Origin of the sequence: Tardibacter chloracetimidivorans (genome assembly GCF_001890385.1) — a bacterium.
GTDB classification, from domain to species: Bacteria; Pseudomonadota; Alphaproteobacteria; order Sphingomonadales; family Sphingomonadaceae; genus Tardibacter; species Tardibacter chloracetimidivorans.
In genome coordinates this window covers 607501-665171 of the sequence record NZ_CP018221.1, presented here as the reverse complement: position 1 = coordinate 665171, position 57671 = coordinate 607501, and the positions used below count along the sequence as shown (strand labels likewise).

The following is a 57671-nucleotide window of genomic DNA, read 5'->3' as shown; positions in this document are numbered from 1 at the left end:
GAGTTCCTGCAGGTCGACACCACCAACATCCTGTTCATCTGCGGCGGCGCGTTCGCCGGGCTGGACAAGATCATCGGCGACCGGCTGCAGGGCAAGTCGATCGGATTCGGCGCGCATGTCGCCGCTCCCGACGAGCGCCGCACGGGTGAGGTGCTGAGGAAGTGCGAGCCTGAGGATCTGCTCAAGTTCGGCCTCATTCCGGAGTTCATCGGCCGTCTGCCGGTAATCGCGACCCTGGAAGACCTTGACGAGCCGGCGCTCATCAAGATCCTCACGGAGCCGAAGAACGCGCTGATCAAGCAGTATCAGAAGCTGTTTGACATGGAGGGCGTGAAGCTGAGCTTTGCCCAGGATGCGCTTTCGGCGATCGCGCGGCGCGCGATCGAGCGCAAGACGGGCGCGCGCGGGCTTCGTTCCATACTGGAAGGCATATTGCTGGACACCATGTTCGACCTGCCGTCGTTCGACGGCGTCGATGAAGTGATGATCGACAAGGATGTGGTCGAAGGGCGCAAGGAGCCTGTCCGCGTCTTTGCAAAGAAGGAGAAGGAAGGCGCGGCCTGAGCAATCAGCGGCGTGTGTTGCATCAATCCGGCGTTAAGGCCGGGTATCGGCGGTTGCTGGGCCGCCGGACCTGGATGGACCGGAAGCTGTGGCGGGGATGCGGTACGGGGCATGGTTGCTCGGGGACTGACGACTGATGTTGTACAATGCATATGAGTTGCAGCGCCTGTGGTTCGCAGGTGCAAGCGCATGGGCCGATGCTTCGGCCGAATGGCTGAATAATCCCAGCAATCCGCTGTCGTACAGCGCCATGGGTCCATTGGTGGCGTCTGCGCTGGATGTGTTCGCACATGCGTCCGCGCCCAGAGGCAAGCCCGCTTTCGGTTTCACCAGCGTGATGGTCGACGGCGAGGTCTGTCCCGTCGAGGAGGAAGTGATCCTCCGCAAGCCCTTCGGCCAGTTGAAGCACTTCCGCCGTGTCGGCGCTCCGGGCGGCGCACCGAAAGTGCTGATCGTGGCCCCGATGTCGGGCCATTTCGCCACGCTGCTGCGGGGCACGGTCGAGCGGATGCTGCCGGGCCACGACGTCTACATCACCGACTGGCGTGACGCCAAGCTGGTGCCGGTGGAAGAGGGCCATTTCGACCTCGACGACTATATCGATTATCTGATCGAATTTCTGGACGTGATCGGCCCTGGCGCGCACATGCTTGCGGTGTGCCAGCCATCGGTGCCGGCGCTTGCGGCCGTTGCGCTGATGTCGGCCGAAAAACATCCGATGCTGCCTGCCTCGCTCACCATGATGGGCGGCCCGGTCGATACGCGCGAAGCGCCGACGGTGGTCAATGAGCTGGCGACCACCCGGCCTCATGCCTGGTTCGAGCAGAATGTGATCGCCACCGTGCCCTATCTCTATCCGGGATCGCGGCGGAAGGTTTATCCCGGCTTTCTCCAGCTTGCGGGGTTCATGACGATGAACCTTGGCAGCCATCTCGAGAGCCACTGGTCGATGTTCAGACACCTTGTCGAGGGCGATGGCGAAAGCGCCGACGCAACGAAGGCGTTTTACGAGGAATATCGCTCCGTGTGCGATATGACGGCGGAGTTCTATCTCCAGACGATCGACACGGTTTTCCAGCGGCACCTGTTGCCGAAGGGCGAGATGCGGCACCGCGGCCGCCATGTCGATCTCGCAGCGATAACCGATGTCGCCCTGCTTGCCGTGGAGGGTGAGCGGGATGATATTTCGGGTCTTGGCCAGACCAAGGCGGCGCTCAAGCACACGGTCAACCTGCCGGAGAGCAATAAGAAATATCTGATGGCTCGCCGCGTGGGCCATTACGGCATTTTCAACGGCCGGCGCTGGCGCGAGGAGATTGCGCCCGTGGTGGAAAAGTTCATCAAGACCCACCATCGGGGCTGAAGCCGGTCAGATTCTGCGGGGTTCCTCGATCTCGATCCGGGTCGTGGCGAGCTGGTCGACTTCCCGTTCGTCATGGGTGACATAAAGAATCGGCAGGCGCAGATCGTCGCGGACGCCGCGGATCACTTCCATGATCTCGCGGCGGCGGGGGGCGTCAAGCGACGACAGCGGCTCGTCCATCAACAGAAAGCGCGGACCCGCCAGCAGCGCCCGCCCAATTGCGACCCGTTGCGCTTCACCGCCTGACAATGTCGCGGGCCAGCGGTCGAGCAGATGCGCGATTCCAAGGAAATCCAGTACCTGATCGAGGCCGAACCTGCGTTCGGGTGACGGGGTGAGCGCTTCTCCATAGGTGAGATTGGCCCGCACCCTCAGATGCGGGAACAGCCTGCCATCCTGAAAGATATAGCCGCAGCGGCGCGTCTCGGGGGCAAGGTTGACCGCGCCCGCGCTGTCGAACAGCATCTGCCCGCCCACCGAAATCCGGCCCTCGTCGGGACGAAGCAGGCCGGCGACCATGTTGAGCAGGCTTGACTTGCCCGAGCCGGATGGGCCGATCAACGCGGTGAGACCGGGCCCCGCGGCGATGTCGAACGCCAGCGAGACATTGCCCAGCCGCCGCTTTACCGCAATGTCGAACGCCAGATCGGCTTCAGAGGACATGAGAGCGTCCACCCGTCATGCGCCGGGCCAACCATTCCGACACGATCAGAGCCCCGATGGAAAGCAGCACCGACAGAACCGCAAGCCGCACCACGCTCGCCTCTGCCCCAGGCACCTGAAGCGCGGAGTAGACCGCCACCGAAAGCGTCCGGGTTTCGCCGGGGATGTTCGAGACAAAGGTGATGGTCGCGCCAAATTCGCCGACGGACTTGGCGAACCCCAGCACCGCTCCCGCGATCACGCCGGGAAAGCTGAGCGGAAGGGTGATGGTTGCAAAGGTCCTGAGCGGCGACGCCCCCAGCGTGCGGGCAGCGCCTTCCAGCCGTCCATCCACCGCCTCGATCGACAGGCGGATCGCCCGGACGACGAGGGGAAGGGCCATGATGCCCGCCGCGATCGCGGCTCCGGTCCAGCGGAACATGACCGTGAGGCCGAACCAGCTGTCGAGCCAGGCACCGACAGGACCGTTGCGCCCGAACAGCAGCAGCAGCAGATATCCGGTGACGACTGGAGGGATGACCAGCGGCAGGTGAACCAGCGCATCCAGCAGCATGCGCCCCGGAAAGCGCTTGCGCGCCAGGACATAGGCGAGCGCAAAGGCGATCGGCAGTATTGCGGCGGTGGCGGCCAGCGACACCTTCAGGCTGAGGCGCAGCGTCTCGATTTCTTCAGGAGTCAGAGGCCAGATGGTCACTTCGCGCCGAATCCATATCGCGCGAAAACGGCCTTGCCCTGAGGCGACAGAAGAAAGGCCCTGAATCGTTCCGCGTCCGGGTGGCTGACGGTGCGGAGGATCGCGAGCGGATAGCTGATCCTGGAATGGTTTGCGGCGGGGAACATGCCCGCCACCGCGACGCCCTTCGTCGCCCGCGCATCGGTTGCGTAGACGATGCCGGCCCGAGCCTCCGCCCGTTGCACCAGGGCAAGCGCCGCGCGCACATTTTCGGCGCGTACGACCTTGGGTGCGACCTGCGGCCAGACGCCGAGGCTGGAAAGCGCCTGCCTGCCATATCTGCCGGCGGGCACGGCGTCGGGATCGGCCATTGCAAGCCTTCCCGCGCCAAGGCGGCGCGCCAGTGGAAAGCCGCGACGGATGGCGATGTCGAGCGGCGCGCCCGCAGGGACGATCAGGACCAGCCGGTTGGAGAGAAAGGATGCGCGCGTGCCCCGGCGGATCAGGCCCTTGCGCGCGAGTTCGTCCATCCAGGCCTCGTCGGCGGAAATGAACATGTCCGCTGGCGCGCCCGCTTCGATCTGCCGCGCCAGCGCCGATGATCCGGCGAAGGAAAGGACGGGACGTTCATGGCCCTTTGCAGCCCACGCATCGGCGGCGGCGTTCAGGCTCTCCTGCAGGCTGGCGGCCGCCAGCACAAGCGGCCCCGCCGCCAAAGCCGGAAGCGGTAGCATCAGGAGCAGGAAAGCTGCGAGCGCCCGGGTGTGAAGGGTCAGGCGAATGCGCCGTTCACCCTATCAGGCGGGCAGGGTGGTGGTGTAGCGGCCGTCGATATAGACGAGCGGGTCCACCTCGCCATGCTGGAAGATCTGGAGCACCTTGCCGATGAAGATGCCGTGGGTGCCATAGGACACGGACACTTCATTCTTGCAGACGATGCTGGCTTGAGAATTGGCCAGCACCGGGACGCCGTCGACGCCCTCCAGCCATTCGCCAAGCGCGAACCGTTCCTCGCCTTTCAGCTTGCCGCCACAGGCGCGGGATATCTCCTCCTGCTGCCGCGAAAGGACGTTGATGCAGAAATTGGCCCCGGCAGACAGCGGCGCATGCAGCGAAGCTGACCGGTTGACCGAAACGATCATCGACGGCGGGTCCATGGAAAGCGCGTCGGCGGCGGTCGCAGCCATGGCATAGCGCACGCCTTCGTGCATACAGGTAATGACATTCACCGATTTCGCCATGCGGCGGAGCGCCAGCTTTGCCTGCTCCGCCAAGTCCACAGTCGGCGGAGTCATGGAGGAACCCAAGGCAGCATTATTCATGGCAAATGTCCTGTTCGATGGCTGTCAGACCGTTCGGTGCCGTTGTTACAGGTCCGCAGGAACGTGAACAACCATCTATAAAGTTTCTCGTGCGAATATGGAGCCTGGCATATCCACAGGCAAGAAGGTGACGCGGATGATGAGGCTGTTGGTAGCCATGGTGGTTCTGCTGTTTGTGCTGGGCCTGATCTTCGCTCCGTCAGCGTCGCAGGAAAGCTCGTCGGCCGAGCCGGAACCGCGGACCCTTGCCGTCAGCGCCACGCCCGTCGCCGAGGAGGCCGGGCAGGTCGGCAACGGCATCGCTAAGGTGGTCATACCGCGGTCGGAAGACGGGCATTTTTACGCCGACGCCCAGGTTGGCGCTGCGACTGTGCGTTTCCTGATAGACACCGGGGCGACAGCGGTCGCCTTGTCCCGCGCGGACGCTCAGCGCGCGGGCATTTCCCCGCGTGCCGGCGAGTTTACCGGAACGGCGCGGACGGCGAATGGCACAGTGCCGCTGAAGCCGGTGACGATCGATCGCATCCGCATCGGCCCGCTCGAGGCGCGAAACGTCGCCGGAGCGGTGATCGACGGCGATCTCGGCGTATCCCTGCTCGGTCAGAGCTGGCTGCGGCAGGTGGGGACCGTCACCATCGCTGATGACAGGTTGATCCTCAACTAACTCTCTATCCGGAAATCGCGCGCGCAAAAGGCGCAATCGACGGTGATGAGGCCGTCTTCTCCGCGCATCTCGATGCGTTCGGATTCCGGAAAGCGGGCCAGCACGTCGCGGATATGTTCGATCGTGCAGCGGCAGCCGCGCGACAAGGGCTGAGTTTCCGTCACCCTGACTTCGTCTTCGTTGAACAGCCGCCAGAGCAGGTTTTCAAGCGGCAGCGTTGTGTCCGTCAGTTCATCGTCCGTCACCGTCTCGGCCAGCAGGCGGACATGCTCCCAATCCGGATGATCCTGCCGCACATGCAGCCGCTCGCGCCCGATCTCGCCCTCGGCAAGATGCTGGAGAAGCAGCCCGCCGGCGACATGTCCCGCATCGCCCATGTCCGCCATCGCCAGCCGCACGAGCGACGGTATCTGCTCGGACTGGCTGAAATAATGCTGGGCCGCATCCGCAAGGCTTTCGCCCTCCAGCGGGACGATGCCCTGATAGCGCTCGCCGGTGAGCGCCTGATCGAAGGTGAGGGCGAGATAACCCTCGCCGAACATGTCGCGAAGGCCCGACTTCTCGTTCAGCACCGAGAGCCGGTCCGGGTCGTGGCGTATATAGCCGCGCAGCGCCCCTGCCTGATAATCGCACACCAGCAGGTCGATCGTGCCACCCTGCGCCTGCGCCTGAAGTGTGAGCTGCCCTCCGGCTTCCTTCAGCATCGATCCGAGAAGCGCGGTCAGCGTCAGCGCCTCCGCAAGAAGGCCGGTCAGCAGGGGCGGGTAATTGTGGTTCGACAGAATGGCGTCGAGCACCGGCCCCAGCCGCACGATCCGTCCCCGCGCGTTGCGGCCCGGTATCGAAAAGGGGATACAGCGATCCGCGTCGCTCAGCGCATAATGGCCTTCCGGATAGCCGGTCGCGTTCACCCCAGTTTTCCCAGAGCCCACAGCAGGACGGATTTTTGCGCGTGGAGCCGGTTTTCGGCCTCGTCCCACACTGCCGATTGGGGGCCATCGATCACCGCGTCCACCACTTCCTCGCCGCGATGGGCGGGCAGGCAGTGCAGGAACAGCGCGTCGGCGGCAGCAGCGGCCATGATCGCGGGCGTCACTTGATAGGGCTCCAGCGTGCGCAGCTTCTCCTCGGCGTGCGACTGACCCATGGAAATCCAGGTGTCGGTGACGACGACATCGGCACCAGCGACGGCCTTTGCGGGATCACGGATGATGTCGACGGCGGCACCCAGCTTGCGGGCGGCTTCGACCACCTCAATCGACGGATCATATCCGGCCGGGCACCCCACGCTGACGCTGAAATCCATCAGGCTCGCCGCCTCGATGATGGAATGGAGGACATTGTTTCCGTCGCCCAGCCACGCCCAGCGGGTTCCCGCCAAACCGCCCCGGCGTTCCATCACCGTCAGCAGGTCCGCCATGATCTGGCAGGGGTGCGAGTCGTCGGTCAGGCCGTTTATCACCGGCACGGTGGCGTATCTGGCCAGATCGACGATCTTCTGGTGATCGTCGGTGCGGATCATGATCGCATCGACAAAGCGCGAGAGAACCCGTGCGGTGTCGGCGATGGTCTCCCCGCGCCCAAGCTGGGTGGAGCCTGACTCCATCACGATAGTGCCGCCGCCAAGCTGACGCATCGCCATGTCGAACGAAACGCGGGTGCGGGTCGAGTTCTTCTCGAAGATCATCGCCAGCGTGTGCCCCGCAAGCGGCGCATCCGCGTCGGCAGCGCCCTTGGGCATTTGAAGGCGCTGCTGCTTGCGGCGAAGCGCGTCGTCCAGCATCGCCCTGACCGCATCGCCGCCCGCGTCCGACAGGTTGAGGAAGTGCCGGGTCATGCCGCATCGCTCACTTCATAATTCCGCGCCGCCTCCGACAGCTTGTCCACAAACTCACGGATGTGTGAATCCTCGATGACGAGTGGGGGCAGGACGCGGACGACATTGTCGCCGGCCGCCACTGCGAGGAGGCCGTGCGTGCGCATATGGGCGACAAAGGCGCGGCTGTCGCTCTTGAGCTTGATGCCCAGCATCAGCCCCATGCCGCGAACGCTCTCGAAAAGCTGGTCGTGATTCGGGATCATCTGCTCCAGCGCCTGACGCAGCCTTTCACCCGTCGCCCTGACCTGCGGCAGGAATGCGGGGTCCAGCACCACGTCCAGAATCGCCTCGCCCGCCGCCATGGCGAGCGGATTGCCGCCATAGGTGGAGCCATGGGTGCCGAACGTCATGCCCTGCGCCGCCTTTTCGGTGGCAAGACATGCGCCCAGCGGGAAGCCGCCGCCGATGCCCTTGGCGACGGCCATGATGTCGGGCGTCACGCCATATTGCTCATGGGCGAAGAAGGTGCCGGTGCGGCCATAGCCGCACTGGACCTCATCCAGTATCAGCAGCAGGCCGTGCTTGTCGCACAGCGCGCGCAAGCCGGAGAGAAACTCCTGCGTCGCCGGGCGGATGCCGCCTTCGCCCTGCACGGGCTCCAGCATGAAGCCTGCCGTTTCATCGGTGATGGCGGCTTCGGCGGCTGCGAGATCGTTGAAATCGACAACGGTGAAACCCGGCAGCAGCGGCTCGAACCCGCCCCGCATCTTCTCCTGATTGGTCGCGCTGATCGTGCCGAGCGTGCGGCCATGGAAGGCGTTCGAAAAGCAGATCAGCGCATGGCGCTGCGGATTGCCGGTCGCGAAGTGATAGCGGCGCGCGGTCTTGATTGCGCATTCCACCGCTTCCGCGCCGGAATTGGTGAAGAATACAGTATCGGCAAAGGTTGAATCGACCAGCCGCTGCGCGAAATGTTCCTGCTGCGGCGAACCATAGAGGTTCGACACATGCATCAGTGTCGCCGCCTGCCTCTGGATCGCGCCGATCAGATGGGGGTGGCTGTGGCCCAGGATGTTGACCGCAATGCCGCTTGCGAAATCCAGAAAACGCTTGCCGCTCTCGTCGATCAGATAGCAACCGTCGCCGCGCACGGGACGTACGTCGCACCGGGGATAGACGGGCATAAGCGGCGAGATCGTCATCATGTCCCTCCTGAACGAGGCTGGATTCCAGAAACGCAAAAAGGCGGCCCGTTCCGGCCGCCTGGCTGAGCGGGGCTTTTACAGCCGGCCGGTCCGGCGTTCAAGCCTTGAGCTTCCACCCGCTGCGCAGGATGGCGTAGCACAGCGCGCCCAGCCCCAGATTGATCGCAAGCAATACCGTCGCCCCGATCAGAACCGGCGAATCGGCGACGCCGAGAAAGGCGTAGCGAAAGCCGGAAATGGCGTAGAAGAACGGGTTCAGGTGGCTGATGAGCCTGAACGTGCCATGCAGATTGTCGATCGAATAGAAGGTACCCGAAAGCAGCGACAGCGGCGCGATGACGAAATTGGTGACGGCGGCGGCGTGATCGAACTTTTCAGCCCAGACGGAGGTCAGCAGGCCAAGAAGGGTGAGCAGCACCGCACCCATCAGGCCGAACCAGATCAGCGCCCAGAAATGCCGGACGCCGACATGCACGTCCGGCCACAGCAGCATCGCCAGCCAGACCGCCACCCCGACCAGAATGGCGCGGGTGACGGCCGCCGCCGTCAGCGCCGTCAGCAATTCGCCGGTGGAGAGCGGCGGCATCAGATAATCGACGATCGTTCCCTGCACCTTGCCCACGAGCAGTCCGAAGCTGGAATTGGCGAAGGCGTTCTGCATCATTCCCATGATGATGAGTCCCGGCGCAATGAAATCGGCGAATGGCACGCCCATTACCGTCCGCCCGGCGCGGCCCAGCGCAACCGTGAAGATGACCAGAAAGAGAAGGGTTGTAAGCGCCGGACCCCAGATCGTTTGAAGCTGGACCTTGAAGAAACGCCGCACCTCCTTCAGATAGAGCGTCCAAAGTCCTGTCCAATTGATCATCGGGATTACCGGAGTGCCGGGCTCGTTCATCGTCCGGCGATCTGTCTGGTCGTTCATGGAATGACCGACTAATGGTTGCCGGGAGTCGCCGCAAGCGATCGCTTGCGCTAGGACGGCCGAAAAGTTTTGAAGGAAGTTGAATGTCCTGGACCGACGAACGGATCGACAAACTGAAAAGGCTCTGGGAACAGGGCATGACCGCCAGCCAGATCGCCGATGCGCTTGGCGAAGGCGTGAGCCGCAATGCCGTGATCGGCAAGGCGCACCGGCTCGGGTTGCAGTCGCGGCCGTCTCCGGTGAAGGCGACGGACGCCCCGAGCGAAGCGGCTCCGGCCGCTGCCGCCGCGCCCGCCCAGCCTCCAGCGCCGCCGCCCGCTCCGCCCAAGGTCGAACAGCCTGAACCCGAGCCGGCCGTCCAGGCGTCGCAGCCTTCCCGCATGCTGCGGCCGGGAACGCCGACCGGGCCGGTGCCGCCTTCCGGTCCGCCCGCGCCGCCGCGCCGTTCCATTCCGGCCAAGCCGAGCAAGGAGATCGAGGGCAAGACCACGCTTCTCGACCTCAGCGACAAGATCTGCAAATGGCCGATCGGCCATCCGGGCGAGCCTGATTTCCACTTCTGCGGGCAGCCCTCCAATCCCGGCTTTCCTTATTGCGTGGAGCATTGCGCAGTCGCCTATCAGGCGCAGCTTCCCCGCCGCGACAGGCGTCCGCCGCCGCCGCCCTATGGCGCGCCCAGGATACGCTGACCGCGCTGCGGCCCGAGTGACTCGAACCCGGATAAGGATAAAGGAGAGACTTTGGTGAGTGCCGAGACGGTGATTCCAGTTCCGGCCGAATGGGCCGCGCGTGCGAAGGTGGATACGGCGCGTTATGCCGAAATGTATCGGCAGTCGCTTGGCGCTCCCGACGCCTTCTGGCTGGAACACGGCCGGCGGATCGACTGGATCAAGCCATTCACCAAGGTATCGAACTGGTCCTTCGACGAGGCGGACTTCGGCATAAAATGGTTCGAGGACGGGGTGCTGAACGTCAGCGCCAACTGCCTTGACCGGCATCTGGAAAGCCGGGGCGACGACATTGCCATCATCTGGGAGCCGGATGACCCCAAGGCGGAACCGCGGCGGATCAGCTATCGCGAGCTTCACGCCGAGGTCTGTCGCTTCGCCAATGTGCTGAAGGCGGCCGGGGCGAAGAAGGGCGACCGGATCACCATCTATCTGCCGATGATCCCAGAGGCGGCGTTCGCCATGCTCGCCTGCACGCGGATCGGCGCGATCCATTCCGTCGTGTTCGGCGGGTTTTCACCCGACAGCATCGCCGGGCGCGTGCAGGACTGCGATTCCAACATCATCATCACCGCCGATGAAGGCCTGCGGGGCGGCCGCAAGGTTGCGCTCAAGGCCAATGTCGATGTCGCTGTCGAAAGCTGCCCCTCGGTCAAAAAGGTGGTCGTGGTGCGCCACACCGGCGGCGAGGTGGCCATGACGGCCGGGCGCGATTTCTGGTATCATGAGGCGGCAGCCGGGGTCAGCGCCGATTGCCCGCCGGAGCCGATGGGCGCGGAAGACCCGCTGTTCATCCTTTATACGTCCGGCTCCACCGGCAAGCCCAAGGGCGTTCTCCATACAACCGGCGGCTATCTCGTCTGGGCGTCGCTGACGCACGAACTGCTGTTCGATTACCGGCGGGGCGAAATCTATTGGTGCGCGGCCGATGTCGGCTGGGTCACGGGGCACAGCTACATCGTCTATGGGCCGCTCGCCAATGGCGCGACCACGCTGATGTACGAGGGCGTGCCGAACTGGCCGACACCCTCGCGCATCTGGGAAGTGGTCGACCGCCACCAGGTGAACATCCTCTACACCGCGCCCACGGTGCTGCGCTCGCTGATGCGGGAAGGGGACGGACCCGTCACCTCCACCAGCCGCAAGTCGCTGAGGCTTCTCGGCACGGTCGGAGAACCGATCAATCCCGAAGCGTGGCTCTGGTATCATCGCGTGCCGGGCGAGGGCCGTTGCCCGATCATCGACACCTGGTGGCAGACCGAGACGGGCGCGGCCATGATCGCGCCGTTCCCCGGTGCGACCGACCTGAAGCCCGGCTCTGCGACCAAGCCCTTCTTCGGAGTGGCGCTCGAAATTGTCGATGCCGATGGCAAGGTGCTGGAAGGCGCGACTGAGGGCAATCTGGTTGTAACCCGCTCATGGCCGGGGCAAATGCGGACTGTCTGGGGCGATCACGCGCGGTTCTTCCAGACCTATTTCTCGACCTACAAGGGCAAGTATTTCACCGGCGACGGCTGCCGCCGCGATGCGGACGGCTATTTCTGGATCACCGGGCGCGTCGACGATGTTATCAACGTGTCCGGTCACCGCATGGGCACGGCGGAAGTCGAATCGGCGCTGGTCGCTCACGCGAAGGTTGCCGAGGCGGCTGTCGTCGGTTTCCCGCACGACATCAAGGGGCAGGGCATCTACGCCTATGTCACGCTCAACGCGGGTGAGGAGCCGTCCGACGACCTGCGATCGGAACTGGTGAAATGGGTGCGAACGGAGATCGGGCCGATCGCGACGCCCGATACGATCCAGTTCTCGCCGGGCCTGCCCAAGACCCGCTCCGGCAAGATCATGCGGCGAATCCTCCGGAAAATAGCGGAAGGCGACACCAGCAATTTGGGTGACACCACCACGCTGGCCGACCCGTCGGTCGTCGACAGCCTGGTTGCGAATCGCGCCCGGTAGACCCGCGCCGTTCCACCAGGCCCCCGTCCGATTATTTTATTGCGGCGCAACATGATTGGCGTCATCATTCCGTAATGGAGCGAGGCCCGTGGATGGTTAAGCACCCATCAAGGCTTTGTGTCCTAATGTTCCTTCGGGACTATGGAGACGCGGGGATATGGGCAGCATTCACAGACGCAATGACGGCGCGGCGACCCTGAAGGAAATGCAGGAGTTCGCAGGCTTTCCGGCGGCCACGCAGCGCTATGTCCGGCGCTCGCTCGACATCGGATTGCATCGCGCGGACGCAATCCAGCTCTGGTCCCGCGATATGGTGGAAGCGGCCGCCATTCGCGCACAGGCTGCGGTCTACGACCTGCTCGACGAAATCCGGCCGATCATTCCGGACGGCCCCGACCTGGGCGACCTGATGCCCTTTTACGGCCCGTTGATCGCGCTCAGCGGCTTTGACCTGGGGCAGGGGCGGTTGCCGAGCTTTTCCTCCTATCGCTTTCTCTACGAACGGCTGCTCGGCGCGCGGGTCAGGCCGTGGCTGCCCGGCGCGTTCGCTTCGGCGGCGATGTTGCCGTCGCTTGATCCGACGCGGCGCAAGGCTCTGCTCGAAACCATTCCGGAGGCGGTTGCAACCGCGCCGGGTTGGTCTATCCGCGAGCCGGTGTTCTACCCTGAATGGGTGGAGAAGTGCGAACCGGCGTGAACGCCTGACAGTCTCCCGCCCTTTTCAGGGCGGGATACCTCCGGCGCTCTCGGCGTTGTGCCTGTGGGATGCGAGGAGGGGCGAAATGGCTGTCGTGAAACTCATCACCAAAAGGGTGGAAAAGCCCTGGGGCCGCCGGACCTTGTGGCCCGCTTTCGATGACGTGATGAACTGCGGCGAGCCGGTTGGGGAAATCTGGTTTCAGATGCCCGACGGAAGCGAGCCGGAACTGCTCGTCAAATATCTGTTCACCAGCGAAAATCTGTCCATTCAGGTTCATCCCGACGATGAGGGCGCTAAGGCGCGGGGCTATCCGCGCGGCAAGGACGAGGCATGGGTCGTGCTGGAGGCCGATCCGGGCGCGACCATCGCCATCGGTACGCGCCGCGTGATGACCCGTGAGGAATTGCGGGAGGCCGCCCTCAACGGCACGATAGAGGATGTGATGTTCTGGAAATCGGTCAAGGCCGGTGACGTGTTCTACTCACCCGCCGGGACCGTCCATGCCATTGGTGAAGGGCTTACCCTTGTCGAGATACAGCAGAATGTAGACCTCACCTACCGGCTTTGGGACTATGGCCGCCCCCGCGAACTTCATCTCGACGACGGCATCGCCGTGTCCGATCCGGTGCCCTATGTCACGCCGCATGTGCCGCGGGAGATCGGGGACGGAAGAACGATCCTGTGCGATGGTCCCAAGTTCGTGCTGGAACGCTGGAAGATGGAAGGCGCGGGCGAACTGCAACCGCCGCCCGACAAGCCCGTGTGGGTCGTGCCGCTCGTCGGCGGCGGTTCCCTGGCAGGTCAGCCCATCAAGGCCGGAGAGGCGTGGGTCGTCGATGAGAAGGCGGAAATCTCTCTGAAGCCGGGCTCGGATGTTCTGGTCGCCTATCCGGGCGAGGATGTTTTTCCCGGCGTCTGGACGAGGCGCTAAGCGCCAGCTGCTACTCCCGCTCGGCGCTGTCGAGCGGTTCGCGGGTGAGGGGATATCCCTGATCGTCGGGTATGACGAGCCAGCGCCGGCCTTCCGCTTCTTCGGTTCGTGGCTGGATGGTCCTGACAGTGATCGAGCGGGCATGCGCCTCCAGCGCTGCATAGTCGGCATGCACTGCAAGCCGTTCCAGATTTCGTCGGGTCGGAAAGATGATCTGCGCCGCGCCCTGGCCGGCGGACTCAAGCATATCCTGCGGTCGGGTCCAGAAGATGCGGGTCGTCTCCCTGCCATCAGGAAGGAAGGGCATGGGCGCATCCTCTGGCGCCCTGGCAATGTAGAATCGGGTGTCGAAAATCCGGCTCAGCCTTCTGGACGGCGGCAGCCAGCGGGCGAACGGCGTCAGGCTGCCCAGGTTCAGGCGCAACCCTTCGGCCATCAGCATTTCTGAAAACGGCTTTCCGGAATGCAGCGCAGCCCTCCAGTCCGCCCAGCGATGCAGTGGCAGCCCGTCGACACCTATGGCAATGCCAGTTTCTTCCAGGCTTTCCCTCATCGCCGCGATACGGGCGGCTGCGTCGAGCCTCTCCAGGCCGGCCGAGGCTTCGCCGATCGGGGCCGAGGCGGCTATCAGGTGATCGTCCTCGTCTATGCGGCCGCCGGGGAAGACTGCTGCGCCGCCGGCGAACGCCAGCTGGGCATGCCGTTCCACCATCAGCACTTCATAGCCGTTGGGCTGGTCGCGAACGATGATTACGGTTGCCGCAGGTATCGGGTCGGTCATGGCGTTTCGTTGCAGCAAAGCGGTGGCGCACACAAGTGCCCCGTACCTGCCCGATGCGTCGGAGCAACCGGATTAGCCCCAATGCCAGGCTTTACGTCCATGCGCGCGCGTGGATTGTGAATTTGGCAACCAATCGTGACCGGAACCATCCGTGGCGCTTCAGCAGGCCGCAGCAGAGAAGATCATGCACCTTGACGCAAGCCAGCTTGCGGCAGGCCGGCTGGGCGCGCTTTTTCGCGAGGGCGCCATCGGGGTCGTGATCAAAGGCGACCCGCGCATCCAGAAGGCCTGGGAAATGTTGCTGCCCCGCATGAGGGCGGCAAATGCGGGGGAAGAGCGGCTGCCGTGGGAAGCGCCGGTGGTCGACATGGCGCGGAATCTTTATTCCGATGGCGGGCTGAACTGCACGGGCGATGTCATGCACTTCTCGCCGGGGCGGATCGGCTATATCGGCCGCAAGCTGGAACTGGAGCCGGACCCCGCGACCGGCGGTCTGCGCTGCTTTCCTCCCGTGCTCGGCCAGGGCGCCGCTTCCTTTACGCCGGACCCGGCCGCGCTCGATATCTGCTGGCGGATCGTGACCGATCTGTTTTCAGGCCTGGTCGCGCCGGGCAAGGTGCCGACACCCTTCAAGGCGGTCGTCCAGCGCCTCAAATATCAGCATTCCTTTAGCGATATAGGCCGGCTTTGCGATCTGGTGGAAAGTGCGTCGGGGCGCTGGTCGCAGCTCGGCTACCGGCTTGACCGCTACCGGGAGATGGCGCGCGGACCGTTTGCGGCGCAAGGCCTTGCCGACATCTTCGCGCTTTTATGCCTATCGCCCTGGCTGAGGCCCGCCGTCATGAAGCTGAACGGCCTTTTCCACAAGGCGGATCGCAAGCATGCGGTGGCCGAAGGGGAAAGCATCATCGGCAAGCCGCATTATGACGGCCGCTATTTCAGCGCGCTGAGCGGTGAGCGCGACACGATTCTGACCCAGCTGTTCGACGGCCGCTGGTGGCATGGCGTGGAGTTGAACTCCGGCGAGCTTCTGGTGATACCCGGACTGGCCGCCCGCCAATTCGGTTTGCGCCCGACGCTTCACCGCGTGCTTCACGCCGGCGGGGAGGGCAGCGGGTATAATGCGTCCAACATCACACTCCTGCTGGGGGCGAAATAATCAGGCCATCTCCAACTGGTGATAAGCCTTGAACCAGTCGACGAAGCGCGGAATGCCCGCTTCGATCGACGTCGTCGGAGCAAAGCCGAGATCGCTGCTGATCGCGTCGATATTGGCGTAGGTTTCGGGGACGTCGCCCGCCTGTAACGGCTGAAAATCCCGAACGGCCTTTTTGCCCACGGCCTCCTCGAGCACGTCGATCATGTGCATCAGTTCTTCGGGCCGGTTGTTGCCGATGTTGTAGACCCGGTGGGGAGAAACCGACCCGCCCGCCTTCACGGCTCCGTCATCCGGGGACGGGTTGTCCAGGCAGGCGACCACGCCGGACACGATGTCGTCGATGAAGGTGAAATCGCGCCGCATGTTGCCGTGGTTGAACACCTTGATCGGCTGGTTTTTCAATATGGCGTCGGTGAACAGCCACATCGCCATGTCCGGACGCCCCCACGGCCCGTAAACGGTGAAAAAGCGAAGGCCCGTGAGCGGCAGCCGGTAAAGATGGGCGTAGGTCTCGCTCATCAGTTCGTCCGCCTTTTTCGTGGCGGCGTAGAGCGAGATGGGATGATCGACCCGGTCCTCCACCGAAAACGGCATCTGCTTGTTGGAGCCGTAGACGGACGAGGAGGAGGCATAGACCATATGGGCGCACCGGTCTGAATGCCGGGCGAACTCCAGCATGTTCACATGGCCGACCAGGTTGGATTGCACATAGGCATGGGGGTTCTCGATCGAATAGCGCACGCCCGCCTGCGCGCCCAGATGCACGATCCGGTCGATCGGGCGGCCCTTGAGCGTTTCCGTCAGCGCGGCCATGTCGGCGAAATCCAGATGGATAAACTCGAACGCGCCCGGATGGCGGCGCTCGATCTCGGCAAGGCGGGCCTGCTTCAGCGACACGGGGTAATAGGCGTTGAGGTTATCGATCCCGATCACCTCTTCGCCCCGTTCCAGCAGTCTCAGCGACGTATGGAAGCCGATGAACCCTGCGGCTCCGGTAACAAGCACGGCCATTCAAGCAATTCCCTTTTCTGCGGTTGGATCAAAGCTGCCAACGGCGGAGATCGGGCGGCAACTCGACGTCCCGCCATATCCCCTTGATATCGGCAACCAACCCGCCGCTTTCCACTATGCGCGCGATGTCCTCGCCGTTCCACCCGCGATAGCGGGCGTGCGGCACGGCTGCAATCACCGCGTCATATCGCCTGTCGAGCGCCGCAGCGTCGACGTGAAGGCCATATTCATGCGCCGCCTCTTGCGGATCGGCCAGCGGATCGTGGATCGTCACTTCATGGCCGATCCACTTCAGCCGTTCTATGACGTTCACAACCTTGGAGTTCCGCAGGTCGGGCACGTCCTCCTTGAAGGTGAGGCCCAGCATCAGCACGCGGCCGGCCTTGCCCAGGCGGGAGTGAACCTCGTCCGCCAGATAGTTGGACATGCCGTCGTTGATCGATCGTCCCGCCAGCACCACGCGCGGCAACATGCCGAGCTGCTGCGCCTTGTAGCTCAGATAATAGGGATCGACGCCGATGCAGTGCCCGCCGACCAGGCCCGGCGCAAAGCGCAGGAAATTCCACTTCGTGTTGGCCGCGTCCAGCACGTCATGCACCGACAGGCCGATCTTGCCGAAGATCTGCGCGATCTCGTTCATGAAGGCGATGTTGATGTCGCGCTGCGCATTCTCGATCACCTTGGCGGCCTCCGCCGTCTTGATCGATGCGGCCCGGAAAACGCCGCCACTGGTGACCGCGCCATAGATGGTGGCGAGCCTCTCGGTGACTTCTGCGTTTTCCCCCGCGATCACCTTTGTGATCCGGTCCACCGTATGCTCGCGGTCGCCGGGGTTTATCCGCTCCGGCGAATAGCCCAGGAAGAAATCGACGCCGCGCTTCAGCCCGGAAAGCCGCTCAAGTTCAGGCCCGCACACATCCTCGGTGACGCCCGGATAGACGGTGCTTTCATAGACCAGGATCGTCCCGGCGTTTCGTTTCAGGATAGCGGCGATGGCGCGGGTCGCCCCCAGCACCGGCCGCAGGTCCGGCTGGTTCGCGCTGTCGACGGGCGTCGGAACGGTGACGATGAAGATGTCCGTGTCCTGGGCGTCCTCAATGCATTCGCTGAGGCGGAGGCCGCTGTCGGCCAGCGTGTCCGGCGTCACTTCCCTTGTGCGGTCGTGTCCCGCCTTCAGTTCGGCGATCCGGTTGCTGTCGATGTCGATGCCGATGCAGTCGAACCGCCGGGCGAGCGCAACGGCAAGCGGCAGGCCGACATAGCCCAGGCCGATGACGGCGATGCGTTCTCCGCCGGGCGGACTGGATAGGGGCGTCGTCATTCTGCGGCCGTGAGCGAGAGCTGTGACGGCTGTTTGTGCGGCATGTTGAGGGTTACTTCGATGATGGGGGTCGGGCGTTGCTTCGATTGCATGAAGATGCGGCCCAGATATTCGCCCAGCACGCCCATGAAGAGCGCGTTCATGGAGATCGACATCAAGAGCAGCAGCGTTGTGGTCGCAAAACCGGCGGGCCAGTCCTGGCCGAAGATCAGCCGTCCCGCGAGATAGACGAACATCAGGACGAAGGTGAAGCTGCCGACGAGCAGGCCCACCGCCGATGCGATCCTGAGCGGGACCAGCGAGTGGTTGAGCACGCCGTCGACCGCCAGCCCCAGCATCGCCTCGAAGGGGAATTTGCTCTTGCCCGCCACCCGTGCCCGGCGATCATATTCGAAGCCGATCTGCGAAAAGCCCATCGAGCTGATGAGGCCGCGCATATAGGGGGAGGTGTCGTTCACCGTCCGAAGCTGGGCGAGGATGCACGCATCCACCAGGCGGAACTCACCCGCATTCAATGGAAGATCGTCCTCGCTCATCGACGCGATCAGCCGGTAGAAGGCGCGCCTGCTCCAGCTCGTCACCGCGCCTTCGTCGGTGGAACGGCGGATGCCATAGACGACCTGATGGCCCTGCCGCCAGAGATCGAGCATCTGCGGGATAAGCTCCGGCGGGTCCTGCAGGTCGCAATCGAGCTGGATCGAGCAATCGCCCGTCGCCGCCTTGTAGGCGGTGAGCAGCGAGCGCTGATAGCCGCAGTTGCGCGAAAAGCGGATGACATGCACCTTCGGGTCCCGCGCCGCCATGTCCCTCAGCAGCGCGAAGGTGCGGTCGGTCGAATGATTGTCGGTGAAGATGATCTCGTAATCATAGTCGGGAAGGGTGCGGAACACGCCGGTGACGGCGGCATAGACGCTCCCGACATTCGCCTCTTCGTTGAAGCAGGGAATGAGGATCGAGACCTTGGTCCGATCATTGTCGACGCCATGTCTCATGCTGCGATCCGATCATGGCTGCGCATCGCCGACACGGTCTTTTCGATCCCGTCGGCCAGGTTGAGGGCTGCCTTCCAGCCGACCAGCGACTGCGCGAGATCGGGCGCAGCGCGCAGTTCGGACGGGGTACGGCCGGGTTGTGTATCGGAAAGCGTCACGAGCGCGGGATCGGCGCCCGTGGCCGCGAGGACCAGTTTCGCCGCCTCGCGCATGCTGGGGGCCACGCCGGTGGCAAGGTTGACGACGGTGTGTCCCATCAGCTTCGCCTCTGAAAGCTGCATCAGCCCCTCCACTGCATCGTCGATGTGGAGCAGGTCGCGCCGGTCGTCGGGATGGCGGACGGTGAGGGGCTGGCCTTCAAGGCAGCGGCGGATCATCGCCGGTATCAGGAAGTCCTCGGACTGTCCCGGCCCATAGACGAGCGCCAGCCGCACCGTGACGACGGGGAAGGTCAGCATGGACGCCAATCTGCGGAGCTGTTCCGTGCCGATCACATGGGCGACGGCATAGGGCGTCTCCGGCTCCTCATGCTGGTCTTCGCGATAGGGAAGCGGCCCCGTGCCATATTCCGCGATCGAGCCTGTCCGGACGACCACACTTGGCGGCCGGTCCTGTTCGGCCAGCAATTGCAGCAGGAGCAGCAGGTTCCGCGCATCCGCCAGAGTGTCGGCCGCGTCCGCGCCACGGGTCCGCGCGGCAAGGTGGAAGACGCGATCGGGCGCGATCCGGGCGAGCAACGCCCGCAACCGGGGCTCGTCGCCAAGATCGGCCGTGTGGACGGTCAGGCGGTCGATCTCGCCGGCCAGCCGGTGAAGCGAGGACGACGGACGCACGATCAGATGCACGTCCAGCCCCTCGGCCACGCAGCGCCGCGCAAGATGGGACCCGATGAAACCCGCGCCACCTGTGATGACTACACGCTCGGCCATGTGCTTGATGAGTCCTGACCCTAACGCCCTGTCGGACTGCCTCAGTTCACCAGCGTCGGCTGGGGCAAGGGCACCAGAAACTGCCCGCCCGCCGCCAGGAAATCCGCCTGCTGGTCCTTGATCTCGTCGAAGAAGTTCCAGGCGAGCACGAGAAGCACATCAGGCTTTTCAGAAGTGATCGCGTCGGTTCCGCGCACCGGGATTTTCATGCCCGGCGAATAGAGATCGTGCTTCAGCGGGTTACGGTCGACCAGGAAATCAAGCTCGCTGGGACCGATGCCGAAATAGTTGAGCAGGGTGTTGCCCTTGGCCGGCGCGCCATAACCCGCGATCTTCAGCCCCTTCGCCTTCATCTCCTTCAGCATCTGGCGCAATTCCGTGCCGACATCGTCCACCCGCCGGGTGAAGGCGTCATAGCTTTCCTTGTCCAGCATGCCGGACGCCAGTTCCTCGTCCAGCATTTCCTGGACGACAGGCGCGGGCGTGTCGTTCATCGCCTTGCGGCGCAGGAATATCCGCATCGATCCGCCATGCACGCCAAGCCGCGTGACATCGACGACGTGCATGTCGAAGAAGGCCCCGAGCCTTGCAAGCGACAGCAGGCTGAACTCCGACAGATGCTCCTGATAGACAGTGTCGAACTCGTTCTTTTCGATCAGGTCCTTGGCCCAGGGCAGTTCGAGTATGAAGGTGCCGTCATCGGCAAGCAGAATGTCCACGCCCTTCATGAAATCATGCAGGTCGCCGATATGGTTGAAGGTGTTGGTCGAGCAGATTACCTTCGGCGCTTCGTGCTTTTCCAGCACTTCGGCGGCGGTCGCTGGGTTGAAATAGGCGACGTGCACATCGACTCCGCGCTCGTTCGCGATCTCGACGATGTTAGCGGCGGGGTCGATCCCCAGCGTCCGCGCGCCCATGCCGTTCGCCGCCATCAGCATCAGCCCGTCATTGCAGCCGATGTCGATGACCAGACCGCCGTTCGCCTTTTCGGTCACCACCTCTGCCAGCCCCCGGAAATGGGTGTGCATGGTGGCGGCGCCCGAGGGCACATAGAGATAGTGACGGAAATAATCGGCGGGGATCTGGTCGGCGACCTGGATCAGTCCGCATTCAAGGCAGACCTGCGTGTTGAGCGGGAAGGCCGGCTGATCCTTGGCGACGTCGCCAGACCGGATGAATGCCTGCGCCGGCGGGTGATCGCCCATCGGCAGAAACAGATAGGGATCGGGCGCGAGGCAGGCGCGGCACTGAGAGAGTGTGGTCATCGGTTGGGCTTTCCCGTTCTGGCTGGGCATGTTCAGGCGACTGCTGCTCGCGATGTCGCCATGCTCGCGACGAAATCCTCGAAGGTCTGGTGCATGAAATCGATCTGCGCGTCGTCGAGGCCGTGGTGGCAGGCCAGCAAGATGCCGCCCCGCATCACCGCATCGGCCACCGGATAGCCGCCTTCCGCCGTGCGCGAAGGCACGCTCTTCATGGCCGGCTGGCGCAGGATGTTGCCCGTGAAGACGGGTCGCGTCTGAACATCGCGCTCCTCGAACCAGATCTGCATCTGCGTGCGCGTGAACGGCGCATCGGGGCGGATCGTCAGCGGAAAGGCGAGCCAGCCAGTGCGCGATTCCGGCATCTGCCGAGGCAGGATGAACCACTCCTCATAGCGTGAGAAGAAATCGAGCTGACGCTTGAAGTTATGCTCCCGCGCGGCGATGTTCCGGTCGAGCTTGTCGAGCTGGACAAGGCCGAAGGCGGCCCCGATCTCGGACGGTTCCAGATTGTAGCCGAGTTCTTCGAACAGGAACTTGGCGTCATAGGGGATGCCGTCCAGCTCCACGTTGAAGCGTGTCTCGATGCTTTCGGACTGCACGAAGAGCGAAGAGGTGCGGCCCCAGGAGCGGAGCAGCAGCGCGCGGCGGCCAAGCTCGTCATCGTTGATGCAGATCATGCCACCGTTGCCCGCGGCGTTGATGACGTGCGATCCGTAGAAGCTGGTGGTGCTGATGTGCGACCGGGTGCCGGTGCTTGTGCCGCGAAGCGTCGCGCCAAGCGTGTCGGCGCTGTCTTCCACCACCAGCAGCCCGTGCTTGTCGGCGATGGCGCGGATACGGTCCCAATCGGGCAGGTTCCCGATCAGCGACGGGATCATCATCGCGCGGGTTGCGGGCGTGATCATCGCCTCGATCTGATCGACGTCGATGTTGTAGGTGCCTTCGGCCGCATCGACGAAGGCGGGGACCAGCTTCTGGCGCGCGATCGGAGCGACGGTCGTCGCAAAGGTGAGGGCGGGGGTTATCACCTCGCTGCCTGCCGGCAGGTTCAGAAGTTCAACGGCCAGGTAATTGGCCGACGAACCCGAATTGACCATCACGCCATATTTCTTGTCGAAAAGGGCCGCGACGTGCGATTCCATTTTCCGGACGCGGGCGCCCATCTGTGTGGAGGTGCGCAGCACGTCCACAACGGCGGCGATTTCTTCCTCGCCATGGACAGTCTGGCCATAATTCACGCGCATATCTTGAGCTCCGGTTCAGCAAGGGGCGCGCCGCCTGAATAGGCATCGATCTGAGCCAGGCTCAGCGCGCGAAGATTGGTGTCGCCATTCGCATGGGCGCGATACCATTGGGCGGTCAGCCGTATCGCCTCATCCGAAGACAGTCGCGGACGCCAGCCCAGCGCGGCGTGCGCCTTGCTGCTGTCGAGCGTCAGCATGCCCGCCTCGTGCGGACCGCCTCCCACGCCCAGCCGCAGCGGCGGCGCACCTGCGCCCCAGGCGTCGCAAAGCGTGCGCGCCAGCGTTTCCACGTTCAGAAAGGCTTGCGGCTCCGGCCCGAAGTTCCAGGCGTCGGCAAAGGACGCGCCATTGTCTCCAAGCAGGCGGGCGGCAAGTGTCAAATAGCCCGACAGTGGTTCCAGCACATGCTGCCACGGCCTGACGCTGCCCGGGTTGCGGATGTCGACGGGCGTCCCGGCCATGATCGCCCGGACGATGTCCGGCACAAGCCGGTCCACCGCCCAGTCGCCCCCGCCGAACACATTGCCCGCCCTGGCTGTCGCCAGCAGCGGCGCACCGGGCGCGTTGAAATAGGAGCGCCGGAACGAATTCGCGACGATTTCCGTGCAGCCTTTGGACGCGCTGTAGGGATCTGCGCCGCCCAATGCGTCGGTCTCGCGATAGGGCCACGGCCATTCGTGATTTTCATAGCATTTGTCGCTCGTGACGACGACGATCGCCTTCAGCGACGGCATGCGGCGGGCGGCGTCCAGCACGACGGCAGTGCCGGTGACATTGGTCAGGAAGGTGTCGACCGGCTCCTCATAGGAGGGGCGAACGAGCGACTGCGCCGCCATATGGATGAGCAGCTCCGGCTCTACCCCCTTTACGGCGCTTGCAAAGGAGTCCGGGGAGCGGATGTCGCCGATGCGATGATCGACCGACTGGGCGACCCCGGTGGATTCAAAGATGGACGGGCCGGGCGGCGGCGGAAGCGCGACTCCTGTGACATGCGCCCCAAGCCGCTGAAGCCACAGCGACAGCCAACCGCCCTTGAAGCCGGTATGGCCGGTGACCAGCACCCGCCTGCCTGCAAAGGCATTGCCGAAATCCACGGATTCCCGTCGATCAGACATGGAGCATGGCCGGCGATTCCGCCTTGAGGAGCCGCGGTTCGCGCGAAAACTCCATCCAGGGCGGGGTGCCCTCGCTCGCCAGCCGGTCAAGGTGGTCCCGGTCGCGGACGGTGTCCATCGGGTGCCAGAAACCGTTGTGCTTGTAGGCAAAAAGTTCGCCGTCCCGCGCAAGGTTGATCAGCGGGGATTGCTCAAGCGGTTCGGAATCGCCCGGCAGATAATCCAGCACGCCCGGCTCGAACACGAAGAAGCCGCCGTTGATCCAGGTTTCCTGCTTCTGCACCTTTTCGGTGAACTCGACGACCTGGTCGCCCTCAAGCTCCAGATTGCCGAACCGCGCGGGAGGCTGAACCGCCGTTACGGTGGCAAGCTTTCCGTGCGCGCGGTGGAAATCCAGCAGCGCATCGATGTCTATGTTGCCGACGCCGTCCGAATAGGTGACCATGAAGGTCTCATTGTCCAGCCAGTCGCGCAGCCTCAGCAGGCGGCCGCCGGTCATGGTCGTCTGGCCGGTATCCACGACCGACACGTTCCAATCGATCTTGCCTGTCGGGCGCAGCGTCATGCCGCCGCTTTTCAGGGCCACCGTGAAATCATTGTTCATCAGGTGGAGGTCTTGAAAAAAGCTTTTTATGAGCAGGCATTTATAGCCGCACGCCACGATGAAATCATGGTGGCCCCAATGGCTGTAGATATCCATGACGTGCATCATGATGGGGCGGCCCGCCACCTCCACCATGGGCTTTGGAATACGGACCGTTTCCTCGGCCAGTCTGGAACCAAGGCCGCCTGCAAGAAGCACTGTTTTCATATACGGCTCCCCCATTGACGCAACGTCATCGAAAGCTGTCTCCGGTTATACATCCGGGCCGTCGAAACGGCGGAGCGCAGGAGAGGTAAGCGCGGTGGGCAATTTGGCGCGCCATGCCCATCGGTGACGGCGGGACGCAAAAGAGTGTTAGCCAGAACGGCGAGTTGACACGGCGACATCACTTCTTCCCCGAATCTGGCCGGACAAGGACGCTGAGTTCGCCCGACCGGTCGAGAGGCACCGGCCGATAACCATTGGCGATGGCGTAATCGCGAAGCTCCCCGTCGGAGCGGCCGTTGTTTTTCACGATGATCGCTTGCGGAGGATCCGCGTCGAGGAAGGCGGGAAGCCGGGAGGCGGAGGTCGTCCGGAAGTGACGCCGGTCGGCCGCCGGTATGTGGTCCGCGATACGATAGACGAACGGCCCGGCGGCGAATTCGGGATAGATCGTCCCGCCGCCTTCCAGCGCATATATCGGCCAGAGCGTCGCCACCCTGGGCGCAGCCGTGCCGCCGATTTGACCCAACGCCGCGCGCGCGTTGTCGTGCACGACTATGCCGGTCCACTTGTGCGGCATGAAGAAGGCGGGAATGCCCGGAACCAGGCGGGAGGCGCCCGCCACCATCGACAGTGCGACAACGGCCGCCATCAACGGCAAGGCGAGGCGGCGTTCGCGCTCGTCGAGCCCCGCATGGGTGACGATGACGAGGACGATCACAAAGGCGACAGGCGGCGTGAAATATTGCGAAAAGGCGGGTGTCGGAATGAAGGACACGGCCGCGCCAAGCGCGATGAGGCCGATCGTAAGCCAGAACAGCCAGCCCGCCGCCACATGCCCCTCAGGCCTTTCCCGCGACGAGAGCGGCACGAAGAACTGGTAGAGTGCGAGGCATGCGGCGAGCAGCGTCGCGCCGCCCAGCCACATCTGTTCGGCGATCTGCAACTTGCCCGCCATGCCCATGACCTTCGGCTCGTCCAGCGTCTGCCAATAGTCGTGATGAGCGTAGGTGAAGTAGCGCAAGGTGTGCGCCAGAAAGCCATCCGGATCCTGAGCCAGATAATAGAGCGCGGGGAGCCCGCCGACCAAGCCGCCGGCGATCATCGGAAGCACCGCATGTTTCAACCGGGCGCCAAATGGCTGTCCGGCCGGAGCGAGAAACGCGGCGGCGGCGAACGGCGGCACAAGAAAGATGTTGTTGACCTTCAGCCCGATCGCCACCGAAATGCACAGGCCCGAAAGGAAGAACAGCCAGGGGCGGCCGCGATATTCTTCCATGCCCCTGATGAAGAAATAGAGTCCGAACAGCGAGACCGTGATCGGAAGCAGGTTGTTGGTGACGAGCATTCCCGCCGGGCCCAGCAGCAACGTGTTCGTCATCAGCAGGATGATGGCCGTCGCGACCACCGCGGGGCTCTTCGTTTTCTGCCAGGCGATCAGTCCCAGCGCTGCGGCGGCTCCTACCCAGGCAAGGCAGACGAGCAGCCGTCCGGCGAGCACATAATGATCGGTTCCGCTGAGCGAGAAGACGGCGTTCAGCATCAGCGGCAGGTTGGGCAGATGAACGAACCCGAGGTCGCGGTAGATGTGGTGATCCGACAGCAGAAGCGCCGTGGCGATATGGATATTCTCGTCATCCTGAACGGGGTAGGACAGCACGCGGCCGAAGAGCCCGATGGCCATGACGGCGATCGCGCCGACGGCGGTGTTTCGCAGGGCGGAGCCGGGTTGCAGCGACAGCAGGCGCGAAATGGCTCCCATCAGCGTTTTCCGGACCGTCAGAACAGTTGACGTCATAGCTACTCCTGAACCCGGCGGACTCTGACATTGCGGGGAGGCGGGCGATAATGGGCGGACGGGTAGCGCCTGATCCAAAACGGATTACGGCCGGTGCGATCTCGCCAATCGGACTATACGGAGGGGGTAGGCGCGCCTGCGAGCGGTGCGTGGCTCAGTTCCCGCCGCAATAGCGTACCCAGCATCACCAGCCAGACAAAACCCAGCAGGATATGCGCGATATTCGCCCCCATTGCGCCGATGAGCGGGATCAGCGCCAGCGCCGCGCAGTGGAAAGCGACCGTGGAAACCATCGCCACGTTCAGCACCTGCCGCTGATGACCCATGGCGAGCAGGGCGGAGCGGGCCGGAAAGCTGAGCAGCATCGCCGCCACGGCAATGCCCTGGACGATCATGAGCGGCGCGGCGCCAAGGAAGGCAGGCCCGGCGGTGTAGAGCAGAATCGGCTTTGCCGCAGCCAGCAGGAGCAGGACGACTGCTATCCCAAAGGCGGCGAGCATCACCTCGACCTGCAATATGGCGCGGCGAAACTCCTGGATTGCGCCCGCCGCCCACAGCCTTGCCACATCGGGGTACAGGACCGCCTGCACATGCACGCCGATCTGCTGCGCCATGCGCCCGACCTGCTTGGCGATATGATAGAAGCCCGCCGACGCCGGATCGGCGAGCGCACCCACCAGCAGCGTATCGAGCTGCTGCGCGCTGGAACGCAGGGTGAGCGACAGATTGCTCTGCCAGGCAAAGCTCCAGAGGCCGTGGAAGCGTTGGGTCACGCCCTTGATCGGCGCGGCGAGAACCCCCCTGATGCCGTTGGCGCGGAGGGCACGTATGCCGAATCCGAGGAAGGTGAGCGATCCGAGGATCTGGGTCGCCATCCAGACGAACACGAAATAGTCGAGCCCGGCCCCGTTGCGGATGCCGAGGTAGCATAGCCCGACGCGCAACAGCGCATTTCCAATGGGGCCATAGGCTGCCGCATGATACCGGCCATAGAGGCGCAGGATCGCGGTTGGCGTGCCGCTTATGTTGAACAGAAGCACGGTGCAGTAGATGGCGACCAGCGTCATCACCTGGTTGTCCCAACCGAACAGCGGGCTGGCCAGGAGGGCGAGCGCCGTTGCGATCACCCATGCGGCGACCGCCCCTGCAACATCGAGGAGAAGACCGAATTTCAGCAGCGACTTGAAATCCGCTGCGTGTTCGGGATCGGTGACCTCCGCGCCATATTTGATGAGCGGTTGCCAGCTCTGAAAGGTGACGAGGCGTTCGACAACGCGGACATAGGCGATGGCGAGCGCCAGAATGCCGTAGCTCGCCGGACCCAGCGCCCGCGCGGTCAGGGCGATGGCGGCAAGGCTGATCAGCCCGCTTGCCAGATTTCCCGACATCAGGTGAGCGATGTTGACCAGCCGGGTGCGCAGCGGCTCATCGCCGCGCCACTGGCCGGCGGCGCTCACGACCGACCGCCAGCGTGATTTCCCGTAGCGGATCATAAATGTCCGACCCCTAGTCGTTCCTGCCCATCAGGGCGACGACCTGCGTGCGGTTGGCTGCACCCAGCCGCTGCATGATTTCCTTGATGTGCGCTTTCACCGTGCTTTCGCTCATCTTGAGCTGGAAGGCGATGGTCTTGTTGGGCATTCCGGTCGCCAGGCACTTGAGGACCTGTTCCTGCCGCGGGGTCAGCCTCGGCGAGGCGCCATTCTCCCTGGGAGCGATAAGATGGCCGCCGTGGGGCGTCTCCTCCTGCTTGAAGGCAGGGTAGATCATCCAGCCGGACGACAGGAGGCGGATTGCGTCCAGCATCGTGGCAAGCGGCGTGTCGCTGGTGAGATAGGCGCTGACGCCCAGCTTCATCGCAGTTGTCAGGAACGAGGTTTCGGTGCTGGCGGCAAGGACGATCAGCGGTATGTCCTCAATTGCCGAAAGCACCGGTGATACCGCCTGCATCAGGCTGCCGGGATCGGGCGCGCTGTGATCGAGATTGTGTATGGCGACGTCGAACAGCGCCCCGCTATTGGTCAGCCTGGCGGCTTCCTCCGCGCCTTCCACGGCGGTTATGTCGACGAGGTTCGCGATATCGCGCATCGCGGCGATCAGGCAATTGCGGGTGAGCGGCTGCGGATCAATCACCAGAATCCGAAAGCCCTGAAGCGCCGCATCCGCCGTATCGGAGCGGCTGGGCCTGGCCGATACCCGCTTGGGCACGATGCGCGACACATTGTCGTGCCCGTCGCTCCAGCCGCGCTGCGCACGGCGCGTCTCCAGAAGCGGGATGATCTCCGCCACGCTCAAGCCGCCTTGCGGATAAGGCCGGAGAGCAGTTGACGCCATGCGGGCGCGGCCGGCTCGCTGGTCGTCTCGGCGTCCTCCGGCGCTGTTTCTCCATAATATTGCGAATATTTCGCATAGTGCTGAATGGCGTCGCCATAAACCAGCCCGGCGTGCTTCTTGTAGTCGACCCTATTGAGGATAGCGCCCGTCAGGGTGCGCCCCAAAATGCGGGTGGCGGACCTGACGGCGTCGGGTGGAGTCTTCGCCCAGTGCGCGATCATCAGCACCTCGTCCGCCTGCGCCGCGAGCAGCTTGGCGTCGCGCACGGGAAGAATCGGCGCGGTATTCAGAACGATGAATTTGTAGCGCTGGCGCAATTCCTCCAGAAGCGTGCGGAGGCGAGGAGAGGACAAAGTCGCGCCCGGGTCCTTGGCGGCGCGTTTCACGCCGATCATCGCCAGCTTCGGTACGCGCGGATCCCAGCGGAGGATTTCGTTGATCGCGCAATCCCCGTCGACGAAATCGAGAAGGTCCGGTCCGGCAGCGATCTGCTCCGACATGTTCTGCAGCCCCGGCCTGCGGAGATCGAGGTCGACGATGACCGATTCGATTCCGGTGGCGGCCGCAGCGGCGGCCAGGCTCATCGACAGGGTCGTCTTGCCCTCGCCCGGCAGTGGGGAGGTGATGACCACCGTCTGCGCCGCATTGTCCCGCGCCCGGGCGGCCAGTTCCTGCTGAACGGATCTGAGCGCCTCGGAAAAGGCCGAACACGGTCGTTCGATGATGGCCACATAGGGCGGCAGATCGCCCCAGTTTTCAGGCTTTTCCGGAACCATGGCGAGCGCGGGGAAGCCGGTCAGCGATTCCATCTGCTCGCTGGTCCGAATGCGGCCGTCCATGGATTCGGCAATGAACGCGAGGATCGCGGCCAGGACCAGACTTGCGACCAGGGCAACGGCCAGAATCCGCTTCGTCGCGGGATAGCTGGGCGACAGCGGCACTGCGGCGCGCGAAATGAAGTTCGCATCCGATTGGCCGACGTCGTCCTGCCGTTCCAGCTCCTTGAGGCGGCTGAGGAGAGAGACGTAGAGCGTCCGATTGGTCTCGGCGTCGCGCTCCAGGTCCATCAGCGCCACATTTTCCACGCCCTGCTGAAGCGCGCGCGCCTTCAGGGAGCCCATCTCGCCGGCAAGCTGCGCTTCCCGGCTTCGCCGTGCAGCAGCTTCAGCCTGAAGGCCAATGCTCGCGCGGGAAAGCTCTTCGGAGATGCGGGTCTGAACCTGCGAAAGCTGCGCCTTTGCGTTCTGCATGTCCGGATGGCCCTGGCCGTACATGGCCGAGAGTTCGGCGATCCTGCGCTGAAGCGTGATCTCCTGCGTCTGCAAGTCGGCAAGCAGGGGAGAAGCGGCTGCCCCGGCGGACGAGGCTGCTCCGATCGTGCTCGACCGGGCTTCCGCATCCGCCCTGGTGGCGCGCGCTCCGGCCAGTTCGGAGGCCAGCCGGTCCATCTGGGTCAGGTCGCTCATGCCCTGGGTGATGCCGTGCCGCTTCCTGTAGGTGGCGACGCGCTCATCGGCCTCAAGCACCTGCTCGCGCAACTCGGCTACCCTCTTGGTGAGAGAGGCGACCGTCTCCTCGGAGGCGTTTTCCCGCTTCTCGATCTGGTGAAGCATCGCCACCGACGCGAGCTTGTTTGCGATTCGCTGGGCTTTTTCCGCGCTCACCGAATAGGCGGTCACCTTGATCATGTTCGACTTGTTGATCTGGTCGACCGACACATTGTCGATTAGCCTGTCGATCACCGCCTCGCGCAAGGTCTCAGGCGTCGAGGCGATCGGCTGCGGCGGTTCCGCCGTGGTTGCGGGCGCAGGGTCCGACCCGGTGAAAACGCTCTTCAGCCGTTCCCAGAAGCTCGGTTCCACCATCGCAGGCTTGTCGGGGTCGGCGCCGGGATTGAACTCGCGGTCGTCGACCAGCGCGAGGTCATGGACGACACGCCCGGCCATTGCCCGCGACTGGAGAAGTTGCAGGAAGGTGATGACCCTGATCTCGTTTTCACGCGCCTTGGCGACGGTGGCGGCCGGGTCATCGCCCGGGGCTTCGGGCGATTCCACGATCACGATGGCTTCCGACCTGTAAAGCGGAGTCACCGTTTGCAGGACGAGCGCGGTCAGGCCCACGATAAGGCCGATCGTCAGGAAGATGATGAGACGCCGCCGACGCAATATCCGAAGAAGCTCGGAGGGCCCCATCACGCGCGAGCCATGAGGCCCGGAATCCGATGTCGTCTGATCCGTCATGAAGATTGGCGCGTTCATATCTCAATCCCGACGAAAAATACCCTGGCGCGGCTGTCCGACATTGTATTCCTCTTGGCTTGCCTGCTCTGCGGCGCGTGCCGCGCGGGCGGTCCTCTGTGGCTCTAGCCGGGCATGGTTGCGCAGCTTTCAGGCCATTGCCAGAGAGCATGATGGGTGTCGGCGGCGCATGCGACTAGCCTCCGGAGGTAGAAGAATTCCCGCCTGATCATGCGGCTACTCCTCAAGGAGTATATGCAAAGGGGCGCACTGGGCGGCGCCGGAGACGGGAATCAGGAAAACGATGCCGGGGCGCCCATGCGAGCGCCCCGGCATCGATATCGACAGTGCCTGGCCGGTCGTCAGGCTCCGGCGGCGCGGAGCAGGGGGCGCGGCTGGTCGGCGAGATTGTGGATAGACGCGGTCGCGACAGGCTCGTCCTGATGCAGCCCGCGCGTGACCGCCCAGATGGCCGCCTGCGTCCGGTTCATAACCCTCAATTTCCGGAGGATGGCCTTGATGTGAACCTTGACGGTCGCTTCCGTGATGTCGAGCCTGCGGGCGATGATCTTGTTTGCGTCGCCTGTTACAAGGCACCTGAGAATTTCGATTTCCCGGTCGGACAGGTTGAGATCGAGCTTGCCGGTGTCCAACGCCCTTGCGCCGTTGCGCCAGACCGGATCGGCAAGCGCCTCGACGATCTGCGAGGGGATGACCTTCTCGCCATGGGCGACCAGCCGGAGCGCGCTGCCGAGCGGCTCGCACGAAATGGCCTTTACAAGATAGCCGTCGACTCCGGCCCCAAAGGCGTTGGCGACATCTTCGACCTGAAACTCGTCGGCCATCAACACGATGTGCGACTGTGGAAACTGGCTGTGAAGATCACGGCATACGTGGTAATTCTTGTTGTCCGAGTGCCCGTCCACGATGATCAGATCAGGTGGATTTGAGCTGTCGATCGATCGGGAGAGCGTTTCGCTCTCCGCCACGGCCCATTCGACAATAAAAGATTGATCGAGGAGGATCCGTTTCAGGCCTTCTCTCACAATTTCATTGCGTCCTACGATGGATACACGAATTTCCTCGGACATGACTCAGCCTTCCCCTGTACGTGGCCGAAACCAATAGAAAATAAACCGCCCCGTTGTGGCAATGGTTCTTCCTATGCATTTGCCGTGCCAGATGAGGGATTGTTCAATTAGCTCTTATGGGAGGGCCACTTAAGGGATTTGCTTCCGTACCCGTTAGGAGGGGAGTGTAAAGCTGTCCGACAGATTGAAAGCCGATACCCGCGTCCACATGCTTTTGTAATGACTCTTGGGTAAGTATCAGAGCTTATTTGGATTTGTTGACGCTGTGCCAGCCTGAAACAACTCGACCAGAGCGGTCCACCTGCCGATGATCTCGTCCGGCAGGAAACGCCGCGTATCCATTTTTGCGGCCGATCCTAGCTGCGCCTGCAGTTGGCGCCTGCTCAAAAGATCCGTCATCGCGGTGGCAAGCAGGGCGACATCCTCCGGCGGAACCAATATGCCGTTTTGGCCAGGGATGATAAGATCGTGGGGTCCGTAAGCGCAATCGAAGGCGATGACCGGCAGTCCTGCTGCCATAGCCTCTGCAAGAACGTTCGGAAATCCTTCAAAACGCGACGATAAGATGAAAACTCCGGTTTCTTCGATCCAGCTTCCGGGCGTGGGTGATACGCCGGGCAGGCTTATTCGTCCCTGAAGGCCGTGCTCGTCGGTGAGCGCCTGAAGCCGCGTCCGTTCATCTCCTTCGCCCCAGATCACCAAATTCCATTGGGGGAACTGTCCGGCGACAGTTGCGAATGCCCGGATGAGAAGATCGAAGCCCTTTTGGGGGATAAGGCGGCCCACACCGGCAATGACGGTCGGCCGGTCGCCCGGAGCTGCGGTGGCAGGGGCGCTTACCGGATTGGGAATGACGTGCGCCCGTGCCCGCGCCGATGGCGGCAGGCATTCCAGGCTGTCGCGGGTCTGCATCACGATCGCGTCGGCCCGCGGATAAAGCTTCGCGAGAATCTGCGCCCAAAGCGGATGCGCGGCCTGCCTACGGGGATTGTTCCGTTCCGATACGATGACGGGGAGCGTCATTCCACGGCTTGCCAGCAGCGCAAGGACGTTGATCTTGGTTAGAAAGCTGACTGCGACATCCGGTCGGAGCCGTTTCAGCGACCGTCGTAGCGCGAAAACGCGCTGGAGATTCAACCAGACGCCGCTCAGGCGCCGTCCGGACGCGGGCGACAGGTTCAGCCGGACCAGTTCGATCGAAGGGTGGAAATGGTGATAGACGGGATCGGCCGGATCATCGAAGGCGATGACCGTCACCTGCCACCCCTTCGTGGCCCAGTCATTGGCGATAAGGCTTATGACTCTTTCCGCGCCACCAGCGCCCAGAGCCGCGATGATAAATGCGATCCGCATTGTTCATGGCGCCCCTGCAGCAGTGCGTTGGGTGGTGTCCTCCATGGGTCCGCAAGGCCATTCGGTCGGCAACTCATCAAGGCTGGAAATGACAAGATCGGGAACTCCGGGCCCGACAGCATTGTGGACGCCGCCGGGTCTGGTGATCTGGACCGTTCGCCAGCCCATGGCGCTGGGCGCTGTAAAATCCTTGGCGGGATTGTCGCCCACATAGGTGAAGGCCGATGGCGGAAGACCATATTCCGCCATGATCGTCTCAAAGCCCCGCCGGTGCGGCTTCCAGTAGTCCCGCCCCCACAGGCCGGTGATCACAAGCGGGTTGACGCCATAGGCGGCAATGCCGAGCGCCTCGATCTTTCGTTGCTGCGACACCAGATGCCCGTCGGTGAGCAGCGCGATGGCCTGACCCGGCCGCGATGCTTCAAGAAAGCGGCGGGCGTCGGGCTGCAAGGCGATGTCGGGGTGGTGTTCCCGATAGACAGTGACAAGCTGCGCGACCAGTTCCGCGCGGCTATCCAGCCCCAGTTCCAGAAGTCCCTGGTCGAAAATGTCGCCCCGGTGGCCGCCTTCAAACAGACGCCAGCATGTATCGGAAAATCCGGCCGCCGCCCTTTCCAGCGCCAGCCATTGCTCCACGGACTTGAAGCCGCTCCGCACATAATCCCGTTCCAGGTATAAGGTGTCGTCCAGATCGAGAACGACCACGGATGCAACGGGCGCTGTCATGAATCGATGAACACCGCTGCGTCATAGCGCAACATCGTCACGCCGTTGCGCCAGTCGTCATTCGCGCTGCTGGGCAATTGAAGGCGTTCTTCCATCAGCCAGCGCCCGAAAGCCGCCCCGGCCCGATGGGCAAGCGGGTATCCGCCGCCAAAGCGGGCGTTGATCTCGAACACCGAGGCGTCGCCATTGTCGTCGACGATCGCCTGAAAGCAGAGCGCGCCGCGAGGGCCGGGAAGCGCGGCTGCAATCCTTTCCGCAAGGTCTTGAAGCTGCGGCAATCGGCGGGTCACGCCTTTTTCGACTTCGCCCGCGCGCACCCTGATACGCTCATGGGGAACCGAGGTTCGCAACCGCCCGTCGCCGTCGAAATAGACATTGACCGTATATTCCGTGCCGGTCAGGCGCTGCTGGGCGACCAGCGGCTCGCTTGTCGTCAGGTCCGGCAGGTCGGAAGGCTCGTTCACCAGTCGCAGGCCGCGGCTGGCGCTGCCGCTCCTCGCCTTCACGATCAGGGGCCAATCCCAGGCGTCGGGATTGTCGCGCACATCCTCCGCCGCAGCGGTCGCGGGGGAAGGGATGTCATGCCGGGCCAGAAACCTGGCTGTCTCCAGCTTGTCGCGCGCAATCTCCACCAGCTCAGGGGAACTGACCGCGACGCTGGCGCCGATCTGCTCGAAACGCCCGCGCGCCAAGCTAAGCGGCAGAAGCTCCGGGTCGATCGTCGGCACGACAAGCCCCACCTCATATGTGCGGCATATCTCCAGCACCGCATCGACATAGTCGGCGCTTGTCACCGGGGGAACGGCAAAGCGGCGGTCGGCGAGATGGCAGGCGGCGCTCAGTTCCGGCTCCAGGTCGCAGGCGATGACTTCCAGCTCGATCCCCAGCGCGGCGGCGTCGGCGCGAAAGCACTGCACCAGCCCGGCGCGCCTCCCGGCGGAGGTGATGAGGAGACGCAGCGTCTTCACGGCCGGCACCCTCAGGCGAGTTCACGCAGGAGGACGAATGCCTCGGCCGCCTCGCGATGGACGGTTGACCCCCGAAGCATCGCAAGCGCCCGAAGCGCCTCCACCGAACGTTCGTTGGGGAAGGCCTGCACCTGCGAGCGATAGAGGCCGAACGCCTCCAGCTTCTGCGGAAGAAAGCCGCTGATGTCGACGAACATATTGGGCTGGAAGGCGGGCGTCACTCCGGGCGCGTACCAGTTTGTTTCCGACAGCGTCTCATAGGCGTAGACCCGGCGCGGATAGTGGCTGGCGCGGGGGCGCGCCGCAACCATACCCGAGGTGAAGATCAGCTGATGGTCGACATGCACGTCGCCGATGAACGGCAGGAACAATGTGTCGGGGTCGATTTCCTGCACCAGCTTGGCGATGCCGCCGTTGATCTCGGCATGGGAGACCTGATCCAGCCCGGCGGCCGGAAAATCGAGGAAATGGCTGCGGGTAACGCCAAGGAAATCATGGGCGGCGCGCGCCTCCTCCTCCACCCGGCGGACATGGGCGGCATCGAACCGGGGCGGCTTTCCGCGTGTGACGATAGCGACATGGACCTCGACCCCGGCCGCGCAAAGCCGGGCAATCGTGCCGCCGCAGCCCAATATCTCGTCGTCGGGATGGGGCGCTATGACCAGCGCCCGCCGCACATTCTCAAGGGCGCTCATCGTGCCGATCCAAGCATGCTGTGGAGCCGGGGCGGCTGCCCCGAGGCGATTGTGAAATCGGTTATCTCAAGCGCCCCACCATCGCCGCAGCGCACGACGAAGCCGCCTTCGTTGCGGGCGACCACCTGACCGGGCATTGCGGCGTGCCGGGCGGATTCGGGCCATGGACGCGCCGCCCAGATGGTAAGGCGCTCGGCCTTTGTCTCGGTGAATGCGCCCGGATAAGGCCGCCCCACAGCGCGGATCAGCCGGTCGATCTCGGCCGCCGGTAGCGTCCAGTCGATCCGCCCGTCGGCAGGTGTCCGCTTTGTCGCCCAGGTCGCGTGGCGTTCATCCTGGACGAGGCGCGGCGCAGACCCTTGGGCGAGCATCGGCAGACTTTCCCTCAGCATCCGATCCAGCGCTTCCATATGTTGCCGGTAGAGGCTCGCCGCCGTTTCATCCGGCGCGATATGGAAATAGCGCTGCGCCAGAATCGGGCCGCTGTCCACTCCATCGTCGATCCAGAACAGGGTCGAGGCGGTGATCTTTTCATCGAGCAGGATAGTCCATGGAATGACCGCGCGGCCGCGCAGGCGGGGCAGGGGAGCGGGATGATAGCCGATCACCTGACCGCCCGCAGCCTGACGGAAGGCCGGCTTGCAGATCTGGGACCAGCCGATGACGAACACGTAATCGGGGGCAAGGGCCGACACGGCCTCAAGCACGTCCGGCGCATTGCTGTCGGAGGCGTGGATCACGCGAGCCCCGGCTTCCGCCGCTTCGGCCGACATGTCGACGAAATCCGAATGGCGCGCCGCCAGCTCCGGAGGCAGGGTGATCAGCGCCGCCGCTTCCCAGCCGGGCGCATCCGCCAGCGCCCGCAACGTCACGCGCGTGCTTTCAACCGCGCCGACTATGACCGCCCGCATAGGCCCTCCCGACTTCGGAGCGGTTGATGCGTTCCCCCGCGAATACCACCCCGATGGTTTTCAATATGATCCGCAGATCGAGCGCGACCGAGGCATGATCTATATACCAGAGGTCAAGCGCCAGCTTGTCCTTGCCGCTGAGGCGGGCATTGCCGTTCACCTGCGCCCAGCCCGTCAGCCCCGGCCGCACCAATCCGCGCCGGATGCCGTCGGAACCCATGTCATCGACGGTGTCCGGCAGCAGCGGGCGCGGCCCGACAAGGCTCATGTCGCCCTTCATGATGTTCCACAGTTCGGGGATTTCATCGACCCGGCTGCGCCGCAGGAAGCGGCCAAGACGGGTCAGCCGCTCCTCGTCCGGCAGCAGCCTGCCGTCCCGGTCGCGCGCGTCCGTCATGGTGCGGAACTTGACGAGCCGGAACGGACGGCCGTTCCGCCCCGCGCGCGTCTGGGTGAAGAGCACGGGCCTGCCGAGGCCGACTGCAATCGCCGCGGCGGTCAGCAGCATCAGCGGAGCCGCCACTACCGCCGCCACGCCTGCGACGAGGATATCCACCATCCGCTGGCCCCGGCCCCGGTTTGGGGAGACGATCATCGGCGCGGCGCCGCCGCCATTCAGTTCCATCGCTTCCAGAAGCAGCGCGTTCACCTTGCGGACGTCATAGCGGTCTTCGGCGATGCGCCTCGATGCTGCGCCCATGGTGACGGCAAGGGTCGGGTCGGCGATGAACTTCGTCATGGCATCGGCCAGCCGTGCCGGATCGCGGACCGGGACGACATAGCCGTTCACATCCGGCTCCACGGGTTCGCGACAGCCCGGCGCATCGGTGGTGATGACGGCCCGGCCGGTCGCCATCGCTTCCAGCACCGTGCGGGGCAGCCCTTCGCGGTAGGAGGGGAGGACATAGGTGGTGCAGGCCTGCAGATAGGGTCGCACATCGCGCGTTGCGCCCAGATATTCGATATCGCCCTGGGCGATCCAGCCGTCCAGCTCGGCACGGCTGATACCGGCGGGGTTGGGGTCGAGCGGGCCGAGTATCTGGAACCGAGCCTCGGGCCGGGTCTGGCGCACGATCCGCGCGGCCTCGACATATTCGAAAAGCCCCTTGTCCCGAAGGAGCCGGGCGATCAGCAGAAACACCGGCGCGCCATCGGGCACGGGTGAGGCTTGAAACCGCCGCGTGTCGATGCCCGAACCCGGCACCTGAACGACTTTCTGGTCGGGCCGCAATATGCCGTGCCGGAGCATTTCGGCCCGGTCGTCGCGGTTGAATACGAATACCGCCCCCGCGCGCGATACGCCTGCGCGATAAAGCGACGCGACCAGCCGTTGCAGCCGCCGCCGGGGCTTTCCGCCATCGTCGGTGAAGACATAGCCAAGCCCGCTGACCATCGCGAAGAAGCGCCCGACACCGGCGATCCGGGCGGCGATGCCTCCATAGATGATCGGCTTTTGCGTATAGGCAAGCACCACATCCGGCCGCTCCCGCCGCATCAGCCGGACATAGGCCGAAAGCGTGCGAAGATCGGCAAAGGGGTTGGTGCCTGTGCGGGACATGGGAATGTCGCGAAAGCCGACGCCGATCCCGTCGAGCGCGGCGGTGATCCCCGCCTCGCCGTCATCGGGCGCGCAGGCGATCACTTCATGACCGGCGTCCGCCATCGCCGCAAGCAAATCGCGCCGGAAATTGACCAGCGAATAGGCAAGGCTGGCGAGCACCAGAACCTTCATGCCGCTTCCGCCTGCTGCTGGTCCGCGCTGCCGGGAACGGACTCCAGCCAGTGTTCCCGCCAGGACTGGAACATCGCGATCGTCCAGAGCCGGGCGCTCCAGTTCCGCGAGCCGGTGAGATGCTCTTCCCACAGCCTGCGGACGGGCGAGGGGTTGAGCAGGCCGTCGGCTTCCATTCTGGCCGGATCGAAGAGATGCTCCGCCCAGTCCCGCAGCGGGCCGCGCAGCCATTCGGCGACGGGAATGGCGAAGCCCTGCTTCGGCCGGTCGCGAAGCTCGGAGGGCAGATAACGGTCGAAGAGTTGGCGCAGCGGCCATTTGCCCGCGCCGTCGCGGCGAAGCATCTCCACCGGCAGCCGCCAGGCCAGTTCGATCACGCGCTGATCCAGCAACGGGCTGCGCACCTCAAGGCTCGCCGCCATGCTGGCCCGGTCGACCTTCACCAGAATGTCATCGGGAAGATAGGTCACTGCGTCGCGGTACATCATGCGATGGAGGGGCGATGAAAGCGGCGAGGGGCCGGACCACTCGCCGAACAGGGCGGACGGCTCGGCTCCCCCACGGACCAGCGTTTCCGGACGGGAAGTGACGCTGATCATCGCATGATAGAGCGCATCCCGATCGCGCGCATCGAGCAGCCGCGCCAGCTTGTGGACCCGGTCGCCGGATATGCCGCCCCTGAGGCCGGTCAATGGCGTTCCACGCAATCCGCCAAGCGCTGCGTCCCAGAAGCCTACCGGGAGGCCGGTAAGGCCATGGCCCGCGAGCCCGCGCAGCCAGCGGGGGAAGCGGTCGATCCCGTCGCCCAGCCGTGTTGCCAGTGCGTAGCGGCCATAGCCGCCGAAGAACTCGTCGCCGCCGTCGCCGGAAAGGCAGACCGTCACCTTGGAGCGGGCAAGCCGCGCGATCTGCATCGTGGGTATCGCTGAAGGATCGGCGAAGGGTTCGTCATAGACCGCCGCCAGATCCGGAATGGTGTCGCGCGCCTGGGCTGCGGTGACGACGAACTCGGTGTGATCCGTCCCCAGATGGCCCGCGACCCGCCGGGCGGCGGCCGCCTCGTCATAAAAACCTTCGTCAAAGCCGATGGTGAAGGTCTGGACCGGCTTTGCCGACTGGGACTGCATTATGGCGACGATCAGCGAAGAATCGATGCCGCCGGAAAGGAACGCGCCCAGCGGCACATCGGCGATCATCCGCTCCGCGACTGCATGGTTCAGCACGGCGTCCAGCCGGTCCAGCATCGCATCGGCCGGACCCTTCAGGCAGTGGTCGACACCGTTCGAGGACGCCGATTCCATCGACCAATAGGCGCATGGCAGATGCTGCAGGCCGTCGGCCCCGGACGTTCCGATATCGCTTGCGTCAATGGTGATGCTGTGGCCGGGCGGCAGCTTCGATATGCCGCGCCAGATCGACCGGGGCGCAGGGACATATTGATATCTGAAATAGGCGGTGAGCGCGTCGCGGTCCACCTCAGGCCGAAAGCCGGGGCAGGCCATGATCGCCTTCAACTCGGACGCGAAGATCAGCCGTCCGCCGCTCAGGCCGTAATAGAGCGGCTTCTTGCCGAGCCTGTCCCGGACGAGGTGCAGCTGCCGTTCCTGCCTGTCCCACAGCGCGAAGGCGAACATGCCCGAAATGCGGTTCAACGCGGCGGCGAGGCCATGCTCCTCGATGGCGGCCAACAGAACCTCGGTGTCGGACCCGCCTCTGAAGGCATGGCCTTGCGCGACAAGTTCCGCACGCAGGCTCTTGAAATTATAGATTTCGCCGTTGAAGGCGATCACATAGCGTCCGCCATGGGACGCCATCGGCTGATGGCCCTCCGGCGACAGATCGACGATTGAAAGGCGGCGGTGGCCCAGCGCTATCCCCGCCTCCGCATCTACCCACAGTCCGTCGTCATCCGGCCCGCGATGCTGGAGCCGGGCAGTCATCGCCGCGACGCCCTGCGCTATGTCGCCCCCCCTCGACAGAGGGTCGAATATACCGGTCAGCCCGCACATGCAGTATTCCGAACGTCATTCGACAGGGGAGACACGGTTTGCGCCGCAGCCGCCCTGTCCAGTACCCGATCGTAAAGGGCCTCATACTGGCGGGCGATCTCGGGCAGCGAGAAGTCGCGGATGATGCGCTGGCGCGCCTTTTCGCCCAGCCTTTGCCTGGCTTCGCTGCCGATGTCGTATAGCGCGATCAGCGCGTCGGCGAGCGCCTCCGGCTCTCCGGGCGGTACGATGCCGCCGTTTTCGCCGATGATCCAGCGCGCGTCCCCGACATCGGTGGCGACGCAGGGATTGCCGCAGGCCATGGCCTCCCCAATGACATTGGGGAAACCTTCACCCCAGCCGGACGACAGCGCAAAAATGTCTATCGCGGGCATCCAGTGGGCGACATTCTCCTGATGGCCGATGGTGGTGAACCGGTCGGCGGGCAGGCTGGCGTGGAGCGTGCGAGTGAGATCCGATCTGGGATCATCAGCCCCGTTACCCATGATGAGCAGGTGCATGTCCCGCCCCTTGGCGCGGGCGCGGCGGACCGCCTCCACCAGCACCTCGGGCTGCTTCATCGGGTGAAGACGCGCGACGAGGCCGACGATCGTCGCTTTCTCGTCCACGCCGAATCTGTTGCAGAACTCCGCCCGCGCGTCGGCACGGGGCTGGAACTGGTCGCAATCGAAGCCGTTGGGGATGACGACGGCCGCGCCTGCCGGAAACCCGAAGGCTTCGTACTGAAGGGCAGCGACGTGCGAGTTGTATATGATCGCCGACGGGATGCGCGACAGCTTTGCGCAGAGCCGCAGGACCGCGCGGGTCATGGGCTTTTCGTGCGAGATGTCGCTCAGCGAGTGCCGGATGTTCCAGACGACGGGCGGGCGGGATGGCAGCATCCTCTGCGCCGCCGTGGCGGCCAGCACCGCGTGGTGCATCCAGCCGATGATGATGTCGGGCCGAACGCGGCGGGTGACGCCGACGAGTTTCGCCAGCGCGCTGGGCGTCGGCAGCCCCTGGTGCATGCCGAGCGTGTCGATCAGCACACGGCAGTTCAGGATGCGCTGGGAAATGTCGCCCGGGGTCATCAGCGAAAGCACGGAAGGGTCATAGGCGGACTGGCGGGTGCTCGCCTCCTCGATCAGCTTGGCGAGCATGTTTTCGGCCCCGCCGACGCTCAGGCCCGTGATAGCGTGCAGGATTTTCATGCCGCGTCCGCCAAAAGCTGGTCGTAGATCGCGCTTATCTGGGCGCAGTGGCGCTCCACGCCGAAGCGGCTGAGCGCCTGCTCATGCGCCGTGACGGCGATCCGCTTCGCCCTTGCCGGGTCATCGATCAGCGCCAGCGCCGCCTCGGCGAAGCTCTCCGGATCATCGGGGGGGACAATCAGCCCGTTCTCCCCGTCTTCGATCGCCTCTGGATTGCCGCCCGAATTGGCCGCTATGACCGGCGTTTCGAGCAGCATCGCCTCGATCAGCGTGCGGCCGAAGGGTTCGTCCACGGCAGTAACCAGAAGGGCGTCGCAGGCCGCCATCCACGGCTCGGACGGGTGGCGAAAGCCCATCATCCGGATGTGATCGGAAACGCCCAACTCCGCCGCGCGTGCGATCACCGCCTGATAGAGGCCATCTTCCAGCGGAGAGCCGAACAACAGGCCGATTGCCGGATTGTTCGGGCGGCGGCGGTTGATGGCCGCGATCGTCTCCACGAACAGCAAGGGCCGCTTGCGCGTCACCATATTGCCGAAATAGCCCAGAATGGGCGTTTCAGCGGCGATGCCCAGTTCCTTGATCGCATCGGTCCGGCTGACGACACGGTCCGCCTTCGGCGCATCGGTGTCGAACGGACTGTGGACGACGGTGCATCTGCCGGCTGCGGAAAACACGCCTGGCCGAGGCGCGGCGAACCGGGAAACGGACGCGACCCGATGGGCAAGCAGCGGCGCCAGAAACCTGAGGCCTTTCGCCCGGGGGCTGCTGCGATGATGCCAGAGCAGCTTGCGACCCGCCAGGCGCGCCGCCGGGCCCCAGGTGACGTGCATCGGCCCTTCGTTGGTATGGACGATCCGGACCTCCCGCTGCTGGAGATAGCGCGCGAGCGAGGCCAGTGCCTTTGGCGCGCCCATCATCTTGCCGATGGTTTCGGCGCGGCTTGCCGGGGCCAGATGCCAGGGCGTGGGCGCATGCTCGAAGGCGACGCCCTCGGCCCGCAGGAAATCGGCGAACTGGCCGCGATCGTCGTGCAGGACGATCAGCGGCCGGTACTTCTTCCGGTCCAGCGCCCCGATGAGCTTCAGCGCGGAGATATGGCTTCCGCCCATGATGCCGCCGGCGAAGGGAAAACAGATGGTGGCGGGTTGATCGCTGTCCGTCCGTGAAGAACGGGGCACGGGGCGAGACCCCGCACGAGAGGTCGCGTCCTTCGCTTCTTGCGGGGAAAAGGCAGAGGTGATGTGGCCAGCATCCATGATGTTTGCACTTTACGAAAACGCCGTCGCCGGAACTTAGCGAGCCGGCTGCGACATCCTATGTGGAACTCCGGGCATCATCCTTTTGCGCTTTTGGCGCTGAATTGATCCGTCGTCGCGGCATCGGCGCCATGCCGCATCCATCGGGGCCACTCTCTTTCGCCGCGCCTACCCCTTTTGACCTTTCCGGGCATTTACGAACCCGGATGCTACTCCACCGACCGCTGGGTATCTACAAAGCATATTGCCCAAAATGTCTGGTTATGGACGCCGCCGCAGGGGCTTATCGTGGCGGCTTACAAGCGTTCGACAAGAATGAAACGCAGGACCGCCGGAGTTTGCCAGACCCAAGAACCGCAACCGGCACATTTTTTAGACCCACCATTGCCTGCGGGGGAAAATTAAAGTGGCCGCCAATGTAATGGCTTTGATGCAGAACGCACGAATGAGGTTCCTCGCGATCATCGCGATCGACCTCACAATGGCGGCATCGTCGCTCGTCTTTGCGGTATCGCTCAGGGTGAGCGGAGCCCTGGAGCCCGCCGTGGTGCAGGGCCTGTGGGTCGCAGCACCGCTTTTCGCCCTTATCGCCTTCGGTGTATTCAATACCATCGGGATCTACCGCCGTATGTGGCGGTACACTTCGCTTGCCGACATCTTCATGGTCGTCCAGGGCGTAACGCTTTCGATATGCGTCCTCCTCATTGCCCTGCTGGTGCTGGGCAGGCTGGACTGGATGCCGCGCTCGATCCCCGTCATCCACTGGCTGCTGCTGGTCGTGATGCTGGGCGGTGCGCGCGTGGCCAGGCGGATGTATTGCGAATATCAGCGGGGCGACCATGGCCGTCCCGTCCGGTCGACTGACAGCGCACACCGGCGGCCGTCGCTTCTGGTCGGCCCCTGGGACCGTGTCGAAACGGTCCTGCGGCTGCTGGAATCGAGCGCCGACGCCGAGTTCCGGCCCGTCGGTATTCTGGACGACAGCGGCTCCCACATTCGCATGAAGCTGCGCGGCGTACCCATTTTGGGATCGACCGATGCGCTGGAGGAAGTGGTCAAGCAGATGGAGGCCAAGGGCATGCGCCCGGCTTCCCTCATCATCACCGAATCGTCGGAGCGGCTGCGGGGACCCGCGATGCTGCGCCTCGTCACCCAGGCGGAAAGCCTTGGATTGAAGGTCGCATGCCTGCCGAAGCTCGCCGAGTTGGAGCACGGCCGCGTGGGCGAACTGGATCTGCGCTACATCGACATGGCCGAACTTCTGGGCCGCCCGCAGGCGGTGCTCGACAGCGAAGTGGTGAGCCAGGCGATCCATGGCCGGCGGGTGCTGGTGACAGGCGCCGGGGGAACGATAGGAAGCGAGCTGGTGCGCCAGATCGCTCCGCTCCGCCCAAGCCAGCTCGTGCTGATAGACAGCAGCGAATTCAATCTCTACTCGATCGATCTTGAGCTTCAGGAGAACCATCCGGACATCGAGCGGAAGGCCGTGCTCTGCTCCATCCGCCAGCGGCCGGCCGTGATGCAGGCGTTCGCCGAGCATCGGCCCGATCTGGTCTTCCACGCCGCCGCGCTGAAGCATGTGCCGCTGGTGGAGCAGCATCCCTGCGCGGGCGTGCAGACCAATGTCCTGGGCACGCGCAATGTCGCCGATGCCTGCAAGGACTATGGCGTTCAGGCCATGGTGCAGGTCTCGACCGACAAGGCGGTCAACCCGGTCGGCCTGATGGGCGCGACCAAGCGGCTTGGCGAACTTTATTGCCAGGCTCTCGATCTGGAGGGGCAGGATGATCCGGACGCCCCGCGTTTCCTCACCGTGCGTTTCGGCAACGTCATCGGCTCCAGCGGGTCGTTGATACCGCTTTTCCAGCGGCAGCTTCGTCGCGGCAGCTCGCTGACCGTCACCCATCCCGATATCCGGCGCTATTTCATGACCGTCCATGAGTCGGTGCAGCTCATTCTGCAAAGCACGGCGCGGGCATTGGTCGGCGGCGTGCGGCGGGGACGCATATTCGTCCTCGACATGGGTGAACCGATCAAGATCATGGACATCGCCCGCCGCATGATCCGCCTTGCCGGGCTGGAGCCGGAACGCGACGTGAAGATCGACATCGTGGGGCTGAGGCCCGGCGAGAAGCTTTACGAGGAATTGTTCGACGAGGGCGAACGGCAGCTTCCGTCCGTCATTTCCGGCATCAAGGAAGCAGAACCTATTCCGGTGCCGCTTGTCACGCTGAACGATGCGTTCGACGAGCTTGCACGAGCCTCGGCAAGCAATGACTCGGCAAAGACGCGCGCCCTTGTCCGCCGCCTGCTGGAGAGCAGCGCTCCAGCGAAGCCGGAAACGGAAGCCGAACCCCAGACCGAAACCGAAACGGTGCAGTTCGCCCGGTCGCGCCAGACGCGGCCGACGGGCACCGCCAGCCACGCGGCATAACAAAAATGAGCACCGTGCTTTCACATGAGGCGGCCGATTCGGCCGAGATCCTCCAGGCTCAACCGGCGATCCGGTCGCGCTGGCCCCATTATGACGAGGACGAGATCGCGGCCGTTGCCGATGTCCTGCGATCCGGGCGGGTCAACGCCTTGCAGCATGGCGACCAGTGCCGGGCCTTTGAAAAGGCGATGGCGCTGCTGTGCGACATGCCGCACGCCATTGCGCTCGCCAACGGCACCCTGGCTTTGGAGCTTGGGCTGAGGGCGCTTGGCATCGGCCCGGGCGATGAAGTGGTGGTCACGCCGCGCAGCTTCATTGCGTCGGCCAGCTGCGCGGTGTCGCTGGGCGCAGTCCCCGTCTTCGCCGATGTCGACCCGGTCAGCCAGAACATCACGGCCGCCACGATAGAGCGCGTCCTGACACCGCGGACCCGGGCCATCATCGCCGTTCATCTTGCGGGCTGGCCCTGCGAAATGGAGGAGATCATGGCGCTGGCGCGGGCGCATGACCTGAAGGTGATAGAGGATTGCGCGCAGGCGCATGGCGCGGCGCTTCGCGGCCGGCCGGTGGGTTCCTTCGGCGACGCGTCGGCATTCTCCTATTGCACCGACAAGATCATCTCGACCGGCGGCGAAGGCGGCATGCTCCTCTTCAGGGAGGAAGCGCCATGGGAGGTGGCATGGTCGTACAAGGATCATGGCAAGAACCGCCGGTCGGTTGAATCGCCAGCATCCGGCAACGCGTTCCGCTGGCTCCACGACTCCTTTGGAACGAACTTCCGGCTGACGGAGATGCAGGCGGCGATCGGGCTTCAGCAGCTCGGCAAGCTGCCCCAATGGCTTGCCGCGCGGCGGCGGAATGCGGCGATCCTGGAAAGCGCGCTGGCGGACCTGCCCAATGTAAGGCTTGCCGTGCCGCCGGAAGGCGTCGACCATTCCTATTATAAATATTATGCCTTCATCGAAACGGCCGGGCTTGCGCCGGGCTGGACCCGCGACAGGATCGTTGCCGAAATCAATGCAGCCGGTGCGCCCTGCTTCACCGGCACCTGCCCGGAAATCTATCGGGAAGGGGCGTTTGCGGGGGCAGGGGAGGCCACGGTCGCGCCGTTGGACCAGGCGCGGGCGCTGGGCGAGACAAGCATCATGTTTCAGGTGGATCACATGTTTCAGGAAATAGAAATGGTCAGGATAGGCCAGGTCGCGCGGTCGGTGCTGACGGCGGCAGCCCGGTGAAGGAGCAGCCAGTGCCCGGTCCCACCCTCCCGAACTTTATCGTGATCGGCGCTGCCAAATCGGCGACGACATGGATAAACTATCAGTTGCAGCACAACCCCTGCATTTTCATGCCGGGGCCTGAGCCGCATTATTTCAGCACCGAATTCCACCGCGGGCCGGACTGGTACGAAGATTTCTTCGCCGCCGCCGACGCGGACCAGGTGATCGGCGAGAAATCGGCCGACTATCTCGCCCATCCGGAGGCTGCGCGGCGCATTGCGCAGCGGCTTCCCGAAGCCCGGCTTGTCGTCCAGCTGCGCAACCCGATCGATCGCGCCTATTCGGACTATTGCATGTTTTTCCGGCGCGGCGCGGTGACGCCCCATCCCGAACGCTATCTGATCCGCTCGGAAACCAGCATCCCGCGCTTTCTGGAAGATGGCCTCTATTTTCGCCATCTGTCCCGCTTTCTGGACTTTTTTCCGCGCGAGCAGATCAGCATCATACTCTATGACGACATCAAGAGCCGCCCGGATGAGGTGATCGGCCAGGTGTGCGACCATATCGGCGCACCCCGGACTCCCTCGCTCAAGGTGGGTGGGCCGGTCAAGTTCAAGGAAGCGCCCATGCTTCCGCTCGCGCTTCGACGGCTGCTCCGTCCGGTGAAGCATCTTGCGGAACCGTGGCGGCAGAACAGCTGGTTCGAGGCCGCTCGCAGCAAGTTCGCCCGGCCGGTCGACTATCCCCCTCTGACCGATGATCTGCGCCGCCGCCTGAGCGAATATTACGCCTATGACGTGGCGGAACTGAGCAAGATGCTTGGCCGCGACATGGGGTGCTGGCTGGAAGCGGAGCCGCAGGAGGCTTGATGGCAGGCACCCGTCCCGCCTATTCTGCCGCCCCAGTGTACGCGAATACAAGGGAATCCTCTTCTTCTCTCCTCAAGCTGGCGCTTTTCTTTGCGGCGCTGGCGACATTGCTGTCGCCCTATGTCGAGTGGCGTCCAGCCGAGGTGTTCGTCACCACAAGCGACATCCTGTTCATGATCGCCGCAGCGCTGCTTATGAGCAGCGGCCATGTCCAGACGCGGCCGTTCGGGCCGACGACGCTCTACTGGCTGTCCGCCTACGTCATCATGATCCTGGGCCTGTTCATCGGCAGCGTGATGAACGGCGATCCGGTCCGCTGGCTCGTTGCGGCGGCGCAATATGGATTCGGCCTGGTCCTCCTGCCGTTCGTTTTCGGAGAGCCGGGGAGCGACAGAAGGGCGCTCGTCTGCGCGAAGGCGATGATCGCCGGTGTTGTGCTGATGGAGGCCTTTGGGGCGGCCATCTTCTATGGTTATGAAGCCAGCTATCAGGAATATCAGAAGATATCCGAGAATTTCATCACCGGCGGCGGCCGGCTGGGGGCGTTCGTCGGTCAGCCGAACTGGAACGCCGCCGTCATCGCCATGGCGCTGCCGTTCGCCTTCTATCTGCGGGCCAGGGGCCAACTTTCGCTGATTTCCGTGTACGTCACGGGAGCGGTTCTGGCGCTGGGCCTTGTGCTGTCCGCCTCTTTCACCGGCTTTGTCAGCGCGCTCATCGTGTTGTTCCTGTTCCTGATCGTCGGCGGCACGCGCCAGACGCTGAAGGCCGCGCTGGTGCTCGCCGTGGCGGGGGCGGTTCTCCTTGCCTCGGGCTTTGAGCTTCCGGAGGTTTTCCAGGGCCGCGTCGGCGAGGCGCTGGAGACGGGCGACATGAGCCAGGCCGGCACGTTCACGGGCCGGATGGACCTGATCCTCGAAGCCTGGGAGATCGTGGAGGACACGATGTTCGTCGGGATCGGGGTTGACCAGTATCGCGTCGTCAGCCCCACGCAGGTGCCCGTCCACAACATGTATCTGCTCCTCTGGGCGGAAGGCGGGCTGCTGGCCCTGCTCGGCTGGATGCTTCTCCTGACCATCGCCGGGGTGAGCGTGGTGCGCGTCTATTGGGTGGACAGGCAGGCGGCGGCGCTTGGCCTGTCGGTGCTTTCCACCTTCCTGATCTTCTCCGTCGCGAGTCCGCACATGTACGCGCGCATGTGGATGGTCCCATTGGTGCTTGCGTTGGTCATCGTATTGGGGAAATTATCTTCCCCAAACAACGCGCACCAGTAAGGGTACCTCCAAAGACAATGAAGCGGTGCGCGCACGATGGGGTAGGATGCGCTTGTAATTGCGCCTTTGTGGCAGGGGTGTCCAAGGAGGGGGTATGATGATCCGACATGTACTATTGATCGCGGCGGGCTCCGCCGTTCTGGCGGCCTGTTCGTCTCCGCAAGGTAATCTGCCGCCGATCCAGAAGATGGAGCAGACCGTTTATCGCCTTGGGGCGGGGGACGAAGTCCGCATCTCTGTCTTCGGGCTTGACGCGCTGACGAACACCTATGTGGTGGGCGATGCGGGGACGATCTCGCTTCCCCTCGTCGACGAAATACCGGCGCGCGGAAAGACGACGCAGGAGCTTGAGGCGCTGATCGCCAACAACCTGCGCCAGCGCGACGTGATCAAGGACCCGAGCGTCAGCGCTCAGGTGCTGAAATATCGTCCCTTCTTCATTCTGGGAGAGGTGCAGCGCCCCGGCCAATATGCCTATGTGCCCGGCATGTCGGTTCTGACCGCGGTTTCGATCGCGGGCGGCTATACCTTCAGGGCTGATTCCAAATCGGCCTCGATCACGCGGAACGAGGGCGACAAGATCATCAAGGGTCAGGCCACGCCGCAGACGCCGGTGATGCCTGGCGACACCGTATTCGTTCCGGAGGACTGGTTTTGAGCGTGGTGATGCGGTTTTCCCGGACTGGCCGCCCGGCCGTCATATCCGTTTCGCTGCTGGCTCTTTTCCTGCCGCTTGGCGCAGCCTCGGCGCAGGAGGTTGATCGGGGAACCTCGGCCCTTGATCTACCGCGTCCGGGCTATGAACCGCGCAGGATGCGTTTCGGCACGACCACGATCGCGCCGGAACTGCGCGTGCAGAGCGTGTATGAAAGCAACGTGTTCGCAACCTCGGCGAACGAGGACGACGACATCATCGTCAGCATCGCGCCACGCATCGACGCGACGTCGGAGTTCGGCGACGTGCGGCTGAAGTCCGACATCCATGCCGATCATCGCGAATATACCGACAACGGCCGGGAAAGCCGGACGACCTTCGGGCTGGGCACCAAGGGCGATTACGGCCTCAACCGCGCGCACCGCCTGACCTTTGGCGCGCGGTTCGACCGGGACGTGGAGAGCAGGGCCGATCCGGAGGCGACCCGCAACCCCAATCTGCCGCCGCGCAAGATCGACATGTTGAGCGGCGAACTCGGCTATAGCTACAAGCTCAACCGGATCGGCATCGGGGCGCAGGGCGGCGTGCAGCGCCAGAACTATCTCGCGCCGGATGAGAGCGACCGCGATCTCACCACCTGGCGCGGCTCGGTGCGCGTGTCGGCGCAGCTTGCGGCCGGGCGGGACGTGTTCCTTCTGGGCTTCGTCAACCGCCGCGATCACCGGCTCAGCGTCGACCGGAGCGGGCTTGACCGCGATGCAACGACCCTCGGCTTCCTCACGGGGGCGGGGTTGGACATCGGCACCAAGTGGCGCGGCGAGATAGGCATCGGTCTTTTCCGCACCAATTCCGATGACCCGACCCTCCGTTCCTTTTCCGGCTTTGCCGCCAACGGCAAGATCACCTGGTCGCCGGACGAGCGGACGGCGATCACCGCCGATGTCTTCCGGGGCGATGTCGCCACCGTGCAGTCGGGCGCGGGCGGACGTATCGACACGCGCATCGGCTTGCGGCTGGATCAGGAGATTCGCCACAATCTGCTGATGAGCGTTCGGGGGGGCGTGCGTCGCACCTCCTATCGCGGCGGGGCAGCCGATCAGCGGGAGACGACGGCATCGGTGGGCGGTGAAGTCGAATATCTGATGAACCGCCACATTTCGATCTTCGTGAACGCCAATTATGCGCAGCGTTACGCGCGGATCGATCTTGAAGACTTCAAGCGCACCGGGGCGGGGGTGGGACTGCGGCTGCGCTACTGACCGATGTTGGAGTATCCATGAGAACCGCCCGGCTACTGATCGCCTTCGCTGCCGTTCTTCCGTCCTGTACGCCTCCCGCCACGGCGGCTCCCGATGCCTTTCCCGGCGCGGAAGGCTTTGGCCGCAAGGCCCAGGGCGGGCGGGGCGGCGCGGTCATCAAGGTGAGCAACCTGAACGATTCGGGGCCTGGCTCGCTGCGCGCCTGCATTGACGCAAAGGGGCCTCGAACCTGCGTATTCACCGTGGGCGGCGTCATCCGCTTCACGGGTGAGCCGCCTGTCATCCGCAATCCCTATCTGACGATCGCCGGGCAGACCGCGCCCGGCGGCGGCATATTGCTGACCCATGCGGGAGGAGCCAATGGCTTCACCCCGCTGGTGGTCAAGCGCACGCATGACGTCGTCGTCCGGCACATTCGCGTCCGGACGGACAGAAATGGTGAGGAAAGGGGTGGAAACGACGCCTTCACGATCGAGGACAGCAGCAATGTCATCCTCGATCATGTCAGCGGCTCATGGGCGCTGGACGAGAATGTCAACGGACAGGGCCAGAACGATCTGATCACCGTGTCATGGTCGATATTCGCCGAGGGAATCCCTAGGCACGATAAATGCGCGCTGCTTGCAAGCGATCCGCGCGGCCCGCAACGCTTCAGCTTCGTGAAGAATCTGTGCGCGCACAATGGCGACCGCAATCCGGACGCCAATTTCCCGCCTGATTCGTGCGTGGAGATCGTCAATAACGTCTTCTACAACGCCGGTTCGCAGTTCGCCGAGATATGGGAGAGCGCCGGGGGAACGCCGGTCAACATCATCAACAACTATTTCCGCGCCGGGCCGAACACCTCGGGCGCGATCGGCGCGATCGACCGGCAGACAATCGGCTCCACGGGCATCGCCCGCATCTATCATTCGGGCAATCAGCTTGACGGCATATTCCGCATGACGACCGACCCCGCGACCATCGCGGTGGTGAACAAGCCGGTGTGTGCGCTCGCGTCGGGCGCGATGCCAGCCCGCCAGGCATATAATGCGGTGCTGGCAGGCGCCGGCGCATTCCCCCGTGACGGATTTGACCAGAAGATCGTGAGCGAGGTGATGAGGCGGACCGGCTCCATCATCGCCAAGGACGCCGTCAGGCAGCTTCCCTCCATTGCCTCGGGCACGCCATATCGGGACGGGGATGGCGACGGCATGTCGGACGCCTGGGAAGTCGCGAACGGGCTGGACCCTGCGCGTAACGATGGCTGGGGCGATGCGGACGGCGACGGCTGGGCGAATCTGGACGAGTTTCTGGATCACGCGCATCGCGAGGTGCGGGCGGGGCGTCAGCTCCGCTGAGCATGGCCTCTGATGGCCGGACATGGTGGCTTTAGGGCCATCGCCACCCCTTGGGGGTTGCAGATTCCACCGAGGTTATGTCAGATGCGCGGAGATCGTTAATGATCTGCCGCTGCTGGCCCGGCGTGTATAACCTCGCCTGCTGCCGTTCGTAGCTCGGCATTTGTCAGCGGCCAGATTTTCGGTATGAGGCGCCGCGCTTTTCACTCGCTACGAAATGCGGGCAACAGGGGTTGTGTTGAAGATGTCGTTACCAGAGAAGCAGGGTCTGTACGATCCTATTCACGAGCACGATGCCTGCGGCGTTGGCTTCATCGCCAACATCAAGGGCCGCAAATCCAATGAGATCATTGGACGCGGGCTCGAGATTCTTCTCAACATCGACCATCGCGGCGCGGTGGGCGCTGACCCGTTGGTTGGCGACGGCGCCGGGATTCTGATCCAGATTCCCGACGAACTGCTGCGCGACTGGGCGCAAGGCGCCGGAGTCGTCCTGCCGCAACCCGGCGACTATGCGGTGGCGATGTGCTTCATGCCGCGCGACGAGAATGCGCGGACGGTCGCGGTCGAACAGTTCAGCCGTTTCGTTCGCAACGAAGGGCAGGTGCTTCTCGGCTGGCGCGACGTGCCGGTGAACACCGAGGGCCTTGGCAAGACCGTTCTGGAAGAGATGCCCGTCATCCGCCAGGCGATCGTCGGGCGGGGCGACAATGTGAAGGGCCAGGATGCGTTCGAGCGCAAGCTGCTCGCAATCCGCAAGCAGACGCAAAATCCGCTCGCCGAGATCGCGAAAAAGCAGAACCTGCCGGAACTCAGCCAGTTCTACATGCCGTCCTTCTCAAGCCGGACAGTGGTCTACAAGGGCCTCTTGCTCGCGGGCCAGGTCGGCAGCTTCTACGCCGATCTGGCCAACCCGCTCGCCAAGTCGGCGCTGGCGATGGTTCACCAGCGTTTTTCGACCAATACCTTCCCGTCATGGAAGCTGGCGCATCCTTACCGGCTGATCGCGCACAACGGCGAGATCAACACCGTGCGCGGCAACGTCAACTGGATGAATGCGCGCCGCCGCACGCTGGAGTCGGACCTTCTCGGCCCCGATCTGGACAAGATGTGGCCGCTCATTCCGCATGGCCAGTCCGACACCGCCTGCCTCGACAATGCGCTGGAACTGCTGGTCGCGGGGGGATACCCGCTGGCAAAGGCGGTGATGATGCTGATTCCCGAGGCCTGGGCCGGCAATCCGCTGATGGATGCCAAGCGCAAGGCCTTCTATGAATATTATGCTGCGCTGATGGAGCCGTGGGATGGCCCTGCCGCCATCGCCTTCACAGACGGGCGGCAGATCGGCGCGACGCTTGACCGCAACGGCCTGCGTCCGGCCCGGTTCATCGTGACCGACGACGATCATGTCATCATGGCGTCGGAATCGGGCGTGCTCCCGATTGCCGAAGAACGCATCGTCCGCAAATGGCGGCTTCAGCCCGGGAAGATGCTGCTCATCGACCTGGAGCAGGGACGCATCATCGAGGACGAGGAGATCAAGCGCGATCTCGCCGAGGCCGCGCCCTATGAGGAATGGCTGAAGCAGACCCAATACAAGCTGGAGGAGCTTCCCGCCGTCGTTGAAGGCGCGGATGCACCCCCTGCGAACGATCCTTCGCTGCTGCTCGATCGTCAGCAGGCGTTCGGCTACACGCAGGAAGACGTCAGCCGTTTTCTGGAGCCGATGGCCGAGGCGGGCGACGATCCCATCGGATCGATGGGCGTTGATACGCCGATTGCCGTGCTCTCCGCGCGGCCCAAGCTGCTCTACGATTATTTCAAGCAGAACTTCGCGCAGGTCACCAACCCGCCGATCGACCCGATCCGCGAGGAACTGGTGATGTCGCTGGTGTCGATGATCGGTCCCCGGCCAAATCTGCTGGGCCATCATGCGGGCACGCACAAGCGGCTGGAAGTGTCGCAGCCGGTCCTGACCGATGCGGACCTTGCCAAGATCCGCTCGGTTTCCGAGACGCTGGACGGCGCTTTCCGCACTCAGACGATCGACATGACCTGGCCTGCGGCAGAGGGCGCCGAGGGGCTGCAAAAGGCCATCGAGCGCATCTGCCACGAGGCGACGGACGCGGTGCTGGCGGATCAGAACATCCTGATCCTGTCGGACCGTATGGCCTCGTCCGAAAGCATCGCAATCCCTGCCGCGCTGGCGACGGCGGCGGTCCACCATCATCTGATCCGCCAGGGCCTGAGGATGCAGACCGGCCTCGTCATCGAGACGGGCGAGGCGCGCGAGGTGCATCACTTCTGCGTACTGGCCGGCTATGGCGCGGAGGCGGTCAACCCCTGGCTCGCCTTCGAGACGCTCGAGGAAATCCGCATCCGGCGCAAGCTGCCGCTCTCTGCCGCGCAAGTTCAGAAGAACTACATCAAGGCCGTGGGCAAGGGCGTTTTGAAGGTGATGTCCAAGATGGGCATTTCCACCTACCAGTCCTATTGCGGTGCGCAGATTTTCGATGCCGTGGGCCTGAACTCCGCCTTTGTGGAGAAATATTTCACCGGCACCGCAAGCACGATCGAGGGCATCGGCCTGAAGGAAGTGGGCGAGGAAGTCGTTCGCCGCCACCGCGACGCCTATGGTGACAACCCGATTTATGCCTCCGCTCTCGATGTCGGAGGGCATTATGCCTATCGCATCCGGGGAGAGGAGCATGCCTGGACGCCGCAGTCGGTCTCGCGGCTTCAGCACGCCGTGCGCGGCAATGTCTCTTCGGAATATGCCGCCTTCGCAGCCGAGATCAACGAGCAGAACGAGCGTCTGCTGACCCTTCGCGGACTGATGGACTTCAAGCTTGCGGAAAACCCCATACCGATCGAGGAGGTGGAGCCCGCGAGCGAGATCGTGAAGCGTTTCGCCACCGGCGCGATGAGCTTCGGCTCGATCAGCCGGGAAGCGCACACCACGCTCGCGCTCGCCATGAACCGCATCGGCGGCCGCTCCAACACGGGCGAGGGGGGCGAGGAGCCAGACCGTTTCAAGCCGCTGCCCAATGGCGATTCCATGCGTTCGGCGATCAAGCAGGTGGCGTCGGGGCGTTTCGGAGTCACCGCCGAATATCTGGTGAACGCCGACGACATCCAGATCAAGATGGCGCAGGGCGCAAAGCCGGGCGAGGGCGGCCAGCTTCCCGGTCACAAGGTGGACAAGAACATCGCCAAGGTCCGCCATTCGACGCCGGGCGTCGGGCTGATCTCGCCGCCGCCGCACCATGACATCTATTCGATCGAGGATCTGGCCCAGCTCATCCACGATCTGAAGAACGTAAACCCCGGCGCGCGCATCTCGGTGAAGCTGGTGTCGGAAGTCGGGGTCGGCACTGTCGCTGCCGGTGTCAGCAAGGCCCGGGCGGACCATGTCACCATTTCCGGCTTTGAAGGCGGGACGGGCGCATCGCCACTTACTTCGCTCACCCATGCCGGCTCGCCATGGGAGATCGGCCTTGCCGAAACCCAGCAGACCTTGCTGCTGAACGGCCTTCGCAGCCGCATCGCCGTGCAGGTGGATGGCGGTCTTCGCACCGGCCGGGACGTCGCGATCGGCGCGCTGCTGGGCGCGGACGAGTTCGGCTTTGCAACCGCGCCGCTGATCGCCGCCGGGTGCATCATGATGCGCAAATGCCATCTGAACACCTGCCCGGTCGGCGTTGCGACGCAGGACCCGGTGCTGCGCGCGCGCTTTACCGGCCAGCCCGAATATGTCGTCAACTATTTCTTCTTCGTCGCGGAAGAGCTTCGCCAGATCATGGCGCAACTCGGCTTTCGCACCGTCGCTGAAATGGTGGGCCGCGTCGATCGTCTGGACATGCGCAACGCCCTGTCGCACTGGAAGGCGAAGGGCGTGGACCTCTCCCGCATTCTTTATCAGACGCCCGTCGCCGAAGGCGCGCCGCTGCACAACACGGAAGGTCAGGACCATGGCCTGGGAGCGGCGCTTGACCAGCAGCTGATCGAGGCGGCGGCTCCCGCGCTGCAAAACGGCGAGCCGGTCCGGATCGAGCGGGAAATCCGCAACGTCAACCGGACGGTCGGGGCGATGCTGTCGGGCGAGGTCGCCCGCAGATATGGCCATGCCGGCCTTGCCGACAACAGCATCTTCATCCGCTTCAACGGCGTGGCGGGGCAGAGCTTCGGCGCGTTCCTCGCCCATGGCGTGACGATCGAGCTGACCGGCGACGCCAACGACTATGTGGGCAAGGGGCTATCCGGTGGCCGCGTGATCGTGCGCCCGCCAGAAGGCGTGAAGCGCGTGCCGTCGGAGAACATCATCGTCGGCAACACCGTGCTTTACGGTGCCATCGCCGGCGAGGCCTATTTGCAGGGCGTGGCCGGTGAACGTTTCGCCGTTCGCAATTCAGGCGCGACCGCCGTCGTCGAGGGCGTGGGCGACCATGGCTGCGAATATATGACGGGCGGCGTCGTTGCCGTGCTGGGGCAGACCGGGCGCAACTTCGCGGCGGGCATGTCCGGCGGCGTCGCCTATGTTTACGACGACGATGGCCTGTTCCGCCAGCGCTGCAACATGGCGATGGTAGATGTCGAGGCGATCAGTCCCGATGCCGACGATGACGACGGTCATCGCCCGCAGCAGCGCTCGTTGAATGTCGACGATTGCGGCATGGGCAATGTCCTGCGGCACGATGCGGAGCGGCTTCGGGTTCTGCTGGAACGTCATCTGCTCTACACGGGCAGCGCAAGGGCCGCCGCCCTGCTCGACGATTGGCAGAACGCCGTCACCCGCTTCGTCAAGGTGATGCCAAAGGATTATCGCCGGGCCTTGCAGGATATCGAGGCGGAACGGCTTGCCGCCGCCTCGGTCGCTGCCGAATAACGCCCGCGCGCTGGAGAACAGATAATGGGAAAGCCCACCGGATTCCTTGAGATCGAGCGTCGCGACCGCGGCTATGAAAAGCCCGAGGAGCGCCTGAAGAACTGGAACGAGTTCGTAAAGCCGTTGCCCGAGAACGAGCTGAAGGATCAGGCGGCGCGCTGCATGAACTGCGGCATTCCGTTCTGCCATAACGGCTGTCCGGTGAACAACATGATCCCGGACTGGAACCATCTGGTCTATTCCGACGACTGGAAGGTGGCGCTGGATACGCTGCATTCCACCAACAATTTTCCGGAGTTCACCGGCAGGGTCTGCCCCGCGCCATGCGAGGCGAGCTGCACGCTCAACATCGATGACGCGCCGGTCACGATCAAGACGATCGAATGCCAGATCGTCGATCGCGGCTGGGAAGAAGGCTGGATTCAGCCGCAGCCGCCCAAGCGCCGGAGCGGCAAGCGGGTTGCCGTCGTCGGTTCCGGTCCGGCGGGGCTTGCCTGCGCCCAGCAGCTCGCCCGCGCCGGTCATGCCGTGACGGTGTTCGAGAAGAACGACCGCCTGGGCGGGCTGCTTCGCTATGGCATTCCCGATTTCAAGATGGAAAAGCATCTGATCAACCGCCGTGCGCAGCAGATGGAGGCGGAAGGCGTCGAGTTCCGCACCTCCGTCGAAGTGGGCGTGATGGTGTCGATGGATTCGCTTCGGGAAAACTACGATGCGGTCGTTCTGGCCGGAGGGGCGGAGCATCCGCGCCCGCTGGAGATTCCGGGCTCCGAACTGTCGGGCGTCCGCTTCGCGATGGAGTTCCTGACCCAGCAGAACAAGCGGGTGGCAGGCGACGACGAGGTGCGCGCCGCGCCGCGCGGATCGATCACGGCGACGGGCAAGCATGTCGTTGTGATCGGCGGCGGGGATACGGGGTCGGACTGTGTGGGAACCTCGAACCGCCAGGGCGCGGCGTCGGTGACCCAGCTCGAGATCATGCCCAGGCCGCCCGCGAAGGAAAACAAGACGCTGACCTGGCCCGACTGGCCGCTGAAGCTTCGCACCTCATCCTCGCATGAGGAAGGCTGCGAGCGCGACTGGGCGGTCGTCACCAAGCGCGCGATCGGAAGCAACGGCAAGATCGAAGCGCTGGAATGTGTCCGCATCGAATGGGTGAAATCCGACGACGGCCGGATGGAGATGAAGGAGATTCCGGGTAGCGAGTTCCAGCTCAAGGCCGATCTGGTGCTGCTTGCCATGGGCTTCCTCGGACCACGCAAGGCCGGGATGATCGAGCAGTCGGGGGTGGGTCTCG

General features: G+C 64.1%; 48 protein-coding genes (2 of these 48 only partly in view). 17 read left to right on the top strand and 31 right to left on the bottom strand.

Going from position 1 to position 57671, the window contains the following annotated elements; translation table 11 throughout:
• Positions 1-564 carry the end of an ATP-dependent Clp protease ATP-binding subunit ClpX gene (clpX, locus tag BSL82_RS03310; RefSeq protein WP_072596019.1) on the top strand. Its footprint begins 696 nt before the window's first position, so the window shows 564 of its 1260 coding nt (coding positions 697-1260); the start codon falls outside the window, past its left edge; its stop codon occupies positions 562-564.
• 136 nt (positions 565-700) lie between these two features.
• Positions 701-1927 (top strand): polyhydroxyalkanoate depolymerase, encoded by a 1227-nt coding sequence (locus BSL82_RS03305; RefSeq protein WP_072596018.1) that lies wholly within the window; start codon positions 701-703, stop codon positions 1925-1927.
• Positions 1928-1933: 6 nt separating this feature from the next.
• Here BSL82_RS03305 and BSL82_RS03300 read toward each other — a convergent pair whose 3' ends face one another.
• The 4 genes from BSL82_RS03300 to BSL82_RS03285 all read right to left on the bottom strand — a co-directional run bounded on the left by BSL82_RS03300 (position 1934) and on the right by BSL82_RS03285 (position 4558).
• Positions 1934-2572: an ATP-binding cassette domain-containing protein gene (locus BSL82_RS03300; RefSeq protein ID WP_072598576.1), complete on the bottom strand. Its 639-nt coding sequence runs from the start codon at positions 2570-2572 to the stop codon at positions 1934-1936.
• 7 nt (positions 2573-2579) lie between these two features.
• Complete coding sequence (gene modB / locus BSL82_RS03295) at positions 2580-3278, bottom strand: molybdate ABC transporter permease subunit (RefSeq protein ID WP_158011027.1); 699 nt, start codon at positions 3276-3278, stop codon at positions 2580-2582.
• A gap of 2 nt (positions 3279-3280) precedes the next feature.
• On the bottom strand, positions 3281-3997 hold the full coding sequence (gene modA / locus BSL82_RS03290) for a molybdate ABC transporter substrate-binding protein (protein WP_072596016.1): 717 nt from the start codon (positions 3995-3997) through the stop codon (positions 3281-3283).
• A 63-nt stretch (positions 3998-4060) separates the two neighbouring features.
• Entirely contained in the window at positions 4061-4558 is a 498-nt protein-coding gene (locus BSL82_RS03285) for a flavin reductase family protein (protein ID WP_083579014.1), read from the bottom strand.
• A gap of 163 nt (positions 4559-4721) precedes the next feature.
• Between BSL82_RS03285 and BSL82_RS03280 the strand changes: the two genes are divergently transcribed.
• Positions 4722-5249: a retropepsin-like aspartic protease family protein gene (locus BSL82_RS03280; protein ID WP_072598575.1), complete on the top strand. Its 528-nt coding sequence runs from the start codon at positions 4722-4724 to the stop codon at positions 5247-5249.
• On the opposite strand, the gene hslO is transcribed toward BSL82_RS03280, so the two are convergent.
• The 4 genes from hslO to BSL82_RS03260 form a co-directional block, all read right to left on the bottom strand.
• The gene (gene hslO / locus BSL82_RS03275) at positions 5246-6160 is read right to left on the bottom strand and encodes an Hsp33 family molecular chaperone HslO (RefSeq protein ID WP_226998606.1); all 915 of its coding nucleotides are present in this window, start codon (positions 6158-6160) and stop codon (positions 5246-5248) included. The genes BSL82_RS03280 and hslO overlap by 4 nt on opposite strands.
• On the bottom strand, positions 6157-7086 hold the full coding sequence (gene argF, locus BSL82_RS03270; RefSeq protein WP_072596014.1) for an ornithine carbamoyltransferase: 930 nt from the start codon (positions 7084-7086) through the stop codon (positions 6157-6159). Before argF ends, hslO begins: the two co-directional genes overlap by 4 nt.
• The gene (locus BSL82_RS03265; protein ID WP_072598573.1) at positions 7083-8270 is read right to left on the bottom strand and encodes an aspartate aminotransferase family protein; all 1188 of its coding nucleotides are present in this window, start codon (positions 8268-8270) and stop codon (positions 7083-7085) included. Before BSL82_RS03265 ends, argF begins: the two co-directional genes overlap by 4 nt.
• Before the next feature lie 100 nt (positions 8271-8370).
• Positions 8371-9198: an ABC transporter permease gene (locus BSL82_RS03260; RefSeq protein ID WP_072596013.1), complete on the bottom strand. Its 828-nt coding sequence runs from the start codon at positions 9196-9198 to the stop codon at positions 8371-8373.
• A gap of 83 nt (positions 9199-9281) precedes the next feature.
• On the opposite strand from BSL82_RS03260, the gene BSL82_RS03255 reads away from it, so the two are divergent.
• From BSL82_RS03255 to BSL82_RS03240, 4 genes are all read left to right on the top strand, one after another.
• Positions 9282-9887, top strand: a complete 606-nt coding sequence (locus tag BSL82_RS03255) for a GcrA family cell cycle regulator (protein WP_072596012.1) — start codon at positions 9282-9284, stop codon at positions 9885-9887.
• Positions 9888-9941: 54 nt separating this feature from the next.
• Entirely contained in the window at positions 9942-11882 is a 1941-nt protein-coding gene (acs, locus tag BSL82_RS03250; protein WP_072596011.1) for an acetate--CoA ligase, read from the top strand.
• Positions 11883-12039: 157 nt separating this feature from the next.
• Positions 12040-12579: a hypothetical protein gene (locus BSL82_RS03245; RefSeq protein ID WP_072596010.1), complete on the top strand. Its 540-nt coding sequence runs from the start codon at positions 12040-12042 to the stop codon at positions 12577-12579.
• Positions 12580-12664: 85 nt separating this feature from the next.
• Complete coding sequence (locus BSL82_RS03240) at positions 12665-13513, top strand: class I mannose-6-phosphate isomerase (protein ID WP_072596009.1); 849 nt, start codon at positions 12665-12667, stop codon at positions 13511-13513.
• A 10-nt stretch (positions 13514-13523) separates the two neighbouring features.
• Here BSL82_RS03240 and BSL82_RS03235 read toward each other — a convergent pair whose 3' ends face one another.
• Positions 13524-14294, bottom strand: coding sequence for an NUDIX hydrolase (locus BSL82_RS03235; RefSeq protein ID WP_072596008.1), 771 nt, complete (start codon positions 14292-14294; stop codon positions 13524-13526).
• A 151-nt stretch (positions 14295-14445) separates the two neighbouring features.
• On the opposite strand from BSL82_RS03235, the gene BSL82_RS03230 reads away from it, so the two are divergent.
• Positions 14446-15453, top strand: coding sequence for a hypothetical protein (locus BSL82_RS03230; protein ID WP_072596007.1), 1008 nt, complete (start codon positions 14446-14448; stop codon positions 15451-15453).
• Here the strand turns inward: BSL82_RS03230 and BSL82_RS03225 are convergent, their stop codons facing one another.
• The 22 genes from BSL82_RS03225 to BSL82_RS03120 form a co-directional block, all read right to left on the bottom strand.
• On the bottom strand, positions 15454-16464 hold the full coding sequence (locus tag BSL82_RS03225) for a GDP-mannose 4,6-dehydratase (protein WP_072596006.1): 1011 nt from the start codon (positions 16462-16464) through the stop codon (positions 15454-15456).
• A 28-nt stretch (positions 16465-16492) separates the two neighbouring features.
• Entirely contained in the window at positions 16493-17785 is a 1293-nt protein-coding gene (locus BSL82_RS03220; protein WP_072596005.1) for a nucleotide sugar dehydrogenase, read from the bottom strand.
• On the bottom strand, positions 17782-18777 hold the full coding sequence (locus tag BSL82_RS03215; RefSeq protein WP_072596004.1) for a glycosyltransferase family 2 protein: 996 nt from the start codon (positions 18775-18777) through the stop codon (positions 17782-17784). Before BSL82_RS03215 ends, BSL82_RS03220 begins: the two co-directional genes overlap by 4 nt.
• Positions 18774-19706, bottom strand: coding sequence for an NAD-dependent epimerase/dehydratase family protein (locus BSL82_RS03210; protein ID WP_072596003.1), 933 nt, complete (start codon positions 19704-19706; stop codon positions 18774-18776). Before BSL82_RS03210 ends, BSL82_RS03215 begins: the two co-directional genes overlap by 4 nt.
• A gap of 41 nt (positions 19707-19747) precedes the next feature.
• Positions 19748-20971 (bottom strand): class I SAM-dependent methyltransferase, encoded by a 1224-nt coding sequence (locus tag BSL82_RS03205; RefSeq protein WP_072596002.1) that lies wholly within the window; start codon positions 20969-20971, stop codon positions 19748-19750.
• A 32-nt stretch (positions 20972-21003) separates the two neighbouring features.
• Complete coding sequence (locus BSL82_RS03200; RefSeq protein WP_072596001.1) at positions 21004-22215, bottom strand: DegT/DnrJ/EryC1/StrS family aminotransferase; 1212 nt, start codon at positions 22213-22215, stop codon at positions 21004-21006.
• Positions 22206-23330 (bottom strand): CDP-glucose 4,6-dehydratase, encoded by a 1125-nt coding sequence (rfbG, locus tag BSL82_RS03195; RefSeq protein ID WP_072596000.1) that lies wholly within the window; start codon positions 23328-23330, stop codon positions 22206-22208. The genes BSL82_RS03200 and rfbG overlap by 10 nt, the downstream gene beginning before the upstream one ends.
• Positions 23323-24141: a glucose-1-phosphate cytidylyltransferase gene (gene rfbF / locus BSL82_RS03190; RefSeq protein WP_072595999.1), complete on the bottom strand. Its 819-nt coding sequence runs from the start codon at positions 24139-24141 to the stop codon at positions 23323-23325. Before rfbF ends, rfbG begins: the two co-directional genes overlap by 8 nt.
• 178 nt (positions 24142-24319) lie before the next feature.
• A complete protein-coding gene (locus BSL82_RS03185; protein WP_158010646.1) occupies positions 24320-25936 on the bottom strand; it encodes a glycosyltransferase family 39 protein in 1617 nt (538 codons plus the stop codon).
• A 113-nt stretch (positions 25937-26049) separates the two neighbouring features.
• The gene (locus tag BSL82_RS03180) at positions 26050-27429 is read right to left on the bottom strand and encodes a lipopolysaccharide biosynthesis protein (RefSeq protein ID WP_083579012.1); all 1380 of its coding nucleotides are present in this window, start codon (positions 27427-27429) and stop codon (positions 26050-26052) included.
• Positions 27430-27442: 13 nt separating this feature from the next.
• Positions 27443-28225: a response regulator transcription factor gene (locus BSL82_RS03175; RefSeq protein WP_072595997.1), complete on the bottom strand. Its 783-nt coding sequence runs from the start codon at positions 28223-28225 to the stop codon at positions 27443-27445.
• 2 nt (positions 28226-28227) lie between these two features.
• Complete coding sequence (locus BSL82_RS03170; protein WP_072595996.1) at positions 28228-30528, bottom strand: GumC family protein; 2301 nt, start codon at positions 30526-30528, stop codon at positions 28228-28230.
• 341 nt (positions 30529-30869) lie between these two features.
• Positions 30870-31598, bottom strand: a complete 729-nt coding sequence (locus BSL82_RS03165; protein ID WP_072595995.1) for a LuxR C-terminal-related transcriptional regulator — start codon at positions 31596-31598, stop codon at positions 30870-30872.
• A gap of 237 nt (positions 31599-31835) precedes the next feature.
• Positions 31836-32951, bottom strand: coding sequence for a glycosyltransferase family 4 protein (locus tag BSL82_RS03160; protein ID WP_072595994.1), 1116 nt, complete (start codon positions 32949-32951; stop codon positions 31836-31838).
• A gap of 3 nt (positions 32952-32954) precedes the next feature.
• Positions 32955-33677: an HAD family hydrolase gene (locus tag BSL82_RS03155; RefSeq protein WP_072595993.1), complete on the bottom strand. Its 723-nt coding sequence runs from the start codon at positions 33675-33677 to the stop codon at positions 32955-32957.
• Positions 33674-34645, bottom strand: a complete 972-nt coding sequence (locus BSL82_RS03150; RefSeq protein WP_072598571.1) for an ATP-grasp domain-containing protein — start codon at positions 34643-34645, stop codon at positions 33674-33676. Before BSL82_RS03150 ends, BSL82_RS03155 begins: the two co-directional genes overlap by 4 nt.
• A gap of 11 nt (positions 34646-34656) precedes the next feature.
• Positions 34657-35340, bottom strand: a complete 684-nt coding sequence (locus BSL82_RS03145; protein WP_072595992.1) for a PIG-L deacetylase family protein — start codon at positions 35338-35340, stop codon at positions 34657-34659.
• The gene (locus tag BSL82_RS03140) at positions 35337-36251 is read right to left on the bottom strand and encodes a methionyl-tRNA formyltransferase (RefSeq protein WP_072595991.1); all 915 of its coding nucleotides are present in this window, start codon (positions 36249-36251) and stop codon (positions 35337-35339) included. The genes BSL82_RS03145 and BSL82_RS03140 overlap by 4 nt, the downstream gene beginning before the upstream one ends.
• Positions 36223-37983: a sugar transferase gene (locus BSL82_RS20295; protein ID WP_072595990.1), complete on the bottom strand. Its 1761-nt coding sequence runs from the start codon at positions 37981-37983 to the stop codon at positions 36223-36225. The genes BSL82_RS03140 and BSL82_RS20295 overlap by 29 nt, the downstream gene beginning before the upstream one ends.
• Positions 37980-39992, bottom strand: a complete 2013-nt coding sequence (gene asnB, locus BSL82_RS03130) for an asparagine synthase (glutamine-hydrolyzing) (RefSeq protein WP_072595989.1) — start codon at positions 39990-39992, stop codon at positions 37980-37982. Before asnB ends, BSL82_RS20295 begins: the two co-directional genes overlap by 4 nt.
• Positions 39980-41182 carry a glycosyltransferase gene (locus BSL82_RS03125; RefSeq protein ID WP_072595988.1) on the bottom strand — a complete coding sequence of 401 codons (1203 nt, stop codon included), beginning with the start codon at positions 41180-41182 and terminating at the stop codon, positions 39980-39982. The genes asnB and BSL82_RS03125 overlap by 13 nt, the downstream gene beginning before the upstream one ends.
• Entirely contained in the window at positions 41179-42363 is a 1185-nt protein-coding gene (locus BSL82_RS03120) for a glycosyltransferase family 4 protein (protein WP_226998605.1), read from the bottom strand. Before BSL82_RS03120 ends, BSL82_RS03125 begins: the two co-directional genes overlap by 4 nt.
• Positions 42364-42862: 499 nt before the next feature.
• Here BSL82_RS03120 and BSL82_RS03115 point away from each other — a divergent pair, with 499 nt between their 5' ends.
• The 9 genes from BSL82_RS03115 to BSL82_RS03075 form a co-directional block, all read left to right on the top strand.
• Positions 42863-44875: a polysaccharide biosynthesis protein gene (locus BSL82_RS03115; RefSeq protein WP_072595987.1), complete on the top strand. Its 2013-nt coding sequence runs from the start codon at positions 42863-42865 to the stop codon at positions 44873-44875.
• A 5-nt stretch (positions 44876-44880) separates the two neighbouring features.
• The gene (locus tag BSL82_RS03110; protein WP_083579009.1) at positions 44881-46110 is read left to right on the top strand and encodes a DegT/DnrJ/EryC1/StrS family aminotransferase; all 1230 of its coding nucleotides are present in this window, start codon (positions 44881-44883) and stop codon (positions 46108-46110) included.
• An 11-nt stretch (positions 46111-46121) separates the two neighbouring features.
• Positions 46122-46961 (top strand): sulfotransferase, encoded by an 840-nt coding sequence (locus BSL82_RS03105; protein WP_083579008.1) that lies wholly within the window; start codon positions 46122-46124, stop codon positions 46959-46961.
• Positions 46961-48235, top strand: coding sequence for an O-antigen ligase family protein (locus tag BSL82_RS03100; RefSeq protein WP_072595985.1), 1275 nt, complete (start codon positions 46961-46963; stop codon positions 48233-48235). The genes BSL82_RS03105 and BSL82_RS03100 overlap by 1 nt, the downstream gene beginning before the upstream one ends.
• A gap of 97 nt (positions 48236-48332) precedes the next feature.
• Positions 48333-48893, top strand: a complete 561-nt coding sequence (locus BSL82_RS03095) for a polysaccharide biosynthesis/export family protein (protein ID WP_158010643.1) — start codon at positions 48333-48335, stop codon at positions 48891-48893.
• Positions 48894-48895: 2 nt separating this feature from the next.
• On the top strand, positions 48896-50149 hold the full coding sequence (locus BSL82_RS03090; RefSeq protein WP_072595983.1) for an outer membrane beta-barrel protein: 1254 nt from the start codon (positions 48896-48898) through the stop codon (positions 50147-50149).
• A 17-nt stretch (positions 50150-50166) separates the two neighbouring features.
• The gene (locus BSL82_RS03085; RefSeq protein WP_072595982.1) at positions 50167-51489 is read left to right on the top strand and encodes a pectate lyase family protein; all 1323 of its coding nucleotides are present in this window, start codon (positions 50167-50169) and stop codon (positions 51487-51489) included.
• Between the two features lie 244 nt (positions 51490-51733).
• Positions 51734-56374 (top strand): glutamate synthase large subunit, encoded by a 4641-nt coding sequence (gene gltB, locus BSL82_RS03080; RefSeq protein ID WP_072598568.1) that lies wholly within the window; start codon positions 51734-51736, stop codon positions 56372-56374.
• A gap of 24 nt (positions 56375-56398) precedes the next feature.
• Positions 56399-57671: the 5' portion of a glutamate synthase subunit beta gene (locus BSL82_RS03075; protein ID WP_072595981.1), read on the top strand. The gene runs 179 nt beyond the window's last position; 1273 of the gene's 1452 nt are visible here — the first part of the coding sequence; the start codon lies at positions 56399-56401; the stop codon falls past the right edge of the window.

Bases quoted from the DNA above. Each gene is read 5' to 3' on its own strand.
- modA (WP_072596016.1), bottom strand. From the start codon at position 3,997: ATGCTACCGCTTCCGGCTTTGGCGGCGGGGCCGCTTGTGCTGGCGGCC.
- BSL82_RS03140 (WP_072595991.1), bottom strand. From the start codon at position 36,251: ATGCGGGCGGTCATAGTCGGCGCGGTTGAAAGCACGCGCGTGACGTTG.
- BSL82_RS03200 (WP_072596001.1), bottom strand. From the start codon at position 22,215: ATGCGCGTGAATTATGGCCAGACTGTCCATGGCGAGGAAGAAATCGCC.
- BSL82_RS03100 (WP_072595985.1), top strand. From the start codon at position 46,961: ATGGCAGGCACCCGTCCCGCCTATTCTGCCGCCCCAGTGTACGCGAAT.
- BSL82_RS03215 (WP_072596004.1), bottom strand. From the start codon at position 18,777: ATGAGACATGGCGTCGACAATGATCGGACCAAGGTCTCGATCCTCATT.
- BSL82_RS03265 (WP_072598573.1), bottom strand. From the start codon at position 8,270: ATGACGATCTCGCCGCTTATGCCCGTCTATCCCCGGTGCGACGTACGT.
- BSL82_RS03210 (WP_072596003.1), bottom strand. From the start codon at position 19,706: ATGGCCGAGCGTGTAGTCATCACAGGTGGCGCGGGTTTCATCGGGTCC.
- BSL82_RS03110 (WP_083579009.1), top strand. From the start codon at position 44,881: ATGAGCACCGTGCTTTCACATGAGGCGGCCGATTCGGCCGAGATCCTC.
- BSL82_RS03205 (WP_072596002.1), bottom strand. From the start codon at position 20,971: ATGACCACACTCTCTCAGTGCCGCGCCTGCCTCGCGCCCGATCCCTAT.
- BSL82_RS03155 (WP_072595993.1), bottom strand. From the start codon at position 33,677: ATGACAGCGCCCGTTGCATCCGTGGTCGTTCTCGATCTGGACGACACC.
- argF (WP_072596014.1), bottom strand. From the start codon at position 7,086: ATGACCCGGCACTTCCTCAACCTGTCGGACGCGGGCGGCGATGCGGTC.
- rfbG (WP_072596000.1), bottom strand. From the start codon at position 23,330: ATGTCTGATCGACGGGAATCCGTGGATTTCGGCAATGCCTTTGCAGGC.
- BSL82_RS03165 (WP_072595995.1), bottom strand. From the start codon at position 31,598: ATGTCCGAGGAAATTCGTGTATCCATCGTAGGACGCAATGAAATTGTG.
- BSL82_RS03145 (WP_072595992.1), bottom strand. From the start codon at position 35,340: ATGAGCGCCCTTGAGAATGTGCGGCGGGCGCTGGTCATAGCGCCCCAT.
- BSL82_RS20295 (WP_072595990.1), bottom strand. From the start codon at position 37,983: ATGAAGGTTCTGGTGCTCGCCAGCCTTGCCTATTCGCTGGTCAATTTC.
- asnB (WP_072595989.1), bottom strand. From the start codon at position 39,992: ATGTGCGGGCTGACCGGTATATTCGACCCTCTGTCGAGGGGGGGCGAC.
- BSL82_RS03260 (WP_072596013.1), bottom strand. From the start codon at position 9,198: ATGAACGACCAGACAGATCGCCGGACGATGAACGAGCCCGGCACTCCG.
- BSL82_RS03115 (WP_072595987.1), top strand. From the start codon at position 42,863: ATGGCTTTGATGCAGAACGCACGAATGAGGTTCCTCGCGATCATCGCG.
- BSL82_RS03180 (WP_083579012.1), bottom strand. From the start codon at position 27,429: ATGATCCGCTACGGGAAATCACGCTGGCGGTCGGTCGTGAGCGCCGCC.
- BSL82_RS03255 (WP_072596012.1), top strand. From the start codon at position 9,282: ATGTCCTGGACCGACGAACGGATCGACAAACTGAAAAGGCTCTGGGAA.
- gltB (WP_072598568.1), top strand. From the start codon at position 51,734: ATGTCGTTACCAGAGAAGCAGGGTCTGTACGATCCTATTCACGAGCAC.
- BSL82_RS03280 (WP_072598575.1), top strand. From the start codon at position 4,722: ATGATGAGGCTGTTGGTAGCCATGGTGGTTCTGCTGTTTGTGCTGGGC.
- BSL82_RS03185 (WP_158010646.1), bottom strand. From the start codon at position 25,936: ATGACGTCAACTGTTCTGACGGTCCGGAAAACGCTGATGGGAGCCATT.
- BSL82_RS03160 (WP_072595994.1), bottom strand. From the start codon at position 32,951: ATGCGGATCGCATTTATCATCGCGGCTCTGGGCGCTGGTGGCGCGGAA.
- BSL82_RS03225 (WP_072596006.1), bottom strand. From the start codon at position 16,464: ATGGCCGTGCTTGTTACCGGAGCCGCAGGGTTCATCGGCTTCCATACG.
- BSL82_RS03125 (WP_072595988.1), bottom strand. From the start codon at position 41,182: ATGAAAATCCTGCACGCTATCACGGGCCTGAGCGTCGGCGGGGCCGAA.
- BSL82_RS03095 (WP_158010643.1), top strand. From the start codon at position 48,333: ATGATCCGACATGTACTATTGATCGCGGCGGGCTCCGCCGTTCTGGCG.
- BSL82_RS03170 (WP_072595996.1), bottom strand. From the start codon at position 30,528: ATGAACGCGCCAATCTTCATGACGGATCAGACGACATCGGATTCCGGG.
- BSL82_RS03240 (WP_072596009.1), top strand. From the start codon at position 12,665: ATGGCTGTCGTGAAACTCATCACCAAAAGGGTGGAAAAGCCCTGGGGC.
- BSL82_RS03245 (WP_072596010.1), top strand. From the start codon at position 12,040: ATGGGCAGCATTCACAGACGCAATGACGGCGCGGCGACCCTGAAGGAA.
- BSL82_RS03305 (WP_072596018.1), top strand. From the start codon at position 701: ATGTTGTACAATGCATATGAGTTGCAGCGCCTGTGGTTCGCAGGTGCA.
- BSL82_RS03285 (WP_083579014.1), bottom strand. From the start codon at position 4,558: ATGACTCCGCCGACTGTGGACTTGGCGGAGCAGGCAAAGCTGGCGCTC.
- rfbF (WP_072595999.1), bottom strand. From the start codon at position 24,141: ATGAAAACAGTGCTTCTTGCAGGCGGCCTTGGTTCCAGACTGGCCGAG.
- BSL82_RS03085 (WP_072595982.1), top strand. From the start codon at position 50,167: ATGAGAACCGCCCGGCTACTGATCGCCTTCGCTGCCGTTCTTCCGTCC.
- BSL82_RS03220 (WP_072596005.1), bottom strand. From the start codon at position 17,785: ATGACGACGCCCCTATCCAGTCCGCCCGGCGGAGAACGCATCGCCGTC.
- BSL82_RS03235 (WP_072596008.1), bottom strand. From the start codon at position 14,294: ATGACCGACCCGATACCTGCGGCAACCGTAATCATCGTTCGCGACCAG.